Here is a 57,155-nt window from a genome sequence, read left to right as displayed (position 1 = left end):
CAAGAAAAAGAAGGGGGCGCTACTAACCTGTCATTACAACTTGATGCGGCTAGTAACACCTTGAATGGCTCGACCAGTGGTGTATTAGATCCAACAAGTGCGTTTGCCAGTTACTCTGGAACATTTGCCATCGATCCCACAACTCCTAACGTAGAAGGTGAAGAAGAAGAAGAAGAAGAAGGAGAGCTCAAACAAAAAGGAAAATATCAACTGCGGGACTTTAACATTTCTGTTAAAAACCCTGCAAACGCGGTTGTTCAAACTTTTTCCAGCAGCGATCCGTCAATCCAAGCTTTCCTCAAAGTTGAGAATAAAGCTGGAGAAGATAAAGTGGAGTTGGAGTTTAAAAACACAGGCAACTCTGGGGGCACTAACGCGGTGACCGAGTTCAAGATCAAACTGGAAAAGCTGCCCGGTAACACCCTTTCTAGCAATAGCCTGCCTACCGCTCTCAATTTTGTGAATCGGACTCAAAAAACTAAGGCTGAAATTAAGGGGTTTGCTCCTGCTAGTTTCCTGGGGAATGCCAGCGTTTCGCCCATAAGTTTTGCCCAAGACAACAAGCTTACAGACGCTAGCCTCAAGTTAGAAAAAGTTCCCGAACCAACAACAACTTTAGGGCTATTTTTGACCGGACTGGGATTGGTAAGTTTACGCCAACGCCGCCAGCGATCGCGCTCATCCCTATCCCAGGGCTAATCACTTTATCTTTGACCGTTGTACATATTCGTGAGTGCAAGTAGGAGAACGATCGAATTCAATTTGAAGCATGAATGGACAACTAGACTGAGGACAAAAAATCTGTAGGCAGCTAATCGATTGCTCACCTACAGACTGATTCAAAAATAGTTTCTGTACCGATTCTAATTCAACAAGTCGCCCGATTGCCAGAAACCCGGTTTCTACGTAAAAACCGGGTTTCTCTGCGTCAGTTCTACGTCAATCACCTGACGACAGTTTCAATAAGTAGTTGCTTTTATTCGCAATAAGTCCCAGTCGGCACTAAAATCTTTTTATGAAATCTTAATAAACTCAAAAGCCCCTCGTCCGTGAAGATTTGAGGCAATTGCCCCGATGGTAATTGAGCTGAAAGCTTTGCCAATACATAGTTATAGCTATTGACAAAACAGCAAGGACGATCTGTTCGTCATTAAGTTAGTTTATGAAGTTTTGGTGAAGCGGCTGGGTTGGTGGCTCTCGCGTACATGGTGGAAAACCCCTGCTTCGGCGATAGCTTCCGGAAAAAATAGATCTGAAAGTCTCACCCTGTAAGGCATATATAATTTATAAATTTTACTTATCACCATAAGTACGGAAAAGCCGGGTTAGTTGTATGTATTTTTGATGAAATAATCAGAGAGCTTATTGCAAATAGTTTTAATTAAATTTAGTCTTAGATGCATGGGCAAGTACAGAGAAATACGCAGATGACCCAGTACAGATTTGTAGATAATTTGCGGATATCTGGTGAAAACCCTGAGTAAAAGTCAGAAAAAGCACTTAGAGAGAGTGCAAAAGGAGAAAAGTTGACAAAGATCCAATTTTTACTAGGTCGCATTGGTGTAATGCTGACAGTTGCAGCTACCGTTGGAATCGCTCAATCAACGAGTGCGATCGCCGCCTCATTTAGCAAGTACGCTGGGATTGACCTCGGTAGTCTCGATAAGGGCAGCACAACGATTACCGCCACCTCGCTTAATGATTTGGGACAAGTTGTCGGTCGGTATAATGTCGTCAATGCCGCTGGCGTTTCGTCTAACGCTAGCTATATTTGGCAAAACGGCACGATGACGGCATTGCCCTTAACCGGACTCAAAATTGGCGGACCTAATGACGGACAACCTGTGACAATGCCTGGTCGGGGTTCGTTAGCGCGATCGCTCAACAACAATGGAATAATTATTGGTACGGGTGATGAATTGCCCGGTGCTACAGATCGCGCGATGACTTGGACACCCAATGGTAGCGGTGGTTATAGCTTGACAGTCGAAGAATTTGGTGGCGTTGAAAGCTATTTCACCGATATCAACAACGTTGACCAAATCGCAGGGTATCACATTTTTGCGCCAGGAAAACAAAATGCCATCTACCGGGAAAATGGCAGCAACACCAACACAATCTTGCCTGGAATTGGAGGCGATCGCAATCAAGCCTTGGCACTGAACGACAACGGTCAGGTAGTAGGTTCGGTAGATGGTGATGGCGTGCAAAATGATACAACGGTCAATAGTGCAGCACTCTGGCAAAAGGATGCCAGTGGCAATTATGTGCTGACAAATTTAGGTAGAAATGGCTCGCAACAAAGCGTTGCCAGAGAGATTAACGATATCGGTCAAGTGGTTGGTCAATTAACGAATGGTTCGGGCGCAACTGCTACCAGTTCTGCATTCTTATGGCAAAACAACGCTTTTACTGACTTGGGTGGCTTAGGTGGCACAGTACGCAATGCCGTCGGTATCAACAATCAAGGTCAAGTTGTTGGCTTTTCAAGTAATAGTAGCAATCAAGAACTTGCCTTTATTTGGAACGATGGGATGATGGCTGACTTGAATAGTTTATTGGTCGATAGTTTATTAGTCGGTGGTGCCAATGTATCGCTGACTAGGGCAACAGGTATCAATAATCGGGGAGATATTGCCGCTTACGGTACTTACACTTATGTTGATGCCCAAGGAGTTACGCGCACAGGCACCCGTGCTTACCTTTTGAAGTCAGTTCCTGAGTCTGATACTGCATTAAGCTTGTTAGCCTTTGGTGCTATTGGTGGGGTTTCATTCTGGCGGCGTAACCGTCGAAAAGCTACAGCAGCGGTAGAGAGTTCCCCAGCATGAATCGATAATTACAGGACTTAGGCAAACACCAAAGTTTCTATGAAAAATCGTTGGTTTGGGAACTAGAGATTTAGGTCGAAACAAAGGTGATGACCTGGTCGCGCGTAATATCATGTCCGGTTGATTACCCAAAATTAGGAGTAGGGAACATCCAACAGCTGCGTCAAAAAACTTTTAACCAATTGATGTTCCCTACAAGACAACGCACAAGAGAAGGTTTTTATTATGGGCAATTCAACGGACATGATATAAGTCCTGAATTAGACATCAAACAAAAAATCTGTAGGCAGCTAATTGATTGCACACCTACAGACGACTTATATCATGTCCGCGAGAGATCGGTAGTGTATGGATGGCTAATTGCTAATTGCTCGCTTGTCAATTGCCTCCAAGAGCAGCGATTAGCGATTAGCTATTAGCAGTTACACAACCGTTGCGAAGCGACATGATATTCGCAGCAAGAAACCCGGTTTCTCAAACAATACCTTCGCCAATTTTCTTTACTTGTCAAAGAAACCGGGTTTCTGATCGCAAACTAGACAATCGCTGCTTTGAGACTAGAACAAAATTGAGCGATCGAATTCAACCCTTCCTGTGGCATTCCATCTGCTAATCTCTTGACAAATGCACTGCCGACAATTGCTGCGTCTGCGCCCCATTCTTTCACCTGTTGTGCGTGTTCTGGTTGGGAAATACCAAACCCAACTCCGATGGGTTTATCCGTGACGCGGCGTATTTGTTTGAGGATATCTTGGACGCGACTTTCGATTTGGGTACGCATCCCCGTGACGCCGGTAACGCTGACTAGATAAATAAAGCCTTGGGATTTTTGCGCGATCGCTTCTATCCGTTCCGCCGAACTCGTCGGAGCGACCAATAATACCACATCAATGCCCAATTCTTGTGCTGGCTTAAGCAAAACTTCAGATTCTTCCAAAGGTAAATCGGGGACGACTAACCCGCTGACGCCGACTTTGGAGAGTTGGTGGAGGAAAGTTTCGATGCCACGATTGAGGATGGGGTTGTAATAGGTGAAGAGGATAATCGGCGATCGCATTCCAGGAGCAATTCCAGAAACCATCTCCAGCACGGCATCTAAATGGGTACCCTTTTGCAAAGCGCGAGTTGCCGCCGCTTGAATTACCGGACCATCGGCTAAGGGGTCAGAATAAGGAACACCCAGTTCAATCATATCGGCACCGTTTTGATCTAAAACTTGTAGAGCAAGAGCGGTAGTCAGCAAATCTGGGTCGCCAGCAGTGATAAAAGGAATCAAAGCACACCCAGAGGAAGAGCGTAAAGCAGCGAAGCGATCGGAAATTAAAGTCATTTGATAATCGGTAATGGGTAATGGGTAATGGGTAATGGGTAATTGGTCATTATACCTCTGCAAAAACTCTTGTGGGGTGGGCATTGGAGCCTGCCCTTGAGGTTGTTTTCTCTTGGTCGTTGGTAATGGGTCATTGGTGATTGGATGGATTAGACCTCTGCAAAAACTCTTGTGGGGTGGGCATTCTGTTTGCCTTTGAGGGTAGTTTTTGCAGAAGTCTATTGCCTGTAGGGGCGGGTTTAACGAAATATCTCGTGGTGACACACAATGGTTGGTAAAACGCGCCCCTACTCTTGACAATTACCAATTACCCATTACCAATTACCAGCATCCTTGGATGTAACTAGCAACTTGAGTTAATTAGTTTTTTCTTGTTCAATTTCGGCTTGAAGCTGCGCCAATTGTTCGGGAGTAAGTTCTGCCAAACGCTTCTGTAACACCGCGTCCTCATAGTTTTTCAGTTGCTGAGTATAGGTCATCTGCTTCGTCCCAGCTCGATACAGGTAAGTCAGCAACCAACCGATTAACCCACCAACCAACAAAACCTGACTCCAGATGCCTGCATGTTGGCTATCGAGTCCAGCAGCTTGCAAAACCCAGAAAGCCAAACCACCGGCTGCAAAGATGCCGATGCCAATACCTATAACGTCAATTCTTCGCATTTGCAATTAGTGAGAGACTAGAAAAGCGCCAACCGGGCAAGTCATGCCAGATTGGCGGTAAATCATAGCTAGGCTTGGATTTGACGCCGCTTGGGGCGAAAATTCAAAAACGGAGCCAGCAGCAACAACCCTGGGAAGAAAAAGAAAACGAGAAAGTACATAAAGCCGCGTTCAAACGAGCTAGCGACGTACCAGCGTAGTTGCATGTAGACATACAACGCCAAGGGAATAACCAGGAGATACGCTCCCAGCAAAACCAGATACAGCAGTGCAATCACCATAGTAGGTTTCCTAGCAGCAACGACTAACAAGCGCGACTCGCCTCAAATGCGGCATCGCTACCGATGCACGCTGTCACTCATTTTACAGAATCCCCAGTAGTTTAACTAGCGGGATAGACTTGCCAAGGAACAGGATACGACAGCGGCAAGTTGTGCGGCGGGAAACTCTGTTCCACCAGCACCGACTGATTCCACAGACCGCGAAAGTCCCAACTGTCCCAGGACTTACCCACGACGAGAAAAGAAACTTTGGTGAGACCTTGCTCTCTGGTTGCCTTGCCCAACGATTTTTCATATCACCTTTTTTCTGTGCCCCACGGACTGACAGGAGTTTGATTCAGCGGGGCGTAGTTTGGGAATGGTGTGAAGATAACGGGACGAGTGCCTGCTTGTTGGGACCCTTGGGTGGGGTTAAGGTTAGCGAGCCAAACTTCGCCGCGCTTAAGTTGCTCCGTCATCGCTGGTGTTCCTGACTGAGCATGGTTGCGTAGTCGCTTATGCCTGCTGCGGCAAGGGCACGGTCTTCCTCAGCAAACTCAGTGGCAAGGGCAGCAAGTTGACTCGGTTCGAGAACAATGTGGTGACGACGTTTATTGCGAAATTTCAGGAAGGCGATCAAGTCAGCTACTTGCTGAAGTTGCTCTTGGGTGAGTTGATCATGGTCTTGTTTGAGAGCTTCTATTCTCATCCTTAACTGTGGCGGATAGTTTTTGTAGGGTGCGTTAACGCAGTAACGCACCGACAAGCGTTTAATATGGTGCGTTACGGCTAGTGCCTAACGCACCCTACTTGCTACGATCTAGCGACACTAAATATGATCGAGTGGTGCTGTACTCTGCTGGCTAAGGCACCCTACTCGCTAAAACTAGAACTGATATTAAACGTGCGATGTTGCACATGAACCTTCAGCGGGAAGCGGGGCGTTGACAATAATTTCTTGATAACCTCTATCCTTAAGCACTTGGCTAAGTAGTTGTTCAACAGTTTTTTGAACGCGAGCGCTAGCTGTCTTAATCAGCCAACTTTGACAAGCAGCCTCTTCAACTTTTTTCAGCGCTTCACGTTGTGCTTGGGCTTGCAAATTAACTACGTCAGGCCCCCATCCTAAAAAACCTCGGTCATAGGAATAAACGCTAGAGTGTTCTAGATTCAGCTTACTGTCAAGCACCTTTAGCGGCGGTAAAGTTACAGTAATTTTGTCTCCTTCAACCTGCACGTCATCAGCTTGAAACTCTCTCAAGTCAACTCCAACTCTGACGTTACCGTGAGCAATGTAGAGCAACTTACTCTTCGTTATTCGCCCCTTTTCGCTCACAGGCACCACAGTATCCATTTCAAACATAGCTGTGGTCAACTCGCTGACATCTCTAACTTGACGAACTATCAGCGTACCTGGATCGTCAATTACCTTTGTTGAGTCACTTGTTTGACTATGTTGGTAGGCTAGCCACAACACAACAATCAACAAAATTACAACAACGCCTGCTAACACTTTGCTAACTAAATTTGAGTCTCTGATTGAGCTAGCTGTCATACCCGATCTCCCTTTTGAACAACTATATTTTTGAGCATTCTAAAGCCAGTATTCCCTATTTATAATTATAAACCACGCATCCTGGGAGAGAGGCGGTTAATTGTTGGTCTGGAAACAGTGTAATATCGCTAACACAGGGGTAGTCTAGATAGGCTATCGAAAACTTTGTTTAATTTGCAACTTGCTGGGGATCGCCCTGCAAAAATTAGTTCACAAGTCTCGGAACACATTTTACCTCTGCGGCTCGAACCGTCCGGCGCGCGCCCACTTACCCTGAGAATTGGCAGTAGCTTTAGATACCAGCGCTTCGATGCAAGGCGAAAAGTGGGAAAAGGCAAAAGCCGCTTGTCAGGCGCTAGTTGCACAGTTACGACTTTGCGTCTGATTCCTTCTGCTTCTCTTTCCTCTAGAATCGCTTCAAATTGCTCCCAGGTTACGTCACGGATGGTAATCAAACTACCTGGGTTGAACTGAATATTTTTGAGGGGGATGGTGACGGGTGTTGCCACAGTCATATATTTGAATTCCCTTAGTCCGTGTTTGAAAAGTGGTTATTCCTTTTAATCTCATTTTTGAGAGCGTTTAACTATATAATTTAACTGCATTTATTATACTGCTTGAAATCTATTTTATGCGGTTTGCTGATTTGTGGTTAATGTAATTTAATGTCTCGATCGCTCGCTTAATTTTAAGGTGGAGGCAATGTTCCGATTCAGTTTTCAGCTAACTCTAAGAATTGCTCGGCATAAACAATTTGTTCGTTAGCTCGCTAAACTCTCAATTGCAATGGCGAAATTGGTGGGATTGTAGGCAACAGTCCTGGAAACTGTCGCCAAATTCTCCCACAAGCACAGCAGCATCTGGTCACCCAACGTCCGCGTTTCTCGGTTTCGCCACAGCAATAGAATCAGATTGTCGCGCAATTGTTGGATGCCTCTACCAAAGGCGATTTAGTCAAGAGATTCCTCTAATTCCTCTGAATCATCAGAATCGTTTAATTCCACCGCATCCTTAGCACTAACCGCATACTCATAAGTTAAAGTGGCAAATGGAAAGGGAAATGGCAGAGAAACATCATCTGCAAAATAGGGCCAGCGGTTTCTGAGATTATGAACAAAGCAAGCCAGTTTGTCTGGAGCAATTTCTGGAGAGTGAACAACAGCTATTTCTAACAGCCTGGGATTCGCTGCTTGTCTGCTACCATTATCAAGCCGAGACTGGGACTGACGTAATATATCCTGTTCAGTAGTGAGAAGCTTCCTAATACTTAGATACAGCGAAGTTCCCTCATTGTTACACACTCCCTGCCATTGGAAAACGCCACCTTTACTAATTCGGCTGCCAGGAGAACCCTTGACAATCCCAATAGGAACTTCGCCATTTGTTGCCACTCGCAACCGTACTATTAACAGACGACTTTGCTCGGATTGTGTGGGCAGTTTCAGTTCATTAGGTAAAGCGTTATCTGGAAGTTTAGGATTTTGCAGCCAAGTCAGCATCTTTCGGGCATTTTGCGCTTCCGCCATGAAGAGTACGCGGGGAAGTTCTTCCTTTTCAATTGGCGTACTTAAGCAATCGCGCAAACAGTCAGTAACAAATTCTTGAAGCAGCTGTTGTTCCTGTTTTTTGTCGCTAGACGACTCTTCTTCGCTACTATCACCCGTTGTTTCATCAACATAAGAATCCTCATCCCATTTTTCAGCGATCAGGTATCCAAGTCCTACTGGATACGACAGCCATCCTTGAGTTAGGAATAAAGAAGGAGTAGTGACTTGTACAATTCCTGTAACTGGGTTAACTCGTACCATTAAGGCAACAGTGGAAGGCTTATTGCTAGCTGTTGTTTTTCGAGTTCGACGCAGGACATAAAAGCAAGTCAACCATAGATTTGAATCGATACCATCCTTTTGGGGATCAATTAAAGGAGCAGGCAAAATTCCAAATTGTCGCAGTAAATCCGACACAGCTTTTTGAACTCGATTAGCAGCGTCTTTAGTTTTATATTCCTTACCCTTTTGATTTTGAGCGGTTAATGGGTGGATGTGCTGATTGACATAGCCAGCCTGCATAGCTCCAATTCGCAATGCTAGTTTTGGGTCTGATTCTGGTGGAAAGAATGATTTTTTCGACCTAATTTCGATTAATGCAACGCTAAGTTTACCCTCGGTTTTGGGTAGAGATGAAGTAATTTTACGAATGCGTTCATCAAGTAAATTAATCCGTCGCTGTTGACGAGTGTTACCTTTTACAGACGGATTATCAACATCAAGTTTTTGCGTCAAATCTTGAACGTGCTGAGTTCTAATTCGTAAAGTTCCTAATGGACTTTCGTAAAGAGTTTCTTCGCCTTGGAATTCGGGAAGGGTTTGATAAATTTGAGGCTCGCCTTTTGGTGATAAGTTAAGTACCTCACGAATTTCAGCAATGAGTTGATCGCGGCATTCTTTGGTTTCCCAGAGAATAAGTATTGTGTGTGGTGAATTTTAAGGTGTTCTAAATACAGATGATGCAGCTAGAGAAGGGCGCAACATTGGAGTAGATAAATTGTCACGTTTTTTTGGCGATCTATCACCTTTTTTCTTCGGTTCTCCTTTCTCCCAGAAAGGCTTATAGTTGGCTGAAATTTTAACTGCATGACCAACTCGGCGTAGGGGAAAACCTTCTTGTTCAATCTTATTTTGAATAGCCCGATCAAGGCTAGCTAAATCCCGTGGACTAACACCAGGGAGGCAGGGGCGATCGCCTGGATGTCGAGTGTCGTAGGCAATTGCTGCTTGTATTCCCTTGGAAACTTCATTATTAAATGTAGACCACTGATACATTGGGTTTGCAGCCAAGGTATTAGGTTCAGGAAGTGGAGAGTCATTGAGCAAAAGTAACTCGCTAATCGCTTTTGACCATTTGGGTTCTCTCCCTTCCGGCGTTATCTTTTGTTTGATTGACAGAGGAATAAAGCAGAATGGTTGGTCAACTCCATCTAACCACCGATGATTATCGCCAATAAAAGCAGTGGCTCCTCGATAAGGTATCTTATCAATAAATTTGGTCATCCATTGTCGAGTAGAAAGTTGATGGTAAATAATCGGTTGATTGCGCCAAGGAACTGTTTGCAGTTTAAAACTAATGACAAACGAAATATATGCCTCGCCTACTTCCTCTTGCCTCTTTTCCTTAGTATTAAATTCAATCATTGGAACTCTCTGAGGAGGCCATGACATTATTTCAGATCCTTTGCCTAGCCTAACAACTGGATAGAAAGTTAGTTCGTATGGAATATCCCCGTCAAACAAGAGGGTTGGGTTTTTGAGAAATTCCTTGGTCAGGTAATCTGGCAGTGCTTGGAAACGAACATCGAGGGCGTTTCGGTTTTCTGGTTGATGCCAGATTGAGTAATTAGTTGGCTCTTCCTCCCACTGCCAAGCTTCATTGTCAAGTGTGTTTAGTTTGGTCTCAACTTCATCATCTCCTAAATACTCGCTAAATTCTTCCCTGAGCCAATCTTTAATTAAATCGGGTAAGTAAGAAAGAGCGGCTTTTTCTGTTGCTAGTATCCAAGGTTGACCGGGACGCTGCCAACCATAACGCATTGTCTGGATAATGTTTGGGAAGCTAGCGGCTATGATGGAGTCGAGAGAACGGACTGGTACAGATGGATATTTTGAACGTCCAATTTTGAAACGTGCATTCGCAAGGAATTGGGCAACTTGTTGCCAATCTTTTGGAACTTGGAGTTGGAAAAGTTTGTACTCCACATCCTGAATCAGTTCCCAAGAGCCAAGGAGAATATTTTTAAATTCCATAGTTTAAGTCCTTTGTTTGCTTAAGTGCGTTTAGAAAAGCTCCGTAAAGCGATCGCGCTAGTGTTCTTTCATAGGGTCGTTTTCCTTCCCCCTCAACCTCAAGTTGAAGCTCTTTGATAATGCCGACCAACAGTGAGGTAACTTCACTATCAAGTTCACCTGTGGCTGATTTCGGTGCAAACTTGACATCTAGAAAATGAACGATGCAGGGAACGCCACCTCGTACCAAACGTCCGATGATTTGCCAAATACTCACCAACTGTGTCCAACAAAGTACAGAACGTTCATCATCGGTCAATTGTTTGAAGGACATCGCCCGACAGTTCAAGTCAAGCATCTTTGCCACTGCATATTTGTAGAATTCGCTTTCAACATTGGTCAGCGTTAAAGGTTCACCGCGTCTATTTATGGCTTCGTACAAAGTAGAATCTTCTGCATTCTGGATCGCCCAATTGTTGAGTTGCTGAACCGTAGTTTGCCAGTCATCGGGAACAGGCATGGGTCGGCTTAAGAAAATTGCTGCTCCAAATGCGGCAATGCGTTTATCGTTGAGAATGTTGTGACCCCGCTCAAGTGCCATCAAAGGTGCAATTACAATTTGAATTTGAGTGGGAAGTTTGTTTAAATCGCGAATCTTACCTCGGCGAATTCCTTTTAAATCAGCAGGTGCATTGTCGCGGCGGAGTACGGCAATACTATTGATTTGTTCGAGGCGGTAGAGTGGTTTTAAAATTGACTCAACCAGCGCTGCTTCATCGTAGCTGTTTGTGATCAGCAGTAAGCGTTGGCGATCGCTCCACCGTTGCGGATCTTTTTGTTCTAGCTCTTTTAACCTCTCAAATAATAGATCGAGAAAGTTTTTGGCTTTTCCTGGACTGTAACAGATAGCCTTAACCATCTCATCCGCTGCTTTTTTGCGTACAGCAGGTGGCTGTCCGGATAGGGCAATGTATTTCCCTCCGCTTTGCTGTGGTTTGAAGAAAAACTCACTTTCGCCAATCCCAGCATCACCAGCCTTATCATTATTAGGAGCAGGTTCTAACAATACTGTGGGATTTTTCTGGATGTGATAAGCGGGAGTTCCTGGCGCATAGCTAGTTCCTGAAATCAGCACCGTATGGGGGCCATCCCAATCGTCCACGGCAAAGAGGGTGGGAAAATTTAGAAGTAAATAACGACCAACGTAGCGGAAATACTCTAGTTTGCCACCAGAGTTACTGGTGCGATCGCGTGTATATTTAAAGCCCAAAATATTCCCAACTGGTGCAGATGGTACAATCGGCAAATAGTCGCGGGGTGGGCGATATACCAGCGATAAGCTGGTGTCGTGAAAGTCGATAATTTGCGATCGCATTAAAGCACTCAGATGGTCAACCAAAAAGCCCAAGCGATTGCTCAATACTGCCACCAGAATTGCAAAATGTAAGTGGCGCGTAACTTCGTCAAACTTCGTTTTATCTGTTAGACAAATACCAAGGGATTCCAGCCATCGCCGTAACCAATCAGCCACCTCAGCTAATGCTGCACGCTCATTTTCGGCACTCAACAAAGTAAAGGCAATGTCTGAAAGTTCTCCACCCTTGCGACGATTAAAAGGAGCTTGCAAAAATCCCTCAATGGTTTCCATTAGCTGTTTGCGGCGCTGACGTTCCTCAAAAGGAGGTAAACCCGCTTCAATCCGATTTCGTCGCTGCTGACTGCGTTGCGTGCGGCTGAGTTTGGGTTGGGTTTCCTCGTTGTCTGTTTCAGAGGCAGGTTCGAGAATATCGCGAATAATATGAGCAAACACCGAACGACCAGTAAAGGGAGTTGAACCCAACCATTCCACCAGTTTGGGTTGGTTGTGCAGTTTGGGAAGAATAATATCAGCAGCAATTTGAGCGTAATCATTCGCTTTTTTCGCTGTTGCTACCAGTTCAGCAGTCAGGGGGCGACGGTCAGAATTATAAATCCCATTAGCGAATTTGATTCCCAACTGATTTAATAATGAGTTTCCGGAAGCATCGACTAAAACTTCATCGGGTGCAAAAGCTTCGTCAAACTGCACTTGTACCCGGTCAGCTTCGTCAATAAAAAGAAAGCTACATTCGCGGTAAACAGCTTCAGCGAAAGTCAATTTTTCTTCAAATAGTTCAGGGGGAGTGCGAGTATGAATAAAACTAGCTGGAGTTAACACCCAAACTAAAGCTTGTGCCATATCTCGTTCTAATTGATGGCGCGGACATTTGTAATAAAAAGGACAGGTATACTTATCTTCGCTTTGACCTTCCTCCCAATCCTCCAGATCCTCGTCATCTATTTGATCGTTCTGATTAACAAGGATCGCTTTTTGGTAAAGGGTGTGACAAGGTTCAAAGCCAAATTCCCACTTTTCTTCTGATTGAACTAAAGCTAATAATGGGCAGACAGGGCTAAACCAGCGCCATGCTGGATGAGTAGCTCCTTGAGCAATTTCCTCTCCTTGTGTTGCTAGAATCGGTTCGTAGACTTTTTCTAGTTGTTGGAAGCGATCGCTCCCCATAATAGGAACCGCCGGAATCCCCAATCCATGCCAAAATAAGGAAGCAAGACGCACTTGTGCCACCACATCATTAACGATTAAGGCACACCGATATTTATTTTTAGCTAATTGATAAGTTAGAACTTCTAGAAATGTTGATTTCCCGACATTCAACAAGCCTACAATGTGAACAAGTTGGTCTATCTCCAATCTTTTAGTTGCGGAAAAGTCATCAATTTCTGGCTGATATAAGCGCCAAATAATTCCTTGAATACGCTCGCAATAATTTTCTGGCTGATACCCAGCTTGCGCTAGTTTTTCATCCATTTCCTGGGCAGAGAGCAGCAATTCTTCCCAGGTGACAGTATAGGAAGGATTATGCTTGGTGCGGGTGCGATGAAAAGATATCTGAGGCGAAGTGGCAATCTTTGCAACAACTTCAGGAATGTTGATAGGAACCTCCACAAGAGTATGACTTTTGTGAGATATTTTGGCATACCAATAGCCAGCAGATGCTAGTTTAATTTTTCGTTTTTTATGCGGTGGTGTTGTCGATAAATTTTGCTGATAAAGAGGAAGGCGACGGGGATAGGTACTCGTGGGAATTAATAGAGGAACATCATTAATATCCGTTAAGCTAAATATTCTTATAGTTTCAGGAATTTTAATGTATTCCGAGAGACTCCGCTCCCATTGATTGCCTTTGCGACGCACGAGATAAAAACGAGCTTTTTGGACAAGCTGCCAGTTATCATCAGAAAGTCCCGCCACCGGAAAACGATAACCCGAAAGTAGCGCTGAGACTGATATAGCTGGTTCTTCTGGAGCTATTTCCTGCAACAAGGTTAGCCCTAATTCTACTTCAGCAATGAGTTGTGCAAGTCGTTTAACCTCTTGTTTTCTTACTTTTCCATCAACATCAGGCAAACTCTCTGCCACGTAATCCTTTAAGTCATTTGATTCGCGTAAAGCTTTACGCAATTGTTGACCCCAGCGAGATGTGTCACGCATGGTTATTTTTCTCCAAATTATTTTGAGCCATTGAAATAATTTCGCTCATCAACATTAAGCGCACGCCGCCTAATAATGGTTCTATTTGTTGACGTACCACCTGAATTCGCAATGATTCTTCTCGTTCATCTGGAAAGACAACAAAGGTTTCAGTTGCATCAGGACGATACTGCACCGATTGCAAACGCTCTTCATCCAAATAAGACCAATCTTTGACATCAATTGCCCAGCTAACTTTCCTGCCAAATTATACAAGTAAGTCAAATTCGTCAATCTGAGGCCAGAGAGTCACCCGAATTCCCATTTTCGTGAGAGATTCTGCTAGTTTTATTTCCGCAATTCCTGGAATTGTTCCATATCGATGAACGCCAGGAGTAACAGCTTTATAACTTGCTTTTTCGGCTTTATCCTTGGAAATTGACTCGACTGGTGGCAAATTAAGTTTGGCATTGAGTCGTTCGCAGGTCATGTTTCGGCAGCTATGACTTCCGTCGCGACGGCGGCGCATTACATACTGGCAACGAGGGCAAAAATGATAGGTGTTTTCTTCTGCTAAATCAACTAAATCAATGTAAGTTTGTTTTAAGAAATCGCGCAGAGGTCTAAGTTGAGAGGAAGACAGGAAGTGGCGATATTCTGAATAGGGCAGGACAGGACGTTCAATAATCAGTTTGCGAAAAGCGCGATAGGAATCTTCTAGTTGGTGTCCTCGGCAATATTCAAGAACATCTTGCAGAATTTTCTCCTGTACCTGCTGTTCTAGATCAGAACCCGTAACTTGCCATTGGGCGGCGAAATCGGACACTAACCCATCTTCAATTAAGGTGACTTCCGGGGAAAGGTTTTTAATTTCTGCTGTCGGTTTCCAATCTACAACGGGATTTTTTGCCCACTCAAAAAATTCGGGGAGGTTTGAGGGGACTTGTTCATCTCCTTGCAACAAAGATGTTAGGTACATTCGAGACATCCCGATGCGGAGAGCTTTTGGGATGTGCATTTTCTTTTCGGGGTTTCGCGTTTCCCACTCGGACAGTCCTGTCGCCAGATATCGCAAGGTTTCCGTTACGGATATCTGGAGTTTTGGTTCAACTTCTGCGTCGTTGGAAAGTAGGCGAAGACTGCGGGCGGCATTATCTTCCCATTCCACGTCGATACCTCGGATTGTCTGCAACCAACGTTGCACTGTTGCTTTCTGACGCGGTTGCATTCCCAGTTCTAGGCACAATTCTTCCAGAGTCGGCGCCTGTTTGTGGATGCGAAACCATTCCCGTAGCGCCTCCAAGATTTTCTCTCGATGTCTGGTGACTTTCATGGGTCACTCCCCTATATCTGAGGTGTGCGAATCATTCTGGCATCGCGATCGCTAGAGGGTCAAGAAAGTTTTTCCATGTTTTCATGATGTTTCCCATGTTTCCATTTTTGCTGATGAACTGGCAAGCAGACGGTTATGTGTTGGCAATAGCGAAAAGGCGGATCGCCTAACGGTTTTGTCGCCCTGTCAGGCTAATGCCGCATAATGATGGCAAAGTGCAGCTATGGAATTGATCGGGAAAATATAATTGTGATTCCCTTTTCCTGCCGCATTGACCATGTAGAGCAGAATTATGCTGCCAAGGATTTTTAGCGTCAAAGTGCTTTGGAATAGCAAGTCGGAAATCCAGGCATTGCTTGAGTCAAATCCCAGCTTGAAACAAAAGCGGGATGCGCTGGAAGGTAAACCTTTGAGTATGGAGGAAGTAATCGAAATTGGTCAGATGATTGCCAGCGGTTTGCAACTTCGCAAGCAACAAGCGATCGCTCTTTTCCGAGAGCAGTTGAATGGTTTGGCAGAAGCAGTGGTGGCAGGCGAAACCATGACCGAAAAAATGATTTACAACGCCGCTTATTTAATTCCTTGTTCAAGCGAATCTGCATCGATATAAAAAGTCTAATATCTCGACCAATTAGGCATTTTTTGGCAAATCTGCTCCAAATTTTTTACAGTAAATTATACATTAAACCAACTTTATTAAGACGATATTACTATTATGTTGCTCAAATAACGTTTCCGATTCCAGCGCCGCTAGATGGTATTATGTGGATAGGAAAACAAATTATAGAGCGTGCCAATGCCGAATTAGACGACAAAGAAAATTTGCCCAAACAGTTATTAGCTTTGCAGTTAGCGTTCGATATCGGTGAAATTTACGAGCCAACTCGATGGGAAAAGCGAATATATCTTGAAGTTTATTCCCGGTACTCCAGAAGAACCAACCATACCGACTGAAACAGGGGAATACAGTATTTTTTAGCCAAAAAACAACGCTATAAAACACAGCAGTAATTTTATAACCTTCAAGCTGCGGAATGGGAAAATGCAGTTGCTCAAATTACCGAAATATATAAATCGGCTGTTGTTGAACCAGAGAATGAAGCAGCGCGAATTTATCTATTAGTTATTATTCTAGAATAAAACATACTTGCCGAACAATTTTTAGCTTGGCAAAAAGCTTGTCCTCCCTGGCAATTAGAGTTGGGAAAAGCGCTGCCTCCCTATCATTTTATCTGAAGTTAAAGTTTGAAATTATATAAGGATTTAGGTGATGCGAGCGCTCGCACCCATTGGGGAAACAGGTTGCCAGAAAGACCGCTTAATCGAGGGATCGCTTACAGGCATCAGTCTTCGCGTCAAGTAGATCGTCGGCGTGCTTTAGGTATTCACTCTCCTGGTTGCCCACAAGCGTCATTAGGTCTTGGTATCAATGAAATTTTACAAAATCTTGACTGGATATTTATTTATTTTTTCCCAAAATATGTTGTGATTTTTTCTGGGTAAATTTCTTGTTTTTTAAATAAAGTTTTGATGAAGATTAAGTAAAGACAATAGACAAAAAAAAACCATGGGTAAAAATTAAGTAAATTGCCTGCTGATATTCCATCTGGCAGGATAAGGAAATAAATAATCTCGAAAATATCTTGGCATTTGCCCTAGATAAAGAAAGAGATTTTTAGCAACTGCTGATAGAAGAGTTTTGGCAATTTTTAGGCTCAGATGCTAGCCGAAAAATTGCTATTTTCTAATTGCTGCGATCGTGGGGTTCAGTACAATCGCGATCTTTGGAGTACACCAACCTTTAACTTTCATCCAGATTGGGAGTGTTGATATGAAATTTCTTTATCAAATCTTGACCTCATTAGCTGTTGCTACGACTGCTGTCATCAACTTGTCAGCGGGCGTAGAGGCAGCTACTTTTGGCTCAAATTCTTCGCCCAGCGCTTCATTTTTGCTCGATATTTCAACAAGCAAGCTCGCCACAGTCGGTGGGAATATTGACAATTCCAACTTGTCAAATTCTACAACCCCCTCTCAACTCGCCATCGGACTCAACTTCACTGCTAGTACGTTGATTGACAGTTTCTTCATCCCGTCGTTGGACAGTTTCTTCATCCCGCCGGACACAATGGGTGCAGTTGGTAGCGATCGCATTGTCGAACTAATTAACGGTAAGTACTCGGTCTACGATAAAGGTACTGGTACCCTGCTGCAATTCAGCTCGCTCAACCAGTTTTGGAGCGACGCCGGAGTAACGCCCAGTCGCTTTGCTTTTGACCCAAGAGTAGTATACGACCCCTTCAGTCAGCGCTGGTATGCTGTTTCTGTGGACAACCAACGTGGCGAGAATAACTTCTTGTTTGCCGTATCAAAGTCTTCCGATCCAATAACTGGATGGACTGGTTTTGCCATTGATAGCGACTCAACAAATCAACGCTGGGCAGATTATCCGACCCTGGGGTTTGATCGAGACGGCGTTTATCTGGCGGCGAATATGTTTCCCATCTCTGCTGTTGATTTAAGAACGACTATTGTGGCGCTGCCAAAGAACGATCTGCTGACAGCAACGCCGACGGTTGCTAATGCGACAAAATTCGAGAATATATCTCAGAGCGAAACTGGATTTGCCGTGCAGCCTGTTGTCAATCTAGACAATACGGGATTGCCAGCTGCTCTATTATCTGGCTTCAATACATTGGCAGGCGAATTCAAGCGATCAAACATTGTCGGGGATATAACTTCACCCACACTTGATACTTCAAATGGATTGATTTCTGTTACCCCATACTTTTCTCCAGGGAGTGGCGAACAGCCAGGGCCGAAACCAAATTTGGAGATATTTCGACGCGCCAACTTTTCTTCAAATATAATTGGGCAAAATGGCTCTTTCTGGGGCGGACAAACTGTTGATAACGCAGGACGTGCAGCACTTCGCTGGTTCCAAATCGATGCCACCACCAACCAACGCAAGCAAGAAGGTTTAATTGCCGATCCAAATCTGGATTTTTACTATGGTTCGCTTGCTGTAAACGATTTTGGCGATGTTGTAATTGGTTTCAATGGTTCGGGTGAATCGCAATTTGTCAGCAGTTATGCAGTGCTGGGTCAAACTTTCGGGGGTGTCACAACTTTTGGCAATCCTTTGTTGCTCCAAGCTGGTGCTGCCGATTACTTTCAAGACTTCGGAAGTGGTCGCAACCGCTGGGGAGACTACAGCGCCACCGTCCTCGATCCAACCGATCCGTTTAGCTTCTGGACGTTCCAAGAGTTTGTTTTCGATGAAGATGTGTGGGGTACGCAGATTACCCAACTCAGAGTCGTTCCCGTTGCCGTTCCCGAACCCACTTCTGCGTTCGGCTTCTTGGCATTTGGTGCGTTTGGCGTCAGTTCTCTGCTGAAGCGAAAACAGCAACAGAAAGTGTAGCATAACACTTTTATTGGATTGGGTTTCTTGACCGCTTGACGGGTGCGTGAGCACTACCAGTACTAGATATCAGACTGGTTGCGATCGCCCATACCAATAAACCAATTGCACAAGATACAAAAGCAATATGCCGACCGCACGCACTCGCGTTCGCATCGCTTCATATAGTTTCCGGTTGCATCGGAATTACGACCTTTAGGGGCAAGCTCGCAATTAGCCATTAGCAATTACCAATTACCAAGAAAGGCCGCTCATTCCAATGCAACCGGATTTGATATCACCTGGCAATGTTTAGCGGTAAAGGTGGAGTCGGAAAAACCACCCTTGCTTGCGGTTTGGCGCGGGGTTGGGCAAAGTTGTTTCCTAATGAAGAAATCCTCTGTCACGAATGTAGGTTGGGTTTCCTGGCATAAACCCAACCTATGGCAATGGCAGATCCTACTATATCCTCAAGCAAAAATTAGCAGTAGAACCTAACCAAGTTTAACAATTAACGTCACAAGGCAACGCGCTCTTTTCAGCCATTTTAACCATCCGCTGGCTCCATTCCAACAGCTAACAAATTGATTGTATATGCTTGTGGCTTGTGAGCCTGCGTTAACTACACAAGCAGCCAAAGCACTCCAATTTTTGGCAATGGCTAAAGCAACACAAGGTCCTGCTACTGCTGCGTAGGCAGGAGGTATCAACGTATCGCTGAGGTTTTGCACCATGTCGGAAACAACAATGCCAGCATAATTAGCTGCTGTGATGCGTGTGTTTTCTGGCAAAAAACTTTGGTAGGTTGCAGATGTTTCGTTAACAGATTTTAGCTCTTTTTGAGGTGCGGTTGATACAGATTTGAATAAATCCGGTTGATTTTGGAGATAAATCTGTCTTGCTGGTGCTTGTAGAGAGTCAAACAACTCGCGACGTTCTGCAACTGATAACCTTTCTATAGCACGTCTATCAACTCTGATAGCTCCTGCTTTAATTCTGTTATCGATATTGTTTGCCCTTTGTTCAAGTTGTTCCAAACGCGGCTGATTAGCTTTTTCTGCTTTCTCAAATGTATCGAGAGGAGTGATGCTACCTTGTGTGCCTTGGCTATTTGCTAAAGTCTGAGCATTTTGTAAGGCATTGTCCAAAGCAGCTTTCATTGCTTGTGCGTATTCAAGTGTAGCCTGACTAATTTCCTCCGAGTCTCCCACCGCGAATACATTTTGCCTTTCTATTCGGTTGAATGCCGTTTCAATCCTATTCAATCTGGCTGTGGCATTTCCTAATTGTAGTTGAATTGTTTGGCTTGGCGTTATTCGGGGATTTTGTATTGGGATTTGAGCCAAAGTGTTAATACTCGTTAACAAACAGCCCACACTCGCCAAAATCATCCATTTCCATTTGAGCCGATTTAAGTTCCTAAACATTACTTTTCTTCCTTGGTATAAGATATAATTTTGATGAATTTAAGCTCAGCAAAAACTCACCCCATTTATACGAGGATGCGCCCGGATATGTAATATTAGCCCTGCGGGTTTGTAAATCTTGTGGGCGAATTACTTTGACTTTTGGTCAAACAAGAAATTTGGGGTGGTCAGAATTTACAGCTGCCTGTCATTCATCCTCAACACCCACTGGCAAATTAGACGCAACCTAATGTTTGATTTCTCGCGATCAGCGCTAAACCGAATTAACCTTGAAAGACTGCCTGCAATCTTGATGCACTTAACCAGGACAATTGCGCGATCGCACTTCTGCTATCACCTGGCCTCAACCCACAACCATAGCCAGCTAACTGCCTACTATGTTACACCAGGCGGTTTAATATTTTTATCTTGCCTGTTTTACCTGAGAATAGCGCTTTAACGCTCTGATAATATTAGATTAGCAAGCATTTATTGAAAATGCTAAATTGTTAAGAATACTTAACTAAATTAGGCTCAGATCGCTGCGAGCGCAATTCCATCTTTGATGTCATAAAAAGCTATGTCATATCACTTCCGTTTATGCAGTCACAGTATGGGAGAAAATGTGCAAATAATTTTGCTCCCTACCCCTGGGTCCCCTCTGCACCTGGAGCGGTCTGAGTATGAGTAGTAATGCTTCAAGATAAACTAGAGTCAATCCGAGCGCATATGTGATGCTATGCACCCATCCAATCCCCCCCGTCCGCCTTCGGAAACCCTGCCGACGATGTATGATTTGCCCAGTGAAGATCCTCACGCTCCCGATCTGCCAGAGCAGCACCCGCGATCGCCTAAAGAAACCATGCCGACGATGTACGATTTGCCTAGTGAATTAGTAGGAGAAACAGGATTGCCGGACGAATTTCATCGCATTCAAGCTGATAGTCTGAGCGAAACTTGTCAACCGCCTAATTGGCAGCTAGATGAGGTCTTTACTGCTAGCGACCTCAATCTTTATTATGACCCCCGTCATCCCGGCTGGTATAAACGTCCTGATTGGTTTCTAGTTTTAGGTGTTTCCCGTTTCCAAGAACAGCAAAATTTACGCTTAAGCTATCTAGTTTGGCAAGAAGGAGTTAATCCATTTTTAGTAGTTGAATTACTCTCTCCCACAACTGAAGAAGAAGATTTGGGGCAAACAGTTAGAAGAGTCGATCAACCTCCGACAAAGTGGGAAGTATACGAGCGGATTTTAAGGATTCCCTACTACGTTATTTACGATCGCTATGAAAACCAATTGCGTGCCTTTCGTTTAAATGGCACTCGTTACGAAGCTCTATCTCTGCCAGAGGGACGTTTGTGGCTAGAAGAAATGCAATTGGGTTTGGGATTGTGGCAGGGTAGCTATCAGGGAACAACTGGTTTGTGGCTGCGTTGGTACGATGAGAATGGTTGGATACCGACGCTAGCAGAACGTGCTGAGGAGGAACGTCTTCGCGCTGAGGAGGAACGCCTTCGCGCCGAACAGATGGAAATGGCTCTAGCTGAGGAACGTCAACGGGTGCAGCAGTTAATGGAACGATTGCGATCGCTCGGCATCGATCCAGATAGTATTAATAAATAAACCAGATATAGCACCTCGTTGAAAAGGTCGTTGCATTGCTACCATCGTTGATCGGATAAATTGCCCCCCAACAATCAAAACTCGCTCCAGGTAAGCCAATGACAATAGCACTAGACAAAACAAAAGACCAACGGCTAGTCCACTCTGGGATCAGCTGGCAACAGTTCAAGTTACTTCAACAAAGCTTTGCCGACTCACCTGGAATTAGACTGGCTTTCTATAAAGGAGAGATTGAAATCTTGACAGTTTCCCCAGACCATGAATCAATCAGCCGCATGATTACCGGGTTGCTCATTGTGTATTTTTTGAACAAAGACATTGAGTTCAACCCATTAGGCAGCTTTACCCAAGAAAAGGAAGAGGAAGTTTCAGCCCAAGCTGACGAATCTTTTGCGATTGGTAGCTCAACATCGACTAAACCTGACCTGTCTGTGGAAGTAATATTTACTAGCGGTAGCGAGCGCAAATTGACGCGCTATAAAGTTTTAGGTGTCCCTGAAGTGTGGTTTTGGGAAGATGGTTTATTCAAACTCTACCGCTTGCGGGAATCTGGTTACGAGCAAATCGAACGCTCTGAAGTGCTGCCAGATTTGGATATCAACCTGTTGGCACGTTGCTTGATGATGGCTTCTAAAGTGGAAGCGCTGAAAGCATTTCAACAGGGAATTGCTAAAGCTTAGACTGCTATGGGAAGCATAGCAGCTTGTACGGGATAGCCTTTTCTCAACTTTCTCGTCGCTTCTGGAAATAACGAAGACGATAGATTCTAACCAGTCATTTTTAAGCAGTATTTTCCACTGTCAATCCTATTTCTTGTCCATAGGATAGTTCCAGCGTGTGACCATCTGGATCTCGCAAGAAGGCCCAATATCCAACCGGATATCCAGAATCTTTTTGTTCCTGAACCAGTACACCTTCCTGTTTTGCCCTTTCGCAAAGAGCATCCATGTATTCGCGACTTTTACAACCAACCCCAAGGTGTGCCAAAGGAGACAGAACCGAATGCACTGAGTCTGTCTGAATCAGAACGATCGCAAAAGGACGAGTGCGATCGCAAAGCCAAACAACAGCCACACCTGTTGCTGCATCAATGCGGCGATGAATCACCTCCATTCCAGCATAGGTAGAGTAAAACTTGATACTTCGCTCAATATCTGAGACGGGGAGTGCTATGTGTGTAAGTCCAATATCAATCATTGCAACCTCTATAAAAGGTAAGGCAGATGAGCTAGTGTTGAAATTGATTTCTTCCCTATTTTAATGGAACTGAGGTTAATATAGTCCATCTATATCAGGTAAATAAACCCGTGAACTATTCTCTCAATTGACGACTTGAAATAAATTTTCTAAGTTGACATGTCAATATACTCATACTCGTAATAACTACCTTGGCAATCTTTCAGATTAAGCGAAAGTTTGATCTTTCGGCTTTCGTAAATGTAAGAATCAAACCCGTCTCGTATAGTGTCAGATTCAATTTTTAATTTCCATAGCTGTGTGGTATTGTCAAATTTAAAAACAATTTTTTCTTTTTCGTGCCTACAAATATAGCGAAGACACCAGCATCTAATGGAAACACTGCTGTCTTTTGATTCTGTATGTTTGTCAGATGTATTACTTACCATGCTTTCTTCACTGTGAGAACTCATGACAATCGGATTGCCGTCATAGAAAAAACAGAATTCTTTAGTATACCCATTGTGGGTAAACTCTAACTTCTTTTTTTCGCCGAAGCTTGGGCTTTCGGGTAGATCTGCAAGTAAATACTTTTCCATATTATTTTCGTGGTTAACATCCTAATTTTGTTTGAGAAAATATTTCACTGATGTGAATAATAGAGCCTATAACTACTGCCCAAGTTTAGCATTCGCTTTCAACTGATTAGACTTTCCCACCAACTTCGCAACGGGTGGGTTTTCTGGGGCATATAGTGCCCTTTAACCCGAATAGCATTGAACAAATCCCTTAATGTTTGAGCATCAAGAGCTGCTTCCTCTGACCAATGCTTTATTATCTCTAAAGTAGATAAAACCTGAAGGTACGGAGCCGTTTGCTGAAAAAATGCGATCGCTTTCTTGTCGTCAGTCGCTATTGCCCATCCTCGGTGAACGGCGATCGCGCAGGTTGCAGCTTCGCCGTCACCCAAAATTGTGGAGTAGTTTACAAACGATTCCGCCTCATCTTCTGATTCAAAATCCACGACTATAAGTAGACTCTGTGCAATCGCTGCCTCGAATTGAGTCGCACCATCGTTTTCCTCTTGCTCAAGACGCTGGAGCGTTTTTAACTCCTGCTCTCGGACAACTTGGGTAACTGCAACCTGAACAGGAATAGACTTCAGAATTGCCAGCAATTGACCTGAAGCACAAAAGTTTAGAATGCAACAGGCATCAAGAAGTATGTGGGAGTGAACAAAAGGCATAACTTAACTTCTCCCATTATTCTTGCATCTAGATCAGGTTGAAATCAGAGGCTTCCTCCATCATTCCGCTTGAATGTTCCCGTAATTTCTCTGCAATGCGACGAGCCTCCAATCGGTCAACTAAGAGGAAATCTGCAAAACGCCCTTCAGTAATAAGACCCCGATCTAACGCCTCAATCGCAAGAAGCTGATAGTGACGGGTAGTTATGTCAGTGCGCTGTGGGATTTCCTCTAAACCAAGTTCTTGCTGAACCTTCCTTACCTTTATTCCCCGATCGCGCAATCGCTCCCAAGTTCCTGATGGCACAAGTTCCATCTCTTCTAATCGATAAACAAGCGCTTCTACGGACACACCGTAGTAATGGGCTAGTGTGAATAAATGAGTTGGAGTAAACTTTCCATGTGAACGGTAAATATCGTTGAACCGTTTGAGCAAACTGCTTGTTGGCATCAGGAAATATTTTGGGAAGGTGTCGGCTAGTCGCTCGCTTTCTGGAATTCGCTGGTACTGACCCTCAAAGTCCAATACAGGCTTTCGCCGATGTGCGAGAAAGTGAAGGTATTCATGAGCCAGCGACCAACGTCGCCGCTCCTCTGGGTGATTAGCATTTATTGCTATGCAACCCCCAAGTTTTTCGTCGTAGCTGTAAACTCCTGAGTATTTTTGTGGCATTTCTAAATAGAAGATGCGGAGTCCCACATCCTGCTCTAGAATGTCCCGCAGACGTGATATGGGGCTATCTCCTAATCCAAGTCTTTGACGTTCTGCGATAGCTATGCTTTCCGCAGCAGCTTTGATCGGCATATTCGTCACCTCATACTCAGGAGGATAGTTCTGCGGCAGTGGTGCATCCATAATTTCCTCAAGTTCCAGATAATTCCGGCAGAACTCCTCTAGAAGCCGAATAGTTGGTTCAATTTGTGCTTCTTCACCTTCGCGGCGCTGATATGCTGCCCGGAACTGCATCTCGAAAGGTTGAACCACAGGGCGAGGTCGAACAAATTCACTAACAGATCGCCCATAAGCACGGGCAAGCTTAATCAGTTCAGTTGCCTTAAGACGGCGCTCTCCTTTCTCAATGGCAACCATAGTGGTGCGTGCAACATCAATGACCTTAGCTGCATCAGATTGAGTCATACCGCACTTTTTACGTGCCTGTTGAAGAAGTTCTCCCAGGGTTCGCAGGTCAATATTGTCAAGGATATTGTTAGTCATATGTTTTCCCTCAACCGAACTTCGCGTCTCGTTTAGCATCCGTTCAATGCCTGCTGTTTATCGCGTTGATTCAATAGTCCAACCGCAATCTGGGATTCTACCGCATCCCATTCGGAAACGTAGCTCCGATATAGCTGAATTAAGCGAGTCTGCATGTCGGCAGGTAGTAGGTTTTCTGCCACAGCGCCGCGATCAACAATGTCGTCCAGTTCGGGAAACTCTTTGGTCATGGCTTCCCACTGAAGACTAGGTTCATTTGAGGCACTGAGTAGGCAACGGAGGGTGGTAACCTGCGCCAGCATGTGACGAAGATGTAAACTCGGCTCTTTTGGCAGGCGGCTTCCGTGAAGTACTACATAGCGCGTTCCATCTTTTATATCGGTAGCGGCAAGCGCTTGTCGTCTCAAAAGACAAGAGGAGCAGTAACCACACTGAATCGGTTGCTGGCGATGTGGGCTGTCACATGACATGGTAAGCGGCGGCAAATCGTTTCTCCCGTCTTCTGCCAATGCTTTGCACATTTGAGCTTTAGTCCAGAAGAGGAATGGGTTATGCACCCGGAACTCTTCTCCTAAAAGCTCTGACACAACACCCCCTACCATAAGCAAAGTCAGTGGGTGAACAGAGCGGGAATGATCCAACCCCACAGCAGATGCGCGGTAAGGAAGGTTGATGGCTCCAATCCCATTCTCGTACACGCAGAGAACTCGCCGACCCATAAGGTACGCGCACGCAGCACCAAGCAGGGTAAATACAACCCCTCGTGCCCGCGATCGCTTGTTCTTTTGCTGCTCACTGCTATCGTGGAAGCGGATTGGGACGCGGAAAAGATGGCAACGACCGGGAAAGATAGACTCAATCTTTTTCGCTACTTCTCCCTGGCGAGCATAGACACTATTGCTACTACCAGTTCCAAACAACACGAAAGGCTTTTCTGGATACATCCGAAGACGAGTGTACAGACCCGCCAGAGCATCAAGTCCACCACTCCAAAGCGCTACTTCGCAGCCTTGAGGTACTGTTTGTAAAACTAATTGTTGTTTAACAAAACGTTCCGGTGCGACCCTTGTTTGGAAATCGAAAACCCATTCGCTCCCAGTTGCCCATTCAAGCAGGTGTTCCAGCTTTGTCCGGAAAGGTTCGGCACTCAGCAATTCTGGATGACGAACTGGAAGCACCACTTGAAGACGACGCGGCTTCCCGCTTAGATTTTGGGGCGCAAGGCGGTCTGAAGCATGGATTGCAACGGCGAGGTCAATGAGGTCGGCAACGATAGCTGGAAACTCTGCCTGAACTCGATATCCAAATGCCTCATCATCCACATTGATGCCAACATTTACCTCTTTACTCTGAGAGCAATCTATGAAGCGCACAGACCCATTACTGTTCAACACAGGTTCAAAATGCAAGGTGTAATTGTTGTAATCACCGCCGTGAAGTTTCTGCTTGATCGAAGGTTCGTTGTTCATAGCAGATCCTCATCAAGGTCTATCTCTTTCACATGCTCGCGTGGAGATCGTCGCAGGTTTTTCACATCCTCATCGGCAGCAGCTTTCTTCGCCAATTTGTTGATCTCGGCTAACATATCTGGACGGATAGCTTCAACACGTTCTGTAATGGTCAAGTTATCAACACCGGCATAGTGATTAGAAGTCAGCGGAATCCGTTGCTCAAAATTTGACTTGTATACTTCTTGGAAAAACCGTTCTACAACTGCTTCTGACAAATTGTTGGTGTTCGCTCTCTGGTTATAACGAAACTCACGTAATATACTCTTGCAAGCGCGAAGGACTTGCTCCTTAACATAATGCGGAACTGTAGCTTGTCGTGCTAGTCGATCGATTTCCATGCTTAAAGCCGCCCAGTTCACACAGATATTCTGACCAGCTAGCATAGCCTGTCCCAACATCTCCCCCATGCGCTTGGCGAGTAAAACCGGAACAGCACCTTTACTCTTGATGTCTCGCATAACTGCTTCCATCGCAATCCAGGTACATTCGTTGCGATCGCCCTTTCCTTCACACAATATCCGGTAAGGCTTTTGGTATAACCCCGAAAGCTTACTGTGAACGATATCTCCGTCAGGCATAGTTTAACCTCCGGAAGTCTTAGCTTGCTTTCATAAGGACTTACGCAAACAAACCCGGTTTTTATGAGAAATAGTCGGTTTAGTAGCTAAAAATCTCCCAAGAAACCGAGTTTCTGGCATTTGCCTGCGTAAGTCTTATTGATAACCAAGTTAGGCGATTGCTCTGACATTCTCAAGTATTAAGCAAATATGGAAATAAAAATGTCAGGTATGGCTGGCCTCTATATAGCGGATTGCCGCCCTATGGGGTATACCCAAGAAATGCGAAAGCGGCAGCAAAAATGGCAGCCGCCAGACAAACTTGCGGCAAAAGGCTGTACCACTAAGAGTTTGCCATCGGTTGTACAGCGTATGGAATCGCAGATGCGATCCGATTCTGGGAGCAGAAAAAGATGTGTCAAACATTCTTGTCAATCAAAGAGCTAGAGATCGACGCAGAAACAAAGGTGATAGGATCGTCGTGGGTAAGTCCTGTACCAACCAGCCCTACCCAATCTAACCGTAAAAGTGGGGCTGGAGCGTCTTTTATATCGTTTTCGCTTGCATCAGAATTACGACCTGTAGGGGCTTTTTCCCAATTACCAATTACCAATTACCAATTACCAATTAACAATTAAAACTCACGCCGAGAGAAAACAATAATTGCGATTGACAACAGCATCGCAGTATAAAGCAATGCGTAGGCTGCATTTTCCAGTAAAATAACAGGATTAGGTAAAACTCCAACCCCGTATACCGCCTGATTTTTTAAGTCCAATCGCGATAAATCTGGCAAAACAAGGTAAAGTCCTCGCACAAAATACTCAATACCGGGGTTTTTGGATAGCTGACCCAACTTAATTAAATCTGGACTTAAATGTCCCATTAAGTAAATCCCAAAAGTGAACAGGGTAGCAAGCAGCGAACTCGTAAAAACACCAAATAAAATAGCTACAGCAGTCAGTAGGGACAACTCAAAAAACAGATACAGAACTGCGATTAAAATGCTATCCAAAGGGAAAGAAACGCGCTTGACTAACAGCACTACCAGATAAATTACCGTCATCAAGGCTAATAATACAGCCAGCACCGCTGATAATCCCAAGTGCTTGCCAATAATAAACTCTGCGCGACTGACAGGTTTTGCCATTAAGACTAGGACGGTTTTCTTTTCAATTTCTTTATTAACCAGTCCCGTACCAACAAATACAGTGACGACTAAGCCCAATACTCCCATAGCAGCCAGACCCAGATCCAGAAGCATTTTATCCTCTGTACCCGTTGCTACTTCTGGGAGTAAAACCATCGCAGCCACTACTAAAATGGCAAATAAACCGATCAGGTAGAGGACCCGATCGCGAATCACTTCCCGAAATACGTGAGTTGCGATCGCTAAAGTTCTGCCCAGAATCATATCAATTTGGTAATGGGTAATGGGTAATGGGTAATTGGTAATTGGTTGGCTTTTTTCCCATGACCTATGACCGATTACCCATTACCTAATTTTTCTTCGTTTCTTGGGGTGATTTGAGGTTAAGTAGTCCGCGCGCTGGCTGACTTACAGGACTACATTGTAAATCGCTGAGACTCACCGGCGATCCCGCCGCTGCGCCTCGACGCCTAGATAGAGTAACTCGACAATCTTTTCTCAAATGATAGCCTTCAACTCTCGTACCGGGGCCGCGCCAGTTGGCTAACAGATTCAAATTATATCCTGAGTCTCTTGCGGAAACATCAGCTCCGTATTCCCACAGCGCGTCTTCCTCAACTCTAGGAAGTTCTTTTTGCGTCACTTCTTCCGACAGTTTAACCACCCTATCCTTGGCATTTAATAACCATCGCTCTACGTCAGGCCAAACTTTACCATCTATCTGATTTTTCAAGCGGGATTCTATGGCGTCGAGGACTAAATTCCCCCTGGGAACCGAATTTGAACCGAAGGCAACTTTGTTCACAAAAAAGCTGCGACCCAACTCATCTGCTGCGATGCTGGGATATTGTTGTAACCATCCTTGGAGGATAAAGCCAAATAATAGCCAACAACTTAAAAGTAGGTTAACCAGCAGCAAAATAGTCAGGTTTTGGCGCACCCCTGGATTCGGAGTTTTGAGTTTTAAGCCCTCCTGCCAAAATTCAGGTATTGCCGCAACTGCTGCTGATACCAGAGGCCAAGCAATAACCCCTACTGCTAGCAGTGCTGGATCGCCCCAAATGCCAAATAAAAGCAGACAAATTAAAGCTCCAGTTACCCAAGAACCTATCGAAATTCCCTGAATCGTTATCGGTTCTTTTATTGTGTACCATGCTACCCCAATAATTAATAGTAAACCGCTCACAACAACCAGAATCGGCAGGAATGCTGCAAAAGCTATCCCAGCAACCCCTACAATTACACTCGCTAATATTAGGGTTTGCCAAGACCAGATTTTTGGCGGTTTAAAATTCTTCAGCAGCTGGAGCAGGTAGGTAATTATTTGGTTTAAAATCTTCGTATCCATAAGCACGATCTCTGGTTTGTTATTTAATCCCAAACATATTTGTTAAGAACAACATGAATAAAATCGCAGTTCCGCTATAAGCATTTGCTACCAAAATTGTGCTTGAGGTTATGCGTGCCTTAGCAGAATCGTAATATCTTTTGTACAAATAACTTGTGATTGTGTGGCTATATCTGCCCGATTGTTCTTCTTGTTCTGCCGGTGTTGCTTCTTTCGCTAAGTTTCGCCACACATCTAAAAATATCAATTCAGCTATTAAAATAAATACAAAACATAAAAATACCATTAAAGCAACTTCCCCATATACTACACCTACAGGGACAGTTGAATTTTCGACAATGTTATTAAAAAATATGAAGGTGATAATTTGTTTTTTCAGATTGGTGGACAAGAATCGATCAACGGCAAAGAAAACCAGCCAGCCGAGACAAGTGGAAAATAAATTCAGTCCCAGGGAATATTCTATACTAGCTTTACGGCTGAGTTTCCATTGCTTTTGGAAAACCAAGGCTTCAATCGCGATCGCCAGTGACAAAAATAACATCTGAAATACAATCGCCCGCAGAGGCAACACAAAAGAAAACGACATGGATTACCCTCCATACACTCCAACTTGGTGGTTGAGCGGTACCTGCGAATTCTACCATCTCGCAGCAAATTTATAAAAAGGGTTCTAGCCCCAACTATAATGAAGATTTATGAGCAGAATCGGAATCGGCATTCGCACGGCGGTGGCGCGGACTGAGCGCATCGCAGGTCAAATACACGTCTACGACGGTGCGGGGAAAGGCAAGTCAAGGGCGGCGTTGGGTGTGGTTTTGCGGTCGATAGGTCTGGGAATCGACGCCACAGCGCCTGCTAGAGTATTGCTGCTGCGTTTTCTCAAAGGGCCGGAACGTACATACGAGGAAGATAGCGCGATCGCAGCCCTACAACAAGGTTTTCCCCATCTGATAGACCAGGTTCGCACGGGTAGAGCAGAATATTTTGGTGCAGATGAAATTACCGGCTTTGATCGGCTAGAAGCGCAACGCGGGTGGGATGTAGCTAAAGGCGCGATCGGTTCAAGACTGTATTCGGTAATCGTTTTAGACGAACTCAACCCAGTGCTAGACTTGGGCTTGCTGTCGGTGGATGAAGTCGTCCACACCCTCAAACACAAACCAGAATACTTGGAAATTATCGCCACAGGTCGAGGCGCACCCCAAGCGCTGCTGGAAATTGCCGATCTGCACTCGGAAATGAAACCCCACTTTCACCCAAAAGCAATTGAACGGGGAATTGAAGGAATTGAAATCTATACGGGTGCGGGTAAAGGAAAATCTACCAGCGCCTTGGGGAAGGCATTGCAGGCAATTGGCAGGGGAATTAGTCAAGACCAGTCGCACCGCGTCTTGATTTTACAATGGCTCAAAGGTGGAAGCGGGTATACCGAAGACGCAGCGATCGCCGCACTACAGCAATGCTATCCGAATTTAGTCGATCATCAGCGCTGCGGTGGAGATGCGATCGTTTGGCGCGGACAACAGCAGGAACTAGACTATGTAGAAGCAGAACGAGGCTGGGAAATTGCCAGAGCAGCGATCGCTTCTGGACTCTACAAAACCATTATCCTCGACGAACTCAACCCTACCGTTGACCTGGAACTGCTACCAGTAGAACCAATCGTACAAGCTTTGTTAAGAAAACCCCGCGATACTGAAGTCATTATCACGGGGCGTTGCCTCAATCCACCAGATTACTTCGACCTCGCCAGCGTTCATTCCGAAATGATTTGTCACAAACATTATGCCGATCGAGGCGTTCAACTCAAGCGAGGCGTAGATTTTTAGACTCAATTGCGTCGTCGTGTAGGGGCACGGCACGATCAACGTTATCTGTTTTTCCAAGAGATCCTGATTGCCGTGCCCCTGCTGCTAACGTTATCTGTTTTTCCAAGAGATCCTGATTGCCGTGCCCCTACTGCGTCAATGGCGTCGTCTTGTAGGGGCACGGCATTACTAACGTTATCTGTTTTTGCCAGAGATTCTTGTTGCCGTGCCCCTACTCCTAATTCAGGGTAATCAACCGGATATGATATCAAACTGCATCGCGACGCAGCGAGTCAGCTGGCTGCGTCGCGATGCAGGTCGGCGTTGAACATCACCACAAATGTTGCGTTGGGAATCAGGCGACGCAGAATCTCTAGATGACCATCTGCATCAGAACGATTGCGAAACTGACCAACAGTCACCCGTTGCATGTTGGGAAGCAGGCGAACCAGCACCCAAGCGTTAAGGCGTTCTTTGTAAGGCATAATTAACTTGTCTCCGTGTGTAATTCGAGCCAGAGCCAGTGCTGAGAGGTTGGTAGCCGGATGCACTGGCTTTCTGACTCTCTGAAATCATGACTTTAATATTAGGCGCATAGCTATGTTAAGTAAAATTGGTTAAGCTAATTTGGGGATAAGACAGCAATGGCTAGTTTGGGGGAAAAGCTCAAAGAACGAAGAGAATCCCTGAGTGTCACTCAGCGGCAAATTGCTCTTGAATTGGGCGTGACTGTAACTACTGTGCAAAACTGGGAAGCTGGCAGATATATCCCAAAGCTCTCTCCTAATCAAATGAAAGCTTTATGTGACCTTCTAAATTTCACACTAGAGGATTTAGCAGATTGAGCCATACTAGGGTGGGGGAAATGAACTCAAGCCGCAAGCTGATGAGGCTAAGGAAACGACTGGGACTGACGCAAAAACAAGTAGCGGATGCTGTGGGCGTGACTGACCAAACGGTAAGTAATTGGGAAGCTGGAAGATTTGAACCCAGGCTCACTATTAGTCAGATGCAGGCTTTGTGCCGTGTCTTGCAATGTTCCTTAGATGAGCTTCCTAGCTTCACTGATGCAGAAAAGTCCGAGTAGAAAATATGTCCAACCAAAAAACAACGGCAAGAATTGCTCAATGGTTCAAAATTTGCCCCGCACCAGAATAACCGTACAATCACAACCACGAGCGATCGCACAGGGAATATTCCCCTTAATTGCCTGTTCCAGGAAACCCTCGCGGGAAGCACCCAGCAGAACAACATCAGACCCGTCGAATTTAGCCAGCTTCGTCACCGCTTCTGACACTGAATTGCCTCGGATGTGAGTTCCCAGGACGGGAATGGGTGTCTTTCGCCCAGACTTCCCCTTCCAAACAGCGGAGTAAGAGTCTAGTTGCTGCCGTAAATTTTGGGCAGCGCGATCGAGTACCGGCGTAGTCGGTATGGCTTCAGAGGGTTTGAAAACCTGGCAAAGTCGGATTTTGGGCGCATAACCCAGCGCCACGAGTGCCGGAAGCAGTCGAACGGCGCACTCGGCATTGGGACCACCCCCCATCGGCACCAACCAGCGATCCCATAAGGGAATCGGGCATTGGGCATAGGAAGAAGACGCGGAGAGAGGGAGACAAGGGAGAGCCAAGACATCTTTACTCTCCGCATCCCCGTGTCGGGGCGTCTCCGTGTCTTCTTCCCCATTAACCCGCGTAGCACCCAATTTGACCAGAACCACCTCGCAGGCGGCTTGCCGAATCGCGGTATCGATCGCACTGCCAAAAATGCGACCGGGGCTGGGTGGTTCGGCATTCCAGCCCATGACGAGTAAATCGATATGCTCAATTTCGATCGTTTCTAAAATCGCAAAAGCCACATCGTGGGCGACGCGCACCTCTGTGTGAACCGGCAAGTGCCACTGGCGCCCGATACTTTCTGCCTTTCGCAGCAAGCGGCGGCTAGAAGTTGTCCGCACGGGGGTTTCTTCCGGAGAGTTATGGCGCCCGACTAAGATAATTTGCAAACAAACGAGTTCGTAGTCGCGATCGCACGCAATAGCAGCCGCGATTTGCAACAGTGCATCGGCAGTGTGGGGGTTCGCCAACGGCACCAACAGACGACCTTTGCCCACCGATGGGGAACGTGTTTGATAAACTACATAAGAAGGTTGGGGACGCGGCCCAATCTCCATATTTTTACCCCCCAGCCGATCGGCTTCCACTCGAATGATATCGGCACGAGTAATAATTCCAACTAGCTTTCGACCCTCCACTACGGGTAACCGGCTGAGTTGATAGCGGTTGAGCAGATAAAGCACATCTGCCAACGAAGCCCCAGTTCCCACCGTTACGGGTTTTGGCGTCATGATTGCTTCCAGGGGCGTATCAGGAGGCAGGGCGCGTCGATCGATAGCAGCTAGGTCGCTCTGGGTGACAATTCCTACCAACTTGCCGTTGTCAACTACAGGAAACCCTCGGTGATGCGATCGCGAGAACGCTTGCACCGCTTCATCAACCCTCATCTTGCTGCTGAGGGTTTCCACCCGTTGTTGCATCACATCTGATGCCTTCAGTTGGGTTAAAATCCCTTCCTTGGGGGTAGCTTTATCGAGTTTAATGCCGTTCAATTCCAAGATGCGGTCATAAATTGACCCAGATGTAATCGCGTCGGCAACTAGGTAGGAAGTAACAGAACCGATCATCAGCGGTAGCAGCAAATTGAAATCGGTCGTCATCTCGAATACGATTGCGATCGCCGTGATCGGGGCTTTGGAAACAGCGCCAAAAAACGCTCCCATCCCTGCCAAAGCGTAAGTCGTCGGCGCACCATATCCCACCATATTGGTTTCCAACAGTCCCACCAGGTAACCCAGCGCCGAACCCAACATCAAGGAGGGCGCAAATAAACCCCCCGGTGCGCCAGATCCAAAAGCGATTAGGGTGAGGCCGAATTGGGCGACAAAAGCGATCGCCGCCAACTGAGGGCTAGCTTCACCCGCGAGCAAAAATTCCCGCATTCCCGTGTTATCCCTGAAGAAAACCGGCAACAACGCCACAATTGCCCCAGAAACCATCCCGGCGAGTCCTACCCGAAAAGGCAAACTCAGTCGCACCATGCGCTGATAAAATTTCAAGCTGGCGAAAATTCCCTGACAAAACAGCGCCCCCAACAACCCGCAAGCGACTCCCAGCAACAGGTAAAAGGGGATTTCGGGTATGGAAAAGCTAGTTTGAGAAGCTGTCAATTGCAGGTTCAGTTCGAGGGATCTCCCGCCTAACAGTCGGGAAACTACCCCGCCGATAAACGAAGCCAAAATAGCCGTGCCTAGGGTAAAGCTAGAGACATCGTGCAGCAGTTCTTCAATCGCAAACAGCACCCCAGCCAGGGGTGCGTTAAACGCAGCGGCTAATCCCGCCCCCGCACCGGCTGCAATCATTTGGCGGCGGTGATCGGGAGAGGTAGGGATGAGGGCGCTGAGTTGTCCGGCTAAAGCGGCTCCTACTTGGACGGTAGGTCCTTGTCTGCCGATAGCCAATCCCGAACCCAGCGCCAAAATGCAGCTGAGTAATTTAACTAAGGCAACCCGTAAATCTAGGGCGATGGGAAAAGCAGCCAGCGCCGCCTTGACTTGGGGAATGCCGCTTCCCTTCGCCTCGGTAGCAAAGCGATCCACCAACCAACCAGCCAAAAATCCGAACGAGAAGCCAACTGCTGGTAAGACAATACCAGCGGGTGCGAGGTGAGAAAGCGATACTCGCCATCCCCCAAGCCATCCCGATGCAACCTTCAGAAATACAGCCGCTAAAGCGGCAACTAACCCAATCAGACAAGCTTCGGCGATCGCCAATCGGCGTCTGGGTCGAAACGTCTGACGTAAGCCTTTGGGAATGGACAGAGGCCACATATTACTTAGTGGCTAATGGCTAATGGCTAATGGGTAATTAGCGATCAGCAATTAGCAATCAGCAATTACCCATTCAATATTAAGAACTTTTACCCGTTACGGATAAACCTTCAACAATCAAAGACGGTGTAAAACAAGAACCGTTCCACTCGCCATCGCCTCCGAGTGCGACGAGTTGCTTGAGTGCTGCGTAGACGTTACCCGCTACCATCGTATCTTTGACCCGGCCTACAACTTGACCTCGCTGAACCCGATAGCCCAAATCCACGTTAATCGAAAAGTCCCCAGAAATCCCGGCGCCGCCGCCCAACATCTGATCCACGACCAATCCATCATCTAGCTGCTGCATCAAGTCGGACAAAGTGCCAATACCCGGTTGCACGAGCATGTTATACAATCCGGGCGTCGGATAGCTGCCTAAATCCGGACGGAATCCGTTGCCTGTAGTGCCGCTACTCAGTTGGCGACCTGTGGTACGGTCGGTATAAAACAGCTGCAAAATGCCGTTTTTGATCAAGGTGAGGGGTTGGGTTGGAGTACCTTCATCGTCAAACGGGCAGCTGTAGGGACCAGCTTCGGGTTGCTGGGAAACCGTGATATGGCGATGGGTGACAGCTTTGCCCAAGCGATCGCTCCAAGGGGAAGCACCTTCCAAAACCCGCTTGCCATTGAGGGCAGCCGAAACCGTTGCCCAGAGCATATCGGCGGCTTTGGCGGTAAACAAAACCGGGACGCGACCGATGGGCGGGGAGATGTTTTCTTTCGCCCAATCCAACCGCTGTAATATTTGCTGGGCTAATACCGCAGGTTCGAGTAGATCCCGTTGGGTTTGACCGTCGGAAACGCTTAAAAAATCCTCACCCCGCACCCATTCTGCTGCCACATAGCAGCTGAGCGTGGTATCCGTATAGCTGTAATCGAGTCCTTCTGAATTAACCAGGCGGGTGCTTTCAACTTCGCATTCCCACTCGCTGCTGACTAAGACTTCTGCGTGGGCGTCTCGAATCAGCGCGATTGCTTCTTTTCCCCAAGTGACTAACTGTTCTACTGGCACCGCTTCTCCCAAGTCAGGATATGACTTTGTTGAGCCACTGGTCAGTTCCACAGTTTCGGGTTCGTTGAGAGAAGACAGCGCGATCGCTCGTTCTACTAATGCTTGCGCTTCCAGGGGCCCATAAGCAACTGCTAAACCGGGACGTCCATCCAACCACAACCGCAGCGCCGTTCCTTCAGATTGAGCGCTTTCTAGCTGCTTGAGACGGTTAGCTTCAAAGAATACTGGTTTAGTATGCGATCGCGACTGATAGACCTCAGCCGCTTTAGCCCCGGCTTTTTTGGCTAATTCGATCAGCTGTTCTGCCTGTGCCTCTTGTGGCAAATCGTGAGACCCCATATCCTGCCGTGGAATATATTTGCAACCGCCAAGACCCTTAGGATAGAGGTATCAAGGATATAACCCGCCGCAGAAATACTGCTTGCAGAGCTTTTCCTTGTCCGCTCAATTCCCCCCAATTGTCTTTCTGGTTAATTTTCCCAGTCTATGGGGATCAACTGAAATATTTTTTGCACGGGTAGTTGTTGATCAGGAGGCGGAGAATGGGAGACAAGGGAGAGCGGTGATTTGTATAGAAACATTCCCCGCGTCTCCATGTCTCCACGTCCCCGCGTCGGAAGCATCCCCCTTTCCCATCACCCATTCCCCAATTCCTGCAACAGCCAAAAACCGGCAAAAGATTCTGCTTGCGGATTGGATTGCACGGCTAAAAAATGTACCCCCTGTGCCTTCTGCTTCGCTTGTTCAAACCCTTTCGCCTCTGCTAGCAGCGCCCGATCTTTGAGATTCGCCAATATCGAGCGATCGCTCATTCCCGTTTCCAGCAGCAATCGGTCTTTTTCACTGTCAATTTTGATACTTCCTAAATCCAATCCGGAGAGCCACCCAGCCAAGGGCAAGGCTCTAGGCGAGAAAATTATCAAGCCGGGAATCTTCGTATCGGGGGTTATTCCTAGATTTTTCAGCGGAAAAGCTTCCCGAAAGTCAATTTCCCACTCGTGCATTTCTTCAAAGGCCGATGCCTCTAAAGTTACAAATGCCCACTGCTGTCCCACTAAGGCATCCGGTAAAGATTCGGGTGCTTGGGTTGGCATTTGAACCGAAGGATTGGGGACATTTGCCTGAAAACCGGGATGGTTGGGGTATACTTCTCGCATCCGCTCGTCTAGCCACCGATTCAGGGTAAAGGTGCGCCGACTGGGAGCAACTGAGATACCCAGATCGTTGCAGGCTTTGGTAATCATGTTATTCATCTGGGTACGGAAGAAGCGGATTTTTTGGGGAGATTGCCCAGATTGAGCCATAGCCTCCTCTAGCGCCTGCCGCAACCAAACAGAATTCACCTGCGTATTAGAACAATACTGAGCATAGCGGAAAGTAGAGTCTGGCTCGTCCCGCACTTCGAGGGGACTTTCGCAGATCAGCACTTCCCATACTTTTTTCTTGTTTTCGTCCAGGATTGGACGGGAATAGAAATCGAGTTCCCAAATTTTACCCATGCCGCCCTGCATCAATCTGGCTTCTGACTCGATTGTACGAGCGATCGCACCCCCCTAATCCGCAACCTCAGCTTAACGTTTCATCGCCAGTCCACTCAATCAGTTCATCCAAAGTGCATTCTAAAGCTCGACAGACGCGAAACAGCGGATCGGCATCCATGCGTAACAATGGCTGGTTTGCCCATCGATGGATGGTGTTGTAGTTGACTGAACTCAGCCTGGATAACTTCGACATCGTTATCTTTTGGCGATCGCACAATTCCCTGATTCTCAGTTTGGCTTGAAATGGCACCGTTAACCGCTTGTCTTTTTACAACTCTACAGTGTATAATATAACAATTCTAATAAAAAGCGATCGCGCTCCGGAAAGGAAAACTGAAGAGCGATCGCAAAGAGTTAGAACTCCCATAGTCCAGAATGCATCTGCTTCATACAGGAACTGATGCATGTCCTTACTAAAGGAACCTTATATGTCTATCTTATCAACATCACAGCCAAATTCCAAGCCCGTCCATCGACTTGCTCGCTTCGTCACCAAAGCAACAGCCGCCCTACTCTTCAACCTGAAGCCAGAACAAATTAAGCGCGTCGAATGCTGGCGATATGTAGTTTACGTCAACGGCGAGGGAGTCAGTCAATTCGTCAGCTACGCCGATTTTCCGCCAATTGTGGGCGTAGAAGCACCCACCGATTTAGACTTCGTTTATTGGCGCCGCCGCTGGAAAAAAACCCAAAATCCCGAAAAAAGGAAGCAAGCCCCCGATTTTTGGGCGCATTTTTATGCTAACAAGTTCCATAATGCTCTCTCAGTAGGAGAGTTATTGAATTGGGGCAAAATCGTGAATTTGGTAAAAGCAGTATTTGCCGAAACCACATTGCACCAGCTACGAGAAGTTTACCGCCAGGAAAAATGGGCGATAGAGAACTTTTCAATAGTTACGGGACTTACCCACGACGAGGGCATCACCTTTGTTTCCACCTAAATCTCTAGTTTGCCAGCGACGATTTTACACAGAAACCCGGTTTCTTTAAACCGGGTGTTCGCACTCGAGCGATCGCGCCACCCTAATCTCGCACTACTTCAACCAAGTCCTCAATCATCACATCAAACGCGCGCGCTAATTTCTGAATAGCTGTAAAATCAACCATCGCCATTGCTGGTGAGCGCGCGTAGCTTCTAACGGTGCTGTAAATAACTCCAGATCGCTCAGACACTTCCTTGAGCGTCCAACCTTTCTCAGCCGCAAGTTCTCTCACCCGCAACCTAATTTGCCCCATTTTTACCTTGACAATTGTTGAAATTTCGTCATTATACCTGTATTATAAATGAAAATCGCCGCTCCGGTATGGAAAACTGAAGGGCGATCGATACTATATCTATGTTATCAAGATCTATGTTATCAACTTCTCAGCCAAATTCCCAGCCCGTCCATAGACTAGCTCGCTTCGTCACCAAAGCCACAGCCGCCCTGCTCTTCAACCTCAAGCCAGAACAAATTAAGCGCGTCGAATGCTGGCGATATGTAGTTTACGTCAACGGCGAGGGAGTAAGCCAATTCGTCAGCTAAGCCGATTTTCCGCCAATTGTGGGCGTAGAAGCACCCACCGATTTAGACTTCGTTTATTGGCGCAGACGCTGGAAAAAGAGGCAAAATCCCGAAAAAAGGCAGCAAGCCCCCGAATGGGCGCATTTTTATGCTAACAAGTTCCATAATGCTCTCTCAGTAGGAGAGTTATTGAATTGGGGCAAAATGGTGAATTTGGTAAAAGCAGTATTTGCCGAAACCAAATTGCACCAGCTACGAGAAGTTTACCGCCAAGAAAAATGGGCGATAGAGAACTTTTAAATAGTTAACTAGGCAGATTTCCTTACCAATCTCCATTCTCTATCTGGTCGATATAGCTGTTAGTAGAGAAGCGATCGCATTCTGATAATTTTATTTTATCTTAGAGGTGATCGCTCCCTACTCAACACCAACTACGGCACTTCCATCGCAATCAAAGCATTCTCCAGCAAATAACTACAATAAGTATCGTTTGAGGCGATCGTTTCATTCCCTGTATATATGTGACCGTTTGTTATGGAAGATGATAAAGTCCCGAATATAGTAGACATAAAATTTTTCTGTGTTATTATATCGCATAACTAGGCTGCCATGTAGTAAAAAGCACATGGACACATCAACTGTAGAGCAAATTCTTGCGTCTGCTGAATTATGTTTGGAAGCTATAAAAACTCTCCAAGAAGTAGTTAGTGTTAAGCTTGACAACATCCAAGCATCCATCGAATATATTCTTAAAGAGCTTCAGTGATCTTATAATGCTCTTAGACATGCACTGATAACTGATAATCAAGAAACCAAGATCGTTCGTTTAAGGTTTGCTGAGGATAATTTACTGAAGAACAGAATCAATCCATCTCTTAAAACAGGAAAACTTGATAACAGTTACATCATCGCACTTGCTGATTATGGTCTAGGGTTAATTTGTGATTTACGGGATGATAAAACCATTGCAGCAGAACATATATTGAAGGCATTTGAGTCAGATCCCCGTGTTTTACGTACTGAGTTGGCACCAAAAGTTTATGAAGATGTCTTCAAGCCAAAGTGTGGAATTATTTTTGAGTGGTACACCAAACAGAAAGAAGAAATCAGACAGAAGAGCTTTGTGTTTGGGCAAACTTGGCAAAGAGGTATAGCTGTCTTAGGGGCGATATATGGAACTGTTAACATGATGAAGCCTGGTAACGCATCGCTTATAAGAAATAGCATATAATGTTGGAATGATTCGAGTGAATCTAACTTGAGGTGTGAAGAATTAAATAAACTAGATGAAGAGTTAGAGTCTAGAGTGGATCAAAAGTGCCAAGAAGTTTCCAGAACACTTTTATATGGTAAAGATAATATTTCACCTGACTTGTTCTCAGCATATTAGTAATTACATCTAATAAAACACTGCAAACGACACCCCAACCCAATGACACAGCTGGGTATAACGCACTTGATTTTGCATCTCGTCTGCCGTCACCTGATTAAGAATCACCAATAATCGTTGTGCAATCTCTTGAGGTGAACGACGAACAGCAAAAATTACACCATAGTGCATCTGCCCTGAATCAAAGTAAGCCTGTACAAGTTGCTCAAAATCAACTCTATTGTGAGTGACTATTGTTCTTCCTTGACTCACAGCATAGGCAAACTGATCTGCATCTGTTGCATGAAGTTGACCTGCATCTCGTGCGGAAACCGCATCAAAGCCTCTTGCTCTGAGCAACTCCGCAATTAAGCAATTGACATCTTCATCCAAATACAAACAAATAAAAAGGCTACTCACAAATCTTTAACCAATGGGTCAATTAACTCGTCAGGGATGCGGTTGCGTTCAATGTATTGGTTGATTTCATCTTGATGGTCGCTGTAATAAGTTAATGCACCAAATACTTGTCTCAAAGTTAAATGAGGCATTCCTTTGGGAATTTCTTCGGGTGCAGTACCCATACGCCAAGTTTCAACAATCGCTCTGACAGGTGTGCGGGTTCCCCGAATGATTGGTTCGCCGCTGAGGATTTCATCATCTCTGACAATGTAAAGATATTCCGTTGCTTGAACCATAGCTATCTCCTTTCATCAGCTATCATTTATTGTATCGTTTACATCAACTGTGGTAGGAAGCCAGCCGCATAATGTCAAACGTTGCCTGAAAGTGTTTTTATTAGTAAGGGTAAAACTTAGCAATTATTACCCATAAAAATAGGCGCTAGAGAACTTTTAGGTATAGGTAAAATTCTCTCACTACCTCTTACTCTGCGTTCTCTGCGCCTCTGCGGTTCAAAAAATCTACCTTCTTACGGTACTTCAATCGGAATCAAAGCATTCTCCGGCAGATAGCTGCGATAACGCTCTCCCTCCGACAACACCAAAATCAACCGCAACGGATAATCTGGTTCAACATTCAAATCAGCCCAAGGCACAGCCAATTCCAAACACTTATTTAAAGCCAATTTGGCGCGGCTGGTACGAGGATGCCATTGATAATGCTCCCCAGCTTCTTGAAACCAAATTGATTTCGTCAGTAAATTAACCCCCAAATGATGGTGAAAATGATAATTTAGCGGCGCTTCATCGGGTAACTCAGCCAGCGGCACCGGACTATTATGCATTGTCCTATCTGGATAAAACCAAAGCAAATTTAACTCTGGCGGACAATCTTTTCCTGGTTGAATGCCACTTTTGAAATCTAACCTGACATAGAAATTCAAGTGATCGACCCCATACCAAAGCCGCTGGACTGCAATGCTGTTGTGCATCGTACCCCGCGCGCCGCCAATTTCGATTCGCCCTGCTTTATCCCAGTCTTGCTCGTCACCCACACCATCGATAATCGGATGAATAAAGCTTTCTGGTCGATGATCGCCTCGCGCTTCGTGAATCTCAACTGGCTTGAGAATATTTTCTGGAATGGGTGCGTTTAATGCTTGGTAAATCGCGCACAAATGTTCCCGAAATAGCTGGTCAAAAATGGCATCTTGGTTAGAAGAATGACCTTCACCAAACCACCAAAACCAGTCGGAACCTTCAGCCGCATAAAGCGCTTCCCAGGCTTCAGGATTATTTTCTTCCGTCGCTTCTGGATGATTTGCTAATACTATTCTTGCTTCTGTTAGCATATCCCAAGCGCGATTTTTAGCAGGGTCGCCGATCCAAGTGGTAAGATTCCCATCGACCCAGGAACCCGTATGCAGTTGCTCGGCGGGGATAGTCGCCGTTGGGGGGAACTGGTCGATAAATTCGGATACGGTGACGAGTTTAATGTCCGGAGAGTCGCTCAGGGTTGAGTATAGGGCTTCCAGGAATGGTTTACCGTCTAATTGGTAATATTCCCAGCAATTTTCCCCATCCAGGGCAATGGTGACCAACCAAGGCTGTTCTAGGGCTGTTCCGTCCCCTGGCTGCCGGTGTTTGAGGGTACGAGCGATCGCTTCCAAGTGTCCCACCAATTCCGCTGCCGCCCGCTTCGGTTCCATCGACCCATAAGTAAATCCAATCAAATCCGATAATCTATGGTCGCGAAACACGATCGCTAAATCACCCGCAGTCGTTTCCAGGCGATAGGGACGATACAGCATTTCGGGTTCTTCCACATTTCCAGAACCATCCCGGTGGAAGAAGTGCTTCAGGGTCCAACCTAAAATAGCTTCATCCGAGCAAATCCAGTTAAACCCCTGTTTGACAATGTGTGGTAAAATCTCGCGGCCAACTGCCTGTTCCGAAGGCCACAACCCGCGAGGGGCAGAGCCAAATCGCTTTTCGTACATATCCCGCGCTTTTTGCAAGTGGCGGGGAATATCTTCTTCCCACTGAAAGCGGTGCTGGGGTAAATTCATATTCGACACCGCTACCCGCCCGACGTTTGTATCTGCCAGCAAGGGCAAGATTGGGTGGGTGTAGGGCGAAGTTGTGACTTCCAACTGCCCAGCTTCCTGCATTTTGCGATGCTGGGGGACGATGCGGCTGAGAATTTCTTGCTGTTTGGCGTAAATTTTGCGGCGATCGGTTAAATTAAAATTCCTCCCCCGTTCGATCCACGCGGCAATTTCCGGGTCGTCCCAAAATAGCGGATCGATCCAGGCTAGATTATGCCAAGCCATGACGTCGCCGTAATCTCCCGACTGCCAATTTTCCAGACACCAGGAGCGTCCATTTTCCTGCCGTTGCTGGTACAATTCGGCGTAGCGTGGATTCGGGTCGATCAGCGTGTGGTGGTTGGCGTCAAAAAAATGCTCGATAATAAATCGACGCTGGTCATCGCTCAGCTTTTCGGCTGGGGTTAAAGCCACCGCCAGATAAGGGTCTACCCCCGTTCCAGCGATGTAATCTTCCAGTTGCAGAATTAGCGATGGGACTAAGTTTACGGTTTGATGCAACTTGGGATAGCGTTCCAGCAACAGCACCAAATCCAGGTAATCTTTTGTTCCGTGCAACCGTACCCAAGGTAAGCGGTACTCACTTGTAGCCAACAAATCGGCATCGCCATCAGACAGCGGGGTGTTGCTGCGACTTTTATACAAAGGCTGGTGCTGATGCCAGATAAACGCGACGTATAGAGGATGGGTCATGGGTAATAGGTAATGGGTAATGGCGTTCCCAGGCAGAGCCTTGGTCACGAGGGTAATGGGTAATGGGTAGTCAGGTAGCCAATGACCAATTACCAATTACCCGTTACCAGTCCTTACATCACTTGTTCCACTTCGGCGATTTCGGGAATCGATTCCTTGAGTCTGCGTTCAATTCCCATTCTTAAGGTCATCGTCGAGCTAGGGCAAGAACCGCAAGCACCTTGCAAGCGCAGTTTGACGATGGGTCCGTCGATATCGACTAATTCCACGTTACCGCCATCGGACATCAAGTAAGGCCGCATTTCATCCAAAACAGTTTCGACGTTGTCAACTGTCAGTTCCATGATGTGAAACCTCGTTAAATCGCAGCTAAGTTTATCGTAGATCTTCTGAGGGAAAAAACCGCGAGCCAAGTTAGAGAAAATTGGCTGGTGCCTTTTTCCGCTTCGAGACGGACGCGCTTGTGGTTTTTCCTTAAACTGCTGCTACTTCCAGCAGTTTCACGTTGGCGAAATTAAATTCGGTGGCGATAATTTGACCATTTTCGCGGGAACGCACCACTTGGCGAGTCATCACGTAGTAATCACCAATTTTCTCGTAATTATCCTCAAATTCCAGTTCTCTGGTCATTTCATTCGTCTGCGCGTTACGGAAAACAGCGTCGTAGCGTTTTGATACGTAACCCTCGCCAGTATCTAAGCTTTCGTGGGTATCGATAACGAACGCCATCCTTCCCATGACGCGGCTGACCTGGCAAATTTCCGTGCCTCGGATCTTATAATTAGACCCCATCGCATCGCCTTTGACCAGAATTTCCATAGCACCTGTCGAGTCTTGTTCTCCCAGGTTAAACTGGTTTTTCCCGTGAGACTGCTCAAAACTAGACCGCTTGCGGTGGGTCACCACATCCCGCAACTGAGTGTAGATGCTTTGTTTGACCTCTTCGTCCTCGATTCCGGTAACTTCTACGCTGAGGTCGCCGTTAATGCGAATTTTGCCAGTGTAGACTTCATCACCTTGCTTGAGTTCCACATCTGCACTGTAACCTGGAAAGTTCGCATCCCAGGTATAGCGGTTTTCGTATGCCGCTTTGAATAATTCGCGAGCGTTCGTTTGCTCAGTCACAGAATTCTCCAAAAATCACCTTTCTCTAGTTTAATTAAACTTGTTAACTCGGGAAGCTGATTTTTTTTCATAAAACTTACGCGCGAAGATCCTAGAAACCGGGTTTCTGTGTATATTTTGGGTTGCCATCAACAATTTGGCCGATAAACCCGGTTTCTTGGCGTTCTGTGTATATCTTTCGTTGCCATCAACAATTTGGCGGATAAACCCGGTTTTTTGGCTTTCTTGCGGCGATTTTTTGGATAAACCCGGTTTCTTTGCGTCAGCCCTGGGTTGTTATTTTTTTGACAACCTAGCAATAACTTTCGGCAGTATCTATGCTGCCATAAAATTAGTTTACGAGTAGTTAACCCTAGTTGCTAAGGGTAATTGTCAGGATTCGACAGCATTTTAATCCAATTACCAATGACCAATTACCAATTACCAATTACCGCTTACGTTATTTGGATGAAACTATTAATGGTTCTTGGTACAGCGGGATGGTAAACGTAACTGTCGATCCCAGTCCTTCGCCCATGCTGTAAAAGTTTACCTGACCGCCCATTGTTTCGACTAATTTTTGCGAAATTGTCAATCCCAAACCCGTCCCGCCGTACTTGCGGTTGAGGCCGCCATCGACTTGAGTGAATTTTTGGAACAGCCTGTCTTGTTTTTCCAGCGATACCCCAATTCCCGTATCTGCCACGCGTACTACTACCATTCCAGGTAATTCTTGTTCTTTAAATAATAATTTCTTTTTCTGAACTTCGGCGGTAATTGTCACTCCACCTTCATGGGTGAATTTGATGGCATTGCCTACCAGATTTAACATTACTTGCAACAGCCGTTGGTAGTTGCCGTAGACGATCACTTCATCGTGGGCGGCTGGTAGTTGAAAGCGCAGGCTCAAATTCTTTTGCTGTGCCTGAGTTTGGGCAAAGTCATCGACCCGATCGAACAATTCTTTCAACTTGACCGAGCCTAACTCCAGCTCCATTTTACCTGCTTCGATTTTGGCGATATCCAGAATATCGTTGATAATGTTGAGCAGGTGCAGCGCCGAGCGGTATGCTTCTTGGATAAATTCTTGCTGTTCTTCGGGGTCTTCTGCCATTCCCTCTAGGATCAGTTTGAGGAATCCGATCATCCCGTTGAGGGGGGTACGCAGTTCGTGGGAGGTGTTGGCGAGAAATTCGCTTTTGAGGCGAGAAGATTCTTCTGCTTGCTGACGCGCTTCTTCTAATTCTTCGTAGAGGGTGGCGTGAGCGATTGCCGTCCCCACTTGTTCGGCTATTTCCCGCACCAGTTCGATTTCTGCTGGTTCCCACCCACTGCGTCCGCACTGATACAAGCTAATCAACCCGTTGGCTTCGTTTTTATAATAAGTTGCCACCACCAGCCTTGACTTTTGGTTGCCAGATTCCTGGGGTTCTTCTACCACTGTTCCCAGGGTGGCTAATGCCTTGGTGAGACAAGGGTCATCTTTAACTGCTAATGTTTTTCCCAACAGCGAGGGACATTGTTCTTGGCGATACTCTGCGACTACTCTTACTTCCGGATCGCTCTTTTTATAACCACTGATGATGCAGCGACTCACGCACAACGCTTTTCCCAGTCCATCCACCGTTTGCTGCCTAATCGTATCCAGATCCAGCGTGCGACGAATATTTCTGGCTATTTGGGTCAGCAGTTTTTGGTATTCTTGAGGATTGCAGCTCAGCGCACCGTTCTCTGTTACTTTGGCTGGAGCGTGACCTGAATGATTCCCCTCTGACTCGTGCGACTGGCTTCCCATTACCACTACTGTTGTTGCCGTCCCATCTGGCCTCAAAATTGGGCTGATCGCTAAATCGAATCTAAAACTATGTTCTTTGTATCGAAATTTACAACTGAACCGTTCTGGAACTTTACTCTCTATAATTTGCCGTACCCGTTGTCTATAAGCCGCCGGATCGGCTGGTTCTATTGTCTCTTCACTCCCCGCCGCCATCTCGGCTGCGGATATACCGTAGCGTTCTGCTTCCTGCCAATAAAATGACAGATACCGTCCCGAAACTTCTTGGGTATATACCAGTTCTGCTCCTATATCTTGGAGACTGGCAATATGACTTGCGCTCAAAGCAGATTCCAATTTATTGTTAGCTTCTGGTAACGTGCGTTGCCGATGGGTGGACAAGGTCATGAGCGTCTTATTCGCAACAGCTATTGTGATTAATGGTAGTAGCGCCTGAGACAATTAGACACAAACGCCACTTCTGATGCTACCCGACTCTATAATCCAATGACTACAATACCAACACAGTCAATCGTTCCACTCGCCACGGGGAGGTACTGGCGTTCGCTGCATGGTACGAGTTAATTCGTCATCTCGTTGCGAGCCACCTTTAAGCCATTGCCGAATGGCTACTTCTACAATTTTACTAGGGTCATTGGTCAAATGCCGCAGTTGCTCAAATAATTCTGCGTCGATCTGGATGGAAACTTCCACCTGATCGGCTGCACGCTGGGTTTCAATTGCTGATTCGTTCATATACCGTTAAAAATCCGCTGGTTTTTGGGCTGGTCCCGTTAACAGTAGAGGCATCTTCAGTTTAAACTGACCATTATTGCAGGCAAAGCTGTCTTTGACACTCTGCGGGATATGCGCCGCGCAGATTCTTAATTCACCGAGCGCTCTTACTATGAAACAGTTACCCATTCCATACCAGAGGAGCATCTCTCCAAAAGCTTTTTGCTCCTTTTCAGCAGCGAGTTCCCGGCTGCCCGACGGTACTCTGAGACCCCTAAAACTTTGGTTTCTCTGCTTGATGCTTAAGCCTTTTACCCAGGCAAGCATTTCTGCCTGGAACCCCCTAAGCTCAGTTTTCAAGGTGCGTTGCCCTTGGGCTACTGGGTGTTTAAAGAGGTTCAATACCCTAACCTCTATATTAAATACTACCCTGAAACTGACTTTAGCGCCCGCCCAGACGGCGAATTTATTCCCAGTTGTCCGCTTTCATCCACGCCATAACCATTGACGTGGATGAAAGCGTCCTGATTTTTTAGGTAATTGCTATCGTTAGCGAATGTAGACGTTTTTGGATTATTTTGCTTGCCCTTATACTACGATCTGATGCTACCCTGAGGAATAATCAAATGGAGCTTTGATTATAGCGCGCTTCGCGCCACGATTTTTCCCCCTGTCATCGGGTTTGCCAAGCTGGAAAACCCGATTCGCCCTAGGGAAACATTAAAATATTTTAAGCAACGTGTATTTTCTGTTTCAGATGGATTCGCTGATCGATCTATAAGCAAAAAATTTATGACTGACGCGCCCGTATCTCGCATTCGCAACTTTTCGATCATTGCCCACATCGACCACGGGAAGTCAACCCTGGCTGACCGTTTGTTGCAGACCACCGGGACGGTGGCGGCAAGGGAGATGAAAGAACAGTTTCTAGACAACATGGAGTTAGAAAGGGAACGCGGCATTACAATTAAGCTGCAAGCGGCCCGGATGAACTATACGGCTAAAGATGGTCAGCAGTACGTACTCAACTTGATCGACACTCCCGGACACGTGGACTTTTCCTATGAGGTGTCGCGCAGTCTGGTCGCCTGCGAGGGGGCGCTTTTGGTGGTGGATGCCTCCCAAGGGGTAGAAGCGCAGACTTTAGCCAATGTCTACTTAGCCCTAGAGCATAATCTAGAAATTATCCCGGTTTTGAATAAAATAGACTTGCCCGGTGCCGAACCAGACCGGGTAAAGCGGGAAATCGAAGAAATTATCGGGTTAGATTGCAGCGGTGCGATTTTAGCATCGGCGAAAGAAGGCATCGGGGTGGATGAAATCTTAGAATCGATCGTCCACTTGATTCCCCCGCCCAAAGATACTGTAGACCAAAGGTTGCGGGCGTTGATTTTTGACAGCTATTACGACAGCTACCGGGGTGTAATCGTCTATTTCCGGGTGATGGATGGTACGGTGAAAAAGGGCGACCGCATCCGCTTGATGGCAACTGGAAAAGAATACGAGATCGATGAGTTGGGGGTACTTTCTCCCAACCAAGTCCAGGTCGAGTCTCTCCACGCCGGGGAAGTCGGTTATCTAGCTGCATCGATTAAAGCCGTATCCGATGCCCGCGTTGGCGATACGATTACTTTAGCTAGCGCACCCGCCGCCGAACCGTTACCCGGTTATACCGAAGCTAAACCAATGGTGTTTTGCGGCATGTTTCCCACCGATGCCGACCAATATCCAGATTTAAAGGAAGCGCTGGAAAAACTCAAGCTCAACGACGCCGCGTTAAACTACGAACCAGAAACTTCCAGCGCCATGGGTTTTGGCTTCCGCTGCGGTTTCTTGGGTTTGCTGCACATGGAAATCGTCCAGGAACGTTTAGAACGAGAATACGACCTGGATTTGGTGATTACAGCGCCTTCGGTAGTTTACCGCGTCACGACGAATAAGGGAGAAGTTCTCTTAATCGATAATCCCAGCACCTTGCCCGATCCGCAACATCGGGAAAAAATCGAAGAACCCTATGTCCAGGTAGACATTATCACGCCGGAAGAATACGTCGGGACGTTGATGGAGTTGTCTCAAAATCGCCGGGGTACGTTCAAAGATATGAAGTACCTGACGGTGGGACGCACCAACTTGACTTACGAGTTACCTTTAGCAGAAGTCGTGACCGACTTTTTCGACCAGATGAAGTCGCGATCGCGCGGTTACGCCAGTATGGAGTACCATCTGATCGGTTACCGGGAAAATCCCCTGGTACGACTGGATATTATGATTAACGGCGATCCGGTAGATTCCCTGGCGATGATCGTCCACCGCGATAAAGCTTACTACGTAGGGCGCAGTCTGGCAGAAAAACTCAAGGAACTGATCCCGCGCCACCAATTCAAGGTTCCCATACAGGCGGCGATTGGCAGCAAAATTATTGCTAGCGAACATATCCCGGCAATGCGCAAGGACGTATTGGCGAAATGCTACGGCGGTGACATCTCCCGAAAGAAAAAGTTGCTGCAAAAGCAAGCAAAAGGCAAGAAGCGCATGAAAGCTATCGGGACTGTCGATGTGCCGCAGGAAGCATTTATGGCTGTTTTGCGCTTGGATAAGGAATAGGGATGCGCTGATTCAAAGGTGGCTGAAATAGCTGCTTTTCCCTGTAGAACCCCGACTTCTCTTGTGAAGTCGGGGTTCTGGGTATAGAGACTTCTCTGGGAAGTCCCCGTTCTGGGTATAGATCCGTAGATGTGCGGTTAAAGGCGGTGCCTTGGTCAAGTTATTGTAAAGCCAGGATCAAATGGAGTAATTTCTTACCGTGAAGTTTTATCAAGAAATGTCAAGGAAGTTTATGGGAGCGCGGGCTAGAGGATAAAGATTTGATGAATTATAGGGATCGAAGTTTCTTTTGGCAGCATTCTTTGCTAACTTGCTAGTTGAGTAGTAAGTAAATACTCTAACCCAGATATCCCAGCTGACTATTCAAAAGCAATGCTTTTAAATCCCAATCGGATATCAACTGACAACGGAACATTCAAAGGATATAGTTGTTAAAGACAACCTTGCCAGCTTGAAATAACGTATCGCTTGCATAAAACCTATGAGAATTTTGGTCACTGGTGGTGCTGGATTTATTGGTTCCCATCTGATCGATCGCTTGATGGAACAGGGGCATGAAGTGATTTGTTTGGATAACTTTTATACAGGACACAAGCGAAATATCCTCAAATGGTTAGACCATCCCTACTTTGAATTTATCCGCCACGACATCACCGAACCAATCAGGTTAGAAGTAGATCAAATTTATCACCTGGCTTGTCCCGCTTCTCCGGTTCATTACCAGTACAACCCCATCAAAACTGTCAAAACCAATGTGATGGGAACAATTAATATGCTGGGGTTAGCTAAACGAATAAAAGCCAGATTTTTACTCGCTTCTACTTCGGAAGTTTATGGGGATCCAGAAGTGCATCCCCAACCAGAAGAATATAGGGGAAATGTAAATCCAATCGGGATCAGATCCTGTTACGATGAAGGGAAGCGAATAGCAGAAACTTTGAGTTTTGACTATTACAGAGAAAATAACGTAGATATCCGCGTTGCCCGGATTTTTAACAGTTTAACAGGTGACCAAAAAGTAGTTTATTACAAGGGAGATAAACTTTACTCCGAAACATTTGCCGAATGCTATAACCGCATTCATCAAGATATATCAGATGTATCCGTTCCTTGTTTCGATCAAAAAACCGGCAGTGCAGCTATCCGTCCAATTTCAGCCATTTGGAAACATCACGTCACCAAAACAGGGTATGAAATTACTACAACTTGGGGCAAAAAAGTAAAAGTTACAGAAGATCACAGCTTATTTACTAGCGATGAAAAAGGATTGCCCAAGGCAGTATTTGGGAAAGACTTGAAAGTAGGCGATGATATTGCGGTTCCTCATTATTTACCCTTCGTAGACAAGGCGCTGGAACCTTTCTACATTTCGGATGTAACGACAATTAAAGGCTTATCCATTGCCAATGAAGATGTAGTTTCTCACCTGGAAGATCGCAATCGCGATATTCGCAACTATCTAGCACAAAAAGGAATCAGTTCTCGGCAACATTTCAGTAAGCTGAGAAGGTATGAGGCAATGAACCGCATACCGTTGGATATTTGGCAGCATTTAGGACTGCCTTTGTCGGCTAAGGATAAGATTGCGATCGCTTACTCCAATAAGCAGGTAACCAACTATATTGAAAATATCAATAGCCTGCTGTGGTTTTTGGGCTTTTATCTGGCAGAGGGTTGCCTAATTTACAGGGATAAACCAGCAGATTATCAACTTATATTCAGTTCAAACGTCAAATATCTGGAGAAGTTGATTAAAGTCGCTGAAGATTTATTTGGCTGCGAGAGTGAGATTAAATTTGACCAAACTGGGAACAGATCGCCCGCAGTTCACATTCGCTCTAGAATTATCGTAGATTTAGTTGTGAACGTCTTTGGGTTCGGTAAGAATCTCAGTACCCAAAAAGATATACCAGATTGGATCGTACAACTTCCCAAAGAACAGTTAGTCCATTTCTTACAAGGATTTTGGGAAGGAGATGGCAACCACGATGCCAAAACAACAGGTTCCCTACTGGTGTTCAACAGTTCCAGCCAAAACATTATCGAAAAACTGACATTGATTTTGGCAAAGTTTGGCATCATTGGCAGCGTGTCAGAGTTTTACACCACTGTTCGTAAGGGAGACGAACAACAGTACAAATCTTACCGCATTACGGTACAAGGATTAGACAATTACTCGATTTTAGAATTGAGTAATGCTAAACAAACTCTGGAAGCTAAAACTACAGAACACATTGCTTGGGCAAAGGTCAAAAACATCGAAGCATTCGAGATAGACGACTACGTGTACGATTTTTCCGTGCCAGATTACGAAAACTTTGTCGGTGGTACGTATTGTATATATTGCCACAATACTTATGGCCCTCGAATGTTAGAAAATGATGGGCGCGTTGTCAGCAATTTTGTAGTGCAAGCTTTACGAGGCATCCCCCTAACCATATACGGAAATGGGTCGCAGACTCGTAGTTTTTGCTACGTATCCGACCTAGTGGAAGGACTGATGCGGTTGATGAATGGGGAACATGTGGGACCCGTAAATTTGGGTAATCCCGGTGAATATACGATCTTAGAACTGGCTCAAATTATTCAGGAAATGGTGAATCCAGACGCACAATTGAAGTACGAACCGTTGCCCCAAGATGACCCCAAACAACGACAGCCGGATATTACAAAGGCTAAAACCTGGCTGGGGTGGGAACCTACGGTTCCTTTGAGAGAAGGGCTAAAGTTGACTATAGACGATTTTCGCTCTCGAATGAATAACCCGCAGCCTTAAAATACAAGCTTTTTCAGGGTGTGGAAAATTAGGTTTGCGGACGTGGTAATTCCACGGTGAAATTTGGGTACTACTACTAATGGTTGCTCATTCTTTAACCGCAAACCCTTGCAATAGCTGAGAAACTCGACCAAAACCAATTAAATTGAGGATTTGAACATGCGTGTTTGTGTCATCGGTACGGGATATGTAGGCTTAGTAACTGGCGTATGTCTGGCGCATATCGGGCATCACGTCATCTGCGTAGACAACAATGAAGAAAAAGTAAAGTTAATGAAAGCCGGACAATCCCCGATTTTTGAGCCGGGATTGTCTGAACTGATGCAGTCTAGCACGGCGGTGGGACTGCTAGAGTTTAGTTCCGACATTGCGGAAGGGGTAAAGCACGGAGATATTTTGTTTATCGCTGTGGGAACTCCGCCTTTACCTACAGGGGAAAGCGATACCCGCTATGTGGAAGCTGTGGCGCGGGGAATCGGTGCTAATCTCAACGATGGCTATAAAGTAATCGTAAATAAATCTACCGTGCCAATCGGTTCAGGCGACTGGGTGCGGATGATTGTGATGGATGGTATCGCCGAACGCCAAAAAGTCTTGGTAGGCGCAGGTGGCGTTGTTAGCGAAGAAACGGTGGAAAAGATTGCCGCCGAGTTCGATGTGGTGAGCAACCCAGAGTTTTTACGGGAAGGGTCGGCAATTTTTGATACCTTTAACCCGGATAGGATCGTTTTGGGCAGCAACAGCCAAAAAGCGATCGCCATGATGCAGCAACTATATACCCCGATTGTCGAACGCAAGTTCGCCGAAGACAAGTCTTTACCACCCGTCCCTGTGGTAGTTACAGACCTCAATTCGGCAGAAATGATTAAGTATGCCGCTAATGCGTTCCTGGCGACTAAGATTAGCTTTATTAATGAAGTTGCCAATATTTGCGATCGCGTCGGTGCAGATGTAACCCAAGTCGCCAAAGGAATTGGTTTAGACTCCCGCATCGGTAGCAAGTTCTTAAACGCCGGTATTGGTTGGGGTGGTTCTTGTTTCCCCAAAGATGTTTCCGCGTTAATCCACACCGCCGATGACTACGGTTACGAAGCTCAACTGATGAAAGCCGCCGTCAGCGTTAACCAACGCCAGCGCTTAATCGCTATAGAAAAATTACAGCAAGAACTGAAAATCCTCAAGGGTAAAACAGTTGGTTTGTTGGGTTTAACTTTCAAACCCGATACCGATGACATGCGCGACGCCCCAGCTTTGAATTTAATCGAACAACTCAACCGCTTGGGAACTAAAGTAAAAGCCTACGACCCAATTGTGTCTCAAAGTGGCATGGCGCACGGTTTATCTGGAGTTTATGTCGAAAGCGATCCAGAACGGTTGGCAGATGGTTGCGATGCTTTGGTATTAGTCACCGAGTGGGCACAGTTCCAAAGCTTAGATTATGTCAAAATGGCGAAGTTGATGAACAACCCCGTGATGATTGATGGTCGCAATTTCCTCGATCGCAAGGAACTGGAAAACGCCGGGTTCCGTTACGTTGGGATTGGGCATTAATATAATTGCAGATTGCAGATTTTAGATTGCAGATTTGATGAAATTTTCAATCTTAAATCTAAAATATTCAATCTAAAATCACCTCGCCTGTTGTGCAACAAAATGCCAAATTAGTCCGGCAAGAATTAAGCCTAAACCCGTTAGCCAGATTTGTTGTTCTACCCAGAAAGCTAGGAACAAACAAGCGGCTAAACCCAACAAAGCTAACCATTTAGGATATAAGCGATCCCTCTCTGGCAGCTGCAAAGCTGCCAGATTTGTTATGGCGTAATAAATTAAAACGGTAAAAGCGCTAAAAGACCAAGTGGTTTTGACGTTACCGATTAGGACAAGGTTTGCGATCGCAATTCCCATCACCCACACTGCTACATCCGGCGTCGTTCCTGTCTGATTTAATCGTGCCACAATTCGCGGCATATCCCGCCTTCGTCCCATTGCCAGCAAGACGCGGGATAATCCTAAAATTAAGTTGAGCAATACCCCCAGCATCGCGGTCATCGCACCAATTGCGAGTATTTGCGTCCCGCCGGGAATACCTAAGCGACTCATTACCACTTCCAAAGGCGCAGCAGTTGCTTTACCCAATACATCTGCACCAACTGCACTAACGGCAACTATTGCTACGGCAATATAAAGTAGCATCGTCAGCACCATCGCCGTAATAATTGCTTTCGGGATAGTGCGACGGGGGTTTCTCGCTTCTTCTCCCATTGTGGCGATGCGTCCGTAACCTGTATAGGCGACAAACATTAAAGCACTGGCGTGGAGTAAATCGCCGATAGAATTAGGGAAAAATCGAGTTAAATTATCAATTCCAGACGTTGCTACGGTGGGTAAACCGGCAAGAATAAAAAAACATAAAGATAGTAGGGTAATAGAGACGATTGTGATATTGGCGAAATTGGAGCGGCGAATGCCAGTCCAAACGATTATAGTGAGGATGAGGACGGATAAAAGAGCGATCGCAACCAGCAATCCCTGTCCGGATAGTCCAAAAAACCTTTGCAGATAACCCGCAAAACCCAACGCCGCCGTCGCTGCGGAAGCGGTTTTAGCTAGCAGAAACATCCACCCGGCGGTAAAACCCAACCAAGGCGTCAGATATTTATAACCATATTCGTAAGTACCGCCGCTAACGGGATGACTAGCAGCGAGTTGGGCGCTGTTAAGACCATTACAGATAGCGACAATAGCACCAATTGCTACTGCGAGAATTACTCCAGAACCTGCAATACCCGCCGCAATGCCGATACTGACAAATACTCCCGTACCGATAATGGAACCGAGTCCCATCATCGTTGCGCCTAATACACCCAATTCTCGTGTGAGTTGCCGAGATGTTGACATGGGGAGTTGACCTGTAAGCGATCGCTACTCTACATGTTAGGGCTGACGGGTTAAGGTTTGGTTGTGGTGGGGTGGGGTTATTGTTTGTTCTTTTAGTCCCCTTGCGGGGATTGGGTAATTGTAAACTACCCACGCCAAGTATCAGTTGTTTGTTTCAATCCCCGCAAGGGGAGTAGGTAAGCGCGACAAGGTGGAGGGACGGGAAAGTTGTTCCCGTCAACAATAACGTTTCAATCCCCTTGCGGGGAGTAGGTAAGTGCGACATTTAAACATTTTGAATAATTCTCAGCTAGATATTTTTGTTTCAATCCCCTTGCGGGGAGTAGGTAAGTGGGACCCTCGCTTTGAAGCCTTTACCCTGTCTGGCTTCCAGAGGCCATTTGCGACGACCTTCAATTTTGTGGCTACAAACTCTAAAAAATTTCCTCGAATAAAATCTGAAACCCTTACAGGTAAAGCAACCGACCGTCTCGACGAAATCAAGCGCATTTCAGCCATCTGGCGCGAGCGTCGCCAATTTTTATAATTGGCGGCAGAAAAATTAAATTGTCATGGTTGTGAAAGTTGTATTAATTATTTGGCATCAATAGCAAATTGTCAAGCAGTTTACCTGGGGATTTATCCTGCTGAAGGAGTATTTGGGATCGCACCCGCGCGGCAACAAAATTCACAACCAGTTTTAATCGGTTGTGTAGGGGCACGGCATCAATAAATCTTGATTTTTACCAGAGATTGTTGAATGCCGTGCCCCTACAGCCCCGAACAGATTTGGTTTTGATTGGTTGGTGTGAGGGCAGGGCATGGGTAACGCTTGATTTTGACCACAAATTGGCGATCGCACCCACGCCGCCACAAAATTCACCACCAGTTTTCATCGGTTGTGTAGTAGCACGGCGTGGCATAGCTGTTGATTTCTACCAGAGATTGTAGAATGCCGTGCCCCTACAGTCGCAAATTGATTTGGTTTTCATCGGTTGTGTAGTAGCACGGCGTGGCAT

At 45.9% G+C, this 57,155-nt stretch carries 56 protein-coding genes and 2 pseudogenes (1 of these 58 running past the window's edge); 20 read left to right on the top strand and 38 right to left on the bottom strand.

The window, feature by feature from the left end; translation table 11 throughout:
* The 3 genes from ACE1CM_RS09360 to ACE1CM_RS09350 all read left to right on the top strand — a co-directional run.
* A protein-coding gene (locus ACE1CM_RS09360; protein ID WP_374877137.1) for a PEP-CTERM sorting domain-containing protein crosses the window boundary here: on the top strand, nt 1-699 show its 3' portion. It extends 555 nt beyond the left edge of the window; 699 of the gene's 1,254 nt are visible here — the last part of the coding sequence; its start codon lies beyond the left edge, outside the window; it ends in the stop codon at nt 697-699.
* A gap of 827 nt (nt 700-1,526) precedes the next feature.
* Entirely contained in the window at nt 1,527-2,831 is a 1,305-nt protein-coding gene (locus ACE1CM_RS09355; protein WP_374877136.1) for a DUF3466 family protein, read from the top strand.
* Between the two features lie 89 nt (nt 2,832-2,920).
* A complete protein-coding gene (locus ACE1CM_RS09350) occupies nt 2,921-3,250 on the top strand; it encodes a hypothetical protein (protein WP_374877135.1) in 330 nt (109 codons plus the stop codon).
* 116 nt (nt 3,251-3,366) lie between these two features.
* Here the strand turns inward: ACE1CM_RS09350 and trpA are convergent, their stop codons facing one another.
* The 11 genes and pseudogenes from trpA to ACE1CM_RS09295 all read right to left on the bottom strand — a co-directional run bounded on the left by trpA (nt 3,367) and on the right by ACE1CM_RS09295 (nt 15,156).
* The gene (gene trpA / locus ACE1CM_RS09345) at nt 3,367-4,161 is read right to left on the bottom strand and encodes a tryptophan synthase subunit alpha (protein WP_374877156.1); all 795 of its coding nucleotides are present in this window, start codon (nt 4,159-4,161) and stop codon (nt 3,367-3,369) included.
* Nucleotides 4,162-4,517: 356 nt separating this feature from the next.
* Nucleotides 4,518-4,823 carry a DUF3007 family protein gene (locus ACE1CM_RS09340; protein ID WP_374877134.1) on the bottom strand — a complete coding sequence of 102 codons (306 nt, stop codon included), beginning with the start codon at nt 4,821-4,823 and terminating at the stop codon, nt 4,518-4,520.
* Nucleotides 4,824-4,891: 68 nt separating this feature from the next.
* Nucleotides 4,892-5,104: an NAD(P)H-quinone oxidoreductase subunit L gene (ndhL, locus tag ACE1CM_RS09335; protein ID WP_226589372.1), complete on the bottom strand. Its 213-nt coding sequence runs from the start codon at nt 5,102-5,104 to the stop codon at nt 4,892-4,894.
* A 296-nt stretch (nt 5,105-5,400) separates the two neighbouring features.
* On the bottom strand, nt 5,401-5,562 hold the full coding sequence (locus ACE1CM_RS09330) for a type II toxin-antitoxin system PemK/MazF family toxin (protein WP_374877133.1): 162 nt from the start codon (nt 5,560-5,562) through the stop codon (nt 5,401-5,403).
* Nucleotides 5,559-5,792, bottom strand: coding sequence for a hypothetical protein (locus tag ACE1CM_RS09325; RefSeq protein ID WP_374877132.1), 234 nt, complete (start codon nt 5,790-5,792; stop codon nt 5,559-5,561). The genes ACE1CM_RS09330 and ACE1CM_RS09325 overlap by 4 nt, the downstream gene beginning before the upstream one ends.
* Before the next feature lie 189 nt (nt 5,793-5,981).
* Nucleotides 5,982-6,638 carry a DUF4230 domain-containing protein gene (locus tag ACE1CM_RS09320; RefSeq protein ID WP_374877131.1) on the bottom strand — a complete coding sequence of 219 codons (657 nt, stop codon included), beginning with the start codon at nt 6,636-6,638 and terminating at the stop codon, nt 5,982-5,984.
* Nucleotides 6,639-6,766: 128 nt separating this feature from the next.
* Nucleotides 6,767-7,153 (bottom strand): hypothetical protein, encoded by a 387-nt coding sequence (locus ACE1CM_RS09315; RefSeq protein WP_374877130.1) that lies wholly within the window; start codon nt 7,151-7,153, stop codon nt 6,767-6,769.
* A gap of 435 nt (nt 7,154-7,588) precedes the next feature.
* A complete protein-coding gene (locus ACE1CM_RS09310; RefSeq protein WP_374877155.1) occupies nt 7,589-9,013 on the bottom strand; it encodes an RNaseH domain-containing protein in 1,425 nt (474 codons plus the stop codon).
* 108 nt (nt 9,014-9,121) lie between these two features.
* A complete protein-coding gene (locus ACE1CM_RS09305; RefSeq protein WP_374877129.1) occupies nt 9,122-10,438 on the bottom strand; it encodes a pPIWI_RE module domain-containing protein in 1,317 nt (438 codons plus the stop codon).
* Nucleotides 10,428-13,949 carry a hypothetical protein gene (locus ACE1CM_RS09300; protein WP_374877128.1) on the bottom strand — a complete coding sequence of 1,174 codons (3,522 nt, stop codon included), beginning with the start codon at nt 13,947-13,949 and terminating at the stop codon, nt 10,428-10,430. The genes ACE1CM_RS09305 and ACE1CM_RS09300 overlap by 11 nt, the downstream gene beginning before the upstream one ends.
* Nucleotides 13,942-15,156, bottom strand: a pseudogene (locus ACE1CM_RS09295) (hypothetical protein). Before ACE1CM_RS09295 ends, ACE1CM_RS09300 begins: the two are co-directional and overlap by 8 nt.
* Before the next feature lie 397 nt (nt 15,157-15,553).
* Between ACE1CM_RS09295 and ACE1CM_RS09290 the strand changes: the two are divergent.
* The 5 genes and pseudogenes from ACE1CM_RS09290 to ACE1CM_RS09270 form a co-directional block, all read left to right on the top strand.
* Nucleotides 15,554-15,871 (top strand): GvpL/GvpF family gas vesicle protein, encoded by a 318-nt coding sequence (locus ACE1CM_RS09290; RefSeq protein ID WP_374877127.1) that lies wholly within the window; start codon nt 15,554-15,556, stop codon nt 15,869-15,871.
* Between the two features lie 32 nt (nt 15,872-15,903).
* On the top strand, nt 15,904-16,215 hold the full coding sequence (locus tag ACE1CM_RS09285) for a gas vesicle protein GvpG (RefSeq protein WP_374877126.1): 312 nt from the start codon (nt 15,904-15,906) through the stop codon (nt 16,213-16,215).
* Nucleotides 16,216-16,506: 291 nt separating this feature from the next.
* The gene (locus ACE1CM_RS09280) at nt 16,507-16,764 is read left to right on the top strand and encodes a hypothetical protein (protein ID WP_374877125.1); all 258 of its coding nucleotides are present in this window, start codon (nt 16,507-16,509) and stop codon (nt 16,762-16,764) included.
* Between the two features lie 328 nt (nt 16,765-17,092).
* The gene (locus ACE1CM_RS09275) at nt 17,093-18,685 is read left to right on the top strand and encodes a PEP-CTERM sorting domain-containing protein (RefSeq protein ID WP_374877124.1); all 1,593 of its coding nucleotides are present in this window, start codon (nt 17,093-17,095) and stop codon (nt 18,683-18,685) included.
* A gap of 287 nt (nt 18,686-18,972) precedes the next feature.
* A pseudogene (locus ACE1CM_RS09270) lies at nt 18,973-19,065 on the top strand (ArsA-related P-loop ATPase); the annotation flags it as partial.
* A gap of 93 nt (nt 19,066-19,158) precedes the next feature.
* Here the strand turns inward: ACE1CM_RS09270 and ACE1CM_RS09265 are convergent.
* Nucleotides 19,159-20,091 carry a hypothetical protein gene (locus ACE1CM_RS09265; RefSeq protein WP_374877123.1) on the bottom strand — a complete coding sequence of 311 codons (933 nt, stop codon included), beginning with the start codon at nt 20,089-20,091 and terminating at the stop codon, nt 19,159-19,161.
* 850 nt (nt 20,092-20,941) lie between these two features.
* On the opposite strand from ACE1CM_RS09265, the gene ACE1CM_RS09260 reads away from it, so the two are divergent.
* On the top strand, nt 20,942-21,694 hold the full coding sequence (locus ACE1CM_RS09260) for a Uma2 family endonuclease (RefSeq protein ID WP_374877154.1): 753 nt from the start codon (nt 20,942-20,944) through the stop codon (nt 21,692-21,694).
* Nucleotides 21,695-21,792: 98 nt separating this feature from the next.
* Complete coding sequence (locus tag ACE1CM_RS09255) at nt 21,793-22,374, top strand: Uma2 family endonuclease (protein WP_374877122.1); 582 nt, start codon at nt 21,793-21,795, stop codon at nt 22,372-22,374.
* 100 nt (nt 22,375-22,474) lie between these two features.
* Here ACE1CM_RS09255 and ACE1CM_RS09250 read toward each other — a convergent pair whose 3' ends face one another.
* The 9 genes from ACE1CM_RS09250 to fraC form a co-directional block, all read right to left on the bottom strand.
* The gene (locus ACE1CM_RS09250; protein WP_374877121.1) at nt 22,475-22,891 is read right to left on the bottom strand and encodes a VOC family protein; all 417 of its coding nucleotides are present in this window, start codon (nt 22,889-22,891) and stop codon (nt 22,475-22,477) included.
* Between the two features lie 149 nt (nt 22,892-23,040).
* A complete protein-coding gene (locus tag ACE1CM_RS09245; protein ID WP_374877120.1) occupies nt 23,041-23,469 on the bottom strand; it encodes a hypothetical protein in 429 nt (142 codons plus the stop codon).
* Between the two features lie 98 nt (nt 23,470-23,567).
* A complete protein-coding gene (locus tag ACE1CM_RS09240; protein ID WP_374877119.1) occupies nt 23,568-24,116 on the bottom strand; it encodes a hypothetical protein in 549 nt (182 codons plus the stop codon).
* A 28-nt stretch (nt 24,117-24,144) separates the two neighbouring features.
* Entirely contained in the window at nt 24,145-25,332 is a 1,188-nt protein-coding gene (locus ACE1CM_RS09235; protein ID WP_374877118.1) for an ImmA/IrrE family metallo-endopeptidase, read from the bottom strand.
* A 32-nt stretch (nt 25,333-25,364) separates the two neighbouring features.
* Nucleotides 25,365-26,801: a 7-cyano-7-deazaguanine synthase gene (locus ACE1CM_RS09230; protein ID WP_374877117.1), complete on the bottom strand. Its 1,437-nt coding sequence runs from the start codon at nt 26,799-26,801 to the stop codon at nt 25,365-25,367.
* Nucleotides 26,798-27,421: a hypothetical protein gene (locus ACE1CM_RS09225; RefSeq protein ID WP_374877116.1), complete on the bottom strand. Its 624-nt coding sequence runs from the start codon at nt 27,419-27,421 to the stop codon at nt 26,798-26,800. The genes ACE1CM_RS09230 and ACE1CM_RS09225 overlap by 4 nt, the downstream gene beginning before the upstream one ends.
* 613 nt (nt 27,422-28,034) lie before the next feature.
* Nucleotides 28,035-28,814, bottom strand: a complete 780-nt coding sequence (locus tag ACE1CM_RS09220; protein WP_374877115.1) for an ABC transporter permease — start codon at nt 28,812-28,814, stop codon at nt 28,035-28,037.
* 85 nt (nt 28,815-28,899) lie between these two features.
* The gene (locus tag ACE1CM_RS09215; protein ID WP_374877114.1) at nt 28,900-29,898 is read right to left on the bottom strand and encodes a DUF5357 family protein; all 999 of its coding nucleotides are present in this window, start codon (nt 29,896-29,898) and stop codon (nt 28,900-28,902) included.
* Nucleotides 29,899-29,917: 19 nt separating this feature from the next.
* Nucleotides 29,918-30,487, bottom strand: coding sequence for a filament integrity protein FraC (gene fraC / locus ACE1CM_RS09210; protein WP_374877113.1), 570 nt, complete (start codon nt 30,485-30,487; stop codon nt 29,918-29,920).
* Nucleotides 30,488-30,596: 109 nt separating this feature from the next.
* Here fraC and ACE1CM_RS09205 point away from each other — a divergent pair, with 109 nt between their 5' ends.
* Nucleotides 30,597-31,730 carry a cob(I)yrinic acid a,c-diamide adenosyltransferase gene (locus tag ACE1CM_RS09205; protein ID WP_374877112.1) on the top strand — a complete coding sequence of 378 codons (1,134 nt, stop codon included), beginning with the start codon at nt 30,597-30,599 and terminating at the stop codon, nt 31,728-31,730.
* A gap of 272 nt (nt 31,731-32,002) precedes the next feature.
* Here ACE1CM_RS09205 and ACE1CM_RS09200 read toward each other — a convergent pair whose 3' ends face one another.
* Nucleotides 32,003-32,194, bottom strand: coding sequence for a hypothetical protein (locus ACE1CM_RS09200; protein WP_374877111.1), 192 nt, complete (start codon nt 32,192-32,194; stop codon nt 32,003-32,005).
* 159 nt (nt 32,195-32,353) lie between these two features.
* Here ACE1CM_RS09200 and ACE1CM_RS09195 point away from each other — a divergent pair, with 159 nt between their 5' ends.
* Together ACE1CM_RS09195 and ACE1CM_RS09190 are read left to right on the top strand one after the other, a co-directional pair.
* Complete coding sequence (locus ACE1CM_RS09195) at nt 32,354-32,554, top strand: helix-turn-helix transcriptional regulator (RefSeq protein ID WP_374877110.1); 201 nt, start codon at nt 32,354-32,356, stop codon at nt 32,552-32,554.
* A 20-nt stretch (nt 32,555-32,574) separates the two neighbouring features.
* A complete protein-coding gene (locus tag ACE1CM_RS09190; RefSeq protein ID WP_374877109.1) occupies nt 32,575-32,796 on the top strand; it encodes a helix-turn-helix transcriptional regulator in 222 nt (73 codons plus the stop codon).
* Nucleotides 32,797-32,841: 45 nt separating this feature from the next.
* Here the strand turns inward: ACE1CM_RS09190 and ACE1CM_RS09185 are convergent, their stop codons facing one another.
* The 4 genes from ACE1CM_RS09185 to ACE1CM_RS09170 form a co-directional block, all read right to left on the bottom strand.
* Entirely contained in the window at nt 32,842-35,595 is a 2,754-nt protein-coding gene (locus ACE1CM_RS09185; RefSeq protein ID WP_374877108.1) for a chloride channel protein, read from the bottom strand.
* 79 nt (nt 35,596-35,674) lie between these two features.
* Nucleotides 35,675-36,988, bottom strand: coding sequence for a TldD/PmbA family protein (locus tag ACE1CM_RS09180; RefSeq protein ID WP_374877107.1), 1,314 nt, complete (start codon nt 36,986-36,988; stop codon nt 35,675-35,677).
* A 296-nt stretch (nt 36,989-37,284) separates the two neighbouring features.
* The gene (locus ACE1CM_RS09175) at nt 37,285-38,148 is read right to left on the bottom strand and encodes a Tab2/Atab2 family RNA-binding protein (RefSeq protein ID WP_374877106.1); all 864 of its coding nucleotides are present in this window, start codon (nt 38,146-38,148) and stop codon (nt 37,285-37,287) included.
* Between the two features lie 67 nt (nt 38,149-38,215).
* On the bottom strand, nt 38,216-38,440 hold the full coding sequence (locus tag ACE1CM_RS09170; protein WP_374877105.1) for a helix-turn-helix domain-containing protein: 225 nt from the start codon (nt 38,438-38,440) through the stop codon (nt 38,216-38,218).
* Between the two features lie 178 nt (nt 38,441-38,618).
* Here ACE1CM_RS09170 and ACE1CM_RS09165 point away from each other — a divergent pair, with 178 nt between their 5' ends.
* Nucleotides 38,619-39,131 (top strand): hypothetical protein, encoded by a 513-nt coding sequence (locus ACE1CM_RS09165; protein WP_374877104.1) that lies wholly within the window; start codon nt 38,619-38,621, stop codon nt 39,129-39,131.
* Between the two features lie 82 nt (nt 39,132-39,213).
* Here the strand turns inward: ACE1CM_RS09165 and ACE1CM_RS09160 are convergent, their stop codons facing one another.
* Nucleotides 39,214-39,426 carry a helix-turn-helix domain-containing protein gene (locus ACE1CM_RS09160; protein WP_374877103.1) on the bottom strand — a complete coding sequence of 71 codons (213 nt, stop codon included), beginning with the start codon at nt 39,424-39,426 and terminating at the stop codon, nt 39,214-39,216.
* 116 nt (nt 39,427-39,542) lie between these two features.
* On the opposite strand from ACE1CM_RS09160, the gene ACE1CM_RS09155 reads away from it, so the two are divergent.
* Together ACE1CM_RS09155 and ACE1CM_RS09150 are read left to right on the top strand one after the other, a co-directional pair.
* Nucleotides 39,543-39,716, top strand: a complete 174-nt coding sequence (locus ACE1CM_RS09155) for a hypothetical protein (RefSeq protein ID WP_374877102.1) — start codon at nt 39,543-39,545, stop codon at nt 39,714-39,716.
* Nucleotides 39,717-39,734: 18 nt separating this feature from the next.
* Nucleotides 39,735-39,995 (top strand): hypothetical protein, encoded by a 261-nt coding sequence (locus tag ACE1CM_RS09150; protein ID WP_374877101.1) that lies wholly within the window; start codon nt 39,735-39,737, stop codon nt 39,993-39,995.
* 131 nt (nt 39,996-40,126) lie between these two features.
* Here ACE1CM_RS09150 and ACE1CM_RS09145 read toward each other — a convergent pair whose 3' ends face one another.
* From ACE1CM_RS09145 to ACE1CM_RS09105, 9 genes are all read right to left on the bottom strand, one after another.
* The gene (locus ACE1CM_RS09145; RefSeq protein WP_374877100.1) at nt 40,127-40,264 is read right to left on the bottom strand and encodes a hypothetical protein; all 138 of its coding nucleotides are present in this window, start codon (nt 40,262-40,264) and stop codon (nt 40,127-40,129) included.
* A gap of 830 nt (nt 40,265-41,094) precedes the next feature.
* Complete coding sequence (locus tag ACE1CM_RS09140; RefSeq protein ID WP_374877099.1) at nt 41,095-41,484, bottom strand: DUF5615 family PIN-like protein; 390 nt, start codon at nt 41,482-41,484, stop codon at nt 41,095-41,097.
* Nucleotides 41,481-41,762: a DUF433 domain-containing protein gene (locus tag ACE1CM_RS09135; protein ID WP_374877098.1), complete on the bottom strand. Its 282-nt coding sequence runs from the start codon at nt 41,760-41,762 to the stop codon at nt 41,481-41,483. The genes ACE1CM_RS09140 and ACE1CM_RS09135 overlap by 4 nt, the downstream gene beginning before the upstream one ends.
* Before the next feature lie 233 nt (nt 41,763-41,995).
* Nucleotides 41,996-44,266, bottom strand: coding sequence for a glycoside hydrolase (locus tag ACE1CM_RS09130; RefSeq protein WP_374877097.1), 2,271 nt, complete (start codon nt 44,264-44,266; stop codon nt 41,996-41,998).
* Between the two features lie 113 nt (nt 44,267-44,379).
* Nucleotides 44,380-44,610 carry a NifU family protein gene (locus tag ACE1CM_RS09125; RefSeq protein WP_374877096.1) on the bottom strand — a complete coding sequence of 77 codons (231 nt, stop codon included), beginning with the start codon at nt 44,608-44,610 and terminating at the stop codon, nt 44,380-44,382.
* A gap of 130 nt (nt 44,611-44,740) precedes the next feature.
* Entirely contained in the window at nt 44,741-45,391 is a 651-nt protein-coding gene (locus ACE1CM_RS09120) for a DUF3386 domain-containing protein (protein WP_374877095.1), read from the bottom strand.
* A gap of 439 nt (nt 45,392-45,830) precedes the next feature.
* The gene (locus ACE1CM_RS09115; protein ID WP_374877094.1) at nt 45,831-47,552 is read right to left on the bottom strand and encodes an ATP-binding protein; all 1,722 of its coding nucleotides are present in this window, start codon (nt 47,550-47,552) and stop codon (nt 45,831-45,833) included.
* A 120-nt stretch (nt 47,553-47,672) separates the two neighbouring features.
* Nucleotides 47,673-47,900: a hypothetical protein gene (locus ACE1CM_RS09110; RefSeq protein WP_226579424.1), complete on the bottom strand. Its 228-nt coding sequence runs from the start codon at nt 47,898-47,900 to the stop codon at nt 47,673-47,675.
* A 6-nt stretch (nt 47,901-47,906) separates the two neighbouring features.
* Nucleotides 47,907-48,281 (bottom strand): hypothetical protein, encoded by a 375-nt coding sequence (locus tag ACE1CM_RS09105; RefSeq protein ID WP_374877093.1) that lies wholly within the window; start codon nt 48,279-48,281, stop codon nt 47,907-47,909.
* Between the two features lie 390 nt (nt 48,282-48,671).
* On the opposite strand from ACE1CM_RS09105, the gene lepA reads away from it, so the two are divergent.
* The 3 genes from lepA to ACE1CM_RS09090 all read left to right on the top strand — a co-directional run bounded on the left by lepA (nt 48,672) and on the right by ACE1CM_RS09090 (nt 54,810).
* Nucleotides 48,672-50,483, top strand: coding sequence for a translation elongation factor 4 (lepA, locus tag ACE1CM_RS09100; protein WP_374877092.1), 1,812 nt, complete (start codon nt 48,672-48,674; stop codon nt 50,481-50,483).
* Between the two features lie 481 nt (nt 50,484-50,964).
* Nucleotides 50,965-53,259: a GDP-mannose 4,6-dehydratase gene (locus tag ACE1CM_RS09095; RefSeq protein ID WP_374877091.1), complete on the top strand. Its 2,295-nt coding sequence runs from the start codon at nt 50,965-50,967 to the stop codon at nt 53,257-53,259.
* Between the two features lie 159 nt (nt 53,260-53,418).
* Nucleotides 53,419-54,810 carry a UDP-glucose dehydrogenase family protein gene (locus tag ACE1CM_RS09090; RefSeq protein WP_374877153.1) on the top strand — a complete coding sequence of 464 codons (1,392 nt, stop codon included), beginning with the start codon at nt 53,419-53,421 and terminating at the stop codon, nt 54,808-54,810.
* Nucleotides 54,811-54,888: 78 nt separating this feature from the next.
* Here the strand turns inward: ACE1CM_RS09090 and ACE1CM_RS09085 are convergent, their stop codons facing one another.
* Nucleotides 54,889-56,157 (bottom strand): APC family permease, encoded by a 1,269-nt coding sequence (locus ACE1CM_RS09085; protein ID WP_374877090.1) that lies wholly within the window; start codon nt 56,155-56,157, stop codon nt 54,889-54,891.
* 256 nt (nt 56,158-56,413) lie between these two features.
* On the opposite strand from ACE1CM_RS09085, the gene ACE1CM_RS09080 reads away from it, so the two are divergent.
* Complete coding sequence (locus ACE1CM_RS09080; protein ID WP_374877089.1) at nt 56,414-56,683, top strand: hypothetical protein; 270 nt, start codon at nt 56,414-56,416, stop codon at nt 56,681-56,683.
* Between the two features lie 196 nt (nt 56,684-56,879).
* Here ACE1CM_RS09080 and ACE1CM_RS09075 read toward each other — a convergent pair whose 3' ends face one another.
* Nucleotides 56,880-57,059: a hypothetical protein gene (locus tag ACE1CM_RS09075; protein ID WP_374877088.1), complete on the bottom strand. Its 180-nt coding sequence runs from the start codon at nt 57,057-57,059 to the stop codon at nt 56,880-56,882.
* Between the last annotated feature and the right edge of the window lie 96 nt (nt 57,060-57,155).

This window comes from Microseira sp. BLCC-F43, assembly GCF_041929235.1.
Taxonomy (GTDB): domain Bacteria; phylum Cyanobacteriota; class Cyanobacteriia; order Cyanobacteriales; family Aerosakkonemataceae; genus Microseira.
This window is presented reverse-complemented; position numbering and strand designations above follow the sequence as displayed.

What these genes read in the sequence shown, in the direction of transcription:
- ACE1CM_RS09330 (WP_374877133.1), bottom strand. Translation starts at nt 5,562, where the DNA reads ATGACGGAGCAACTTAAGCGCGGCGAAGTTTGGCTCGCTAACCTTAAC.
- ACE1CM_RS09240 (WP_374877119.1), bottom strand. Translation starts at nt 24,116, where the DNA reads ATGCCTTTTGTTCACTCCCACATACTTCTTGATGCCTGTTGCATTCTA.
- ACE1CM_RS09305 (WP_374877129.1), bottom strand. Translation starts at nt 10,438, where the DNA reads ATGGAATTTAAAAATATTCTCCTTGGCTCTTGGGAACTGATTCAGGAT.
- ACE1CM_RS09245 (WP_374877120.1), bottom strand. Translation starts at nt 23,469, where the DNA reads ATGGAAAAGTATTTACTTGCAGATCTACCCGAAAGCCCAAGCTTCGGC.
- ACE1CM_RS09190 (WP_374877109.1), top strand. Translation starts at nt 32,575, where the DNA reads ATGAACTCAAGCCGCAAGCTGATGAGGCTAAGGAAACGACTGGGACTG.
- ACE1CM_RS09085 (WP_374877090.1), bottom strand. Translation starts at nt 56,157, where the DNA reads ATGTCAACATCTCGGCAACTCACACGAGAATTGGGTGTATTAGGCGCA.
- ACE1CM_RS09160 (WP_374877103.1), bottom strand. Translation starts at nt 39,426, where the DNA reads ATGGGGCAAATTAGGTTGCGGGTGAGAGAACTTGCGGCTGAGAAAGGT.
- ACE1CM_RS09215 (WP_374877114.1), bottom strand. Translation starts at nt 29,898, where the DNA reads ATGGATACGAAGATTTTAAACCAAATAATTACCTACCTGCTCCAGCTG.
- ACE1CM_RS09300 (WP_374877128.1), bottom strand. Translation starts at nt 13,949, where the DNA reads ATGCGTGACACATCTCGCTGGGGTCAACAATTGCGTAAAGCTTTACGC.
- ACE1CM_RS09320 (WP_374877131.1), bottom strand. Translation starts at nt 6,638, where the DNA reads ATGACAGCTAGCTCAATCAGAGACTCAAATTTAGTTAGCAAAGTGTTA.
- ACE1CM_RS09185 (WP_374877108.1), bottom strand. Translation starts at nt 35,595, where the DNA reads ATGTGGCCTCTGTCCATTCCCAAAGGCTTACGTCAGACGTTTCGACCC.
- ACE1CM_RS09110 (WP_226579424.1), bottom strand. Translation starts at nt 47,900, where the DNA reads ATGAACGAATCAGCAATTGAAACCCAGCGTGCAGCCGATCAGGTGGAA.
- ACE1CM_RS09290 (WP_374877127.1), top strand. Translation starts at nt 15,554, where the DNA reads ATGCTGCCAAGGATTTTTAGCGTCAAAGTGCTTTGGAATAGCAAGTCG.
- ACE1CM_RS09340 (WP_374877134.1), bottom strand. Translation starts at nt 4,823, where the DNA reads ATGCGAAGAATTGACGTTATAGGTATTGGCATCGGCATCTTTGCAGCC.
- ACE1CM_RS09175 (WP_374877106.1), bottom strand. Translation starts at nt 38,148, where the DNA reads ATGGGTAAAATTTGGGAACTCGATTTCTATTCCCGTCCAATCCTGGAC.
- ACE1CM_RS09075 (WP_374877088.1), bottom strand. Translation starts at nt 57,059, where the DNA reads ATGCCACGCCGTGCTACTACACAACCGATGAAAACTGGTGGTGAATTT.
- ACE1CM_RS09130 (WP_374877097.1), bottom strand. Translation starts at nt 44,266, where the DNA reads ATGACCCATCCTCTATACGTCGCGTTTATCTGGCATCAGCACCAGCCT.
- fraC (WP_374877113.1), bottom strand. Translation starts at nt 30,487, where the DNA reads ATGTCGTTTTCTTTTGTGTTGCCTCTGCGGGCGATTGTATTTCAGATG.
- ACE1CM_RS09350 (WP_374877135.1), top strand. Translation starts at nt 2,921, where the DNA reads ATGACCTGGTCGCGCGTAATATCATGTCCGGTTGATTACCCAAAATTA.
- ACE1CM_RS09230 (WP_374877117.1), bottom strand. Translation starts at nt 26,801, where the DNA reads ATGAACAACGAACCTTCGATCAAGCAGAAACTTCACGGCGGTGATTAC.
- ACE1CM_RS09325 (WP_374877132.1), bottom strand. Translation starts at nt 5,792, where the DNA reads ATGAGAATAGAAGCTCTCAAACAAGACCATGATCAACTCACCCAAGAG.
- ndhL (WP_226589372.1), bottom strand. Translation starts at nt 5,104, where the DNA reads ATGGTGATTGCACTGCTGTATCTGGTTTTGCTGGGAGCGTATCTCCTG.
- lepA (WP_374877092.1), top strand. Translation starts at nt 48,672, where the DNA reads ATGACTGACGCGCCCGTATCTCGCATTCGCAACTTTTCGATCATTGCC.
- trpA (WP_374877156.1), bottom strand. Translation starts at nt 4,161, where the DNA reads ATGACTTTAATTTCCGATCGCTTCGCTGCTTTACGCTCTTCCTCTGGG.
- ACE1CM_RS09095 (WP_374877091.1), top strand. Translation starts at nt 50,965, where the DNA reads ATGAGAATTTTGGTCACTGGTGGTGCTGGATTTATTGGTTCCCATCTG.
- ACE1CM_RS09200 (WP_374877111.1), bottom strand. Translation starts at nt 32,194, where the DNA reads ATGCCTTACAAAGAACGCCTTAACGCTTGGGTGCTGGTTCGCCTGCTT.
- ACE1CM_RS09205 (WP_374877112.1), top strand. Translation starts at nt 30,597, where the DNA reads ATGAGCAGAATCGGAATCGGCATTCGCACGGCGGTGGCGCGGACTGAG.
- ACE1CM_RS09145 (WP_374877100.1), bottom strand. Translation starts at nt 40,264, where the DNA reads ATGTCTACTATATTCGGGACTTTATCATCTTCCATAACAAACGGTCAC.
- ACE1CM_RS09125 (WP_374877096.1), bottom strand. Translation starts at nt 44,610, where the DNA reads ATGGAACTGACAGTTGACAACGTCGAAACTGTTTTGGATGAAATGCGG.
- ACE1CM_RS09260 (WP_374877154.1), top strand. Translation starts at nt 20,942, where the DNA reads ATGTACGATTTGCCTAGTGAATTAGTAGGAGAAACAGGATTGCCGGAC.
- ACE1CM_RS09265 (WP_374877123.1), bottom strand. Translation starts at nt 20,091, where the DNA reads ATGTTTAGGAACTTAAATCGGCTCAAATGGAAATGGATGATTTTGGCG.
- ACE1CM_RS09165 (WP_374877104.1), top strand. Translation starts at nt 38,619, where the DNA reads ATGTCTATCTTATCAACATCACAGCCAAATTCCAAGCCCGTCCATCGA.
- ACE1CM_RS09315 (WP_374877130.1), bottom strand. Translation starts at nt 7,153, where the DNA reads ATGACTGTGGCAACACCCGTCACCATCCCCCTCAAAAATATTCAGTTC.
- ACE1CM_RS09255 (WP_374877122.1), top strand. Translation starts at nt 21,793, where the DNA reads ATGACAATAGCACTAGACAAAACAAAAGACCAACGGCTAGTCCACTCT.
- ACE1CM_RS09235 (WP_374877118.1), bottom strand. Translation starts at nt 25,332, where the DNA reads ATGACTAACAATATCCTTGACAATATTGACCTGCGAACCCTGGGAGAA.
- ACE1CM_RS09090 (WP_374877153.1), top strand. Translation starts at nt 53,419, where the DNA reads ATGCGTGTTTGTGTCATCGGTACGGGATATGTAGGCTTAGTAACTGGC.
- ACE1CM_RS09250 (WP_374877121.1), bottom strand. Translation starts at nt 22,891, where the DNA reads ATGATTGATATTGGACTTACACACATAGCACTCCCCGTCTCAGATATT.
- ACE1CM_RS09180 (WP_374877107.1), bottom strand. Translation starts at nt 36,988, where the DNA reads ATGGGGTCTCACGATTTGCCACAAGAGGCACAGGCAGAACAGCTGATC.
- ACE1CM_RS09155 (WP_374877102.1), top strand. Translation starts at nt 39,543, where the DNA reads ATGTTATCAACTTCTCAGCCAAATTCCCAGCCCGTCCATAGACTAGCT.
- ACE1CM_RS09135 (WP_374877098.1), bottom strand. Translation starts at nt 41,762, where the DNA reads ATGGTTCAAGCAACGGAATATCTTTACATTGTCAGAGATGATGAAATC.
- ACE1CM_RS09195 (WP_374877110.1), top strand. Translation starts at nt 32,354, where the DNA reads ATGGCTAGTTTGGGGGAAAAGCTCAAAGAACGAAGAGAATCCCTGAGT.
- ACE1CM_RS09220 (WP_374877115.1), bottom strand. Translation starts at nt 28,814, where the DNA reads ATGATTCTGGGCAGAACTTTAGCGATCGCAACTCACGTATTTCGGGAA.
- ACE1CM_RS09275 (WP_374877124.1), top strand. Translation starts at nt 17,093, where the DNA reads ATGAAATTTCTTTATCAAATCTTGACCTCATTAGCTGTTGCTACGACT.
- ACE1CM_RS09115 (WP_374877094.1), bottom strand. Translation starts at nt 47,552, where the DNA reads ATGACCTTGTCCACCCATCGGCAACGCACGTTACCAGAAGCTAACAAT.
- ACE1CM_RS09225 (WP_374877116.1), bottom strand. Translation starts at nt 27,421, where the DNA reads ATGCCTGACGGAGATATCGTTCACAGTAAGCTTTCGGGGTTATACCAA.